Genomic DNA, 52,354 nt, shown 5'->3' with positions numbered 1-52,354 from the left:
TTTTTGGCACGCTGTTGAGTTCTCAAGGAACGGACGCTTCCTTTGTACTCACCCTCAGTAACACTTACTGGGGCTTTCCTCCGGGCTTCGTTCTTCGTTTCCGACTCTATCAGACTCTTTCGTGTCCGATTCCCGGTCGAAGCGGGGTTCGCTTTCCAGGTTTTCGCTTTCGCGTTTTCCCTTTCCGGCGGTGCCGACTCTATCAGAAGTTTTCCACCGGATTTCCCGGCTTCGGATTCCTGGATGAGGAGTCGACCGAGCCCCACTGGAATTCAATTCCTTGGGGGCGAGAGAGACATTAGACGATCGATGCCGAACTTGTCCAGTTCGAGGCAACCGTTCAAATCTACCTCCCCACTGCACCTGTGTCAACAGTCGCTGCGGGACGACGAGGAGACTAGCAGCTCAGCGGGGTCGTACGCACATCAGGCCGCGGACGGCAGCGTCGCCGTCTGGTCGGCGGCCTCCACGTCGCCCGCCTCGCCGGCGCGCGAGGCCCGGCCGCCCAGGACGTAGACGTACGCCAGGAACGCGGCCTCGGCGACGACGCCGATCGCGATGCGGGCCCAGGTCGGGAGGCCGGAGGGGGTTACGAAGCCCTCGATCAGGCCCGATATGAACAGGACCACCGCCAGGCCGATCGCCATGCCCAGCGCGGCGCGGCCCTGCTCGGCGAGGGCGACACGGCGGGTGCGGGGGCCCGGGTCGATGACCGTCCAGCCGAGGCGGAGGCCGGTGCCCGCGGCGACGAAGACCGCCGTCAGTTCGAGCAGGCCGTGCGGCAGGATCAGGCCGAGGAACACGTCCAGGCGGTCGGCCGATGCCATCAGGCCGATGCCGGTGCCGAGGTTGAGCATGTTCAGGAAGAGGATCCAGAGCACCGGAATCCCCAGGAACGCGCCCAGGACCAGGCATATCGCCGCCGCCTGGGCGTTGTTCGTCCAGACCTGCGCGGCGAACGAACCCGCCGGGTTGCTCGAGTAGTACGTCTCGTACCCGCCCCCCGGCTTCGTGAGCGCCTTCAGGTCGTCCGGAGCCGCGATGGCGCTCTGGACCTCCGGGTGCGTGGCTATCCACCAGCCCATGAGCACCGCGATCGCGACGGAGACCACCGCCGTCGGTATCCACCAGTGGCGGCTGCGGTAGACCGCGGCGGGGAAGCCGGCGGTGAAGAACTGGGCCGCGTCGCGCCAGCCGCCGCGGCGGGCGCCCGTCACCGTGGCACGGGAACGGGCGACGAGCTGGGTCAGCCGGCCCGTGAGCCTGGGGTCGGGGGCGCTGGACTGGATCAGGGACAGGTGCGTGGAGGCCCGCTGGTAGAGCGCGACCAGCTCGTCCGCCTCGGCGCCGGTCAGTCGGCGGCCGCGGCCCAGCAGCTGTTCGAGGCGGTCCCATTCCGCCCGGTGGGCCGCCACGAAGACGTCGAGATCCATCCGGTTACCGCTCCCCTGCCCCAGGACCCTGCTTCTGCTTACTCCTACCGTGGTCAGCTTGGCAGACTGGATGACCAAGGGGCGGGTCCGGTCACGGGAAAGGTGTGCAGGGTGAGCGATCTGGTGACGGGGGACGCGGTCGTCCTGGGTTTGCGGCCGGCGAGGCTGCCGAGCCGGGCGCTGGCGATCTTCCTCGACCTGCTCGTGTACCTCACCGGTTATCTGATCATCTCCATTGGGCTGACCTTCGCGATCGCCTCGCTGGACGTGGCCGCGCAGGCGGCGGTGTCGGTGGCGAGCTTCGTCCTGGTGCTGGTCGGCGTACCGATCGCGGTGGAGACGCTGTCCCACGGGCGCTCGCTCGGCAAGCTCGCCTGCGGGCTGCGGGTGGTGCGCGACGACGGCGGGCCGATCCGCTTCCGGCATGCGCTGGTGCGCGGGGCGATGGGGGTCGTGGAGCTGCTGGGGACCTTCGGGGCCGTGGCCTGTATCGCGTCGCTGGTGTCGGCGCGGGGGCGACGGCTCGGTGATGTGTTCGCGGGCGCGCTGGTCGTCCGGGAGCGGGTGGCCGGGGCTCCGGTGATGCCGATGCCTCCGCCGCCACCATGGCTGGCCGGGCGGTTCTCCGGGCTGGATCTGTCGGCCGTGCCGGACGGGCTGTGGCTGGCGATACGGCAGTACCTGACGCGGATGAACCAGCTGGACCCGCAGGTGGGCGCGGCGATGGCGGCGAAGCTCGCGGACGATCTGGTCGGTCGTACGGGGACGCCGCCGCCGGTGGGGGTGCCGGCTGCCGCGTTCCTGATGGCGGTGGTGCACGAGCGGCAGGTGCGGGATGCGGCGCGCGCCTTCGGTCCCGGCCACCCTGTGGGTCCTGTGGGTCCTGTGGGTCCTGGCGGGCCGGCGGGTTTCGGTGCTCCCGTTCCCGGCGGGCACCTGCCGGTCACGCCCGTGCCCGTCGTCCCCGCCGTGCCGGTGATGCCGGTCGTACCGGCGGCTGCTCCGGCCGCCGCGGCGCCGGTTGCTCCCGCCGTGCCTGCCACGCCGGTGGAGCCCGTACGGCCGACCGGGTTCGCCCCGCCTGCCTGAGCGGCTCCTCCGGCTCCGGCTACTCCGGCTACTCCGGCTACTCGGCTACTCGGCTACTCCTCGAACGTCGAGGGCGGGGTCTCCAGGTGCTCGAGCTCGATGCCCGGGGCCGCGAGGACCACGTCCCCGGCCAGGTGGACCGTGTGGACCTCGCCGGTGTCCAGGGCGGTGACCCGGTACTCGTCCACCACGAGCGGGCCGCTGTCCGTCGCGTGCTCGGCGCGCCCCAGCAGCGCCCAGGCCTGGTCGACCGTACGGGGGGCCAGCACCGGGTCGGTGAGGGCGACGAGCCGGACCCGGGTGGCGGGGGCGCCGGGGGCCAGGCGCAGCAGGCGGGCCGTCGCGACGAGGAAGGCCGGCGAGGTGCCGGTGAAGCCGGCGGCGGGGACGTTGCCCTCGGTGGCCTCGGTGCCGGCGGGGTCGGAGCGCACCCAGGTGACTCCGTCGATGGCGGCGCCGCGGACCTGCCAGCTGGAGGCGTTCACCTCGAGGCGGATGGGGCGGCCCAGTTCGTCGACCGCCAGGTCGACCGAGCCGCGGTGGTCGCCGTCCGGGCCGGTGAGCTGGGAGACGTAGCGCCAGCCGGAGGGGCCGGGGGCGCAGTGGAAGTGCTCCTCGCCGAGGGGGGTGTGATCGTGCGGGTCGTGGAGCGAGTAGCGGCCGCGGGGCATCGTGTCGGTCCTTGCCTGAGTAAGGGGCAGGCCCCCGGCATCTCCGCCGGGGGCCTGCGTGACGTGCTGTCGCTACTGCCGCGTGGGGATCAGTAGCGGTAGTGGTCCGGCTTGTACGGGCCCTCGATCTTGACGCCGATGTAGTCGGCCTGCTCGGGGCGGAGCGTGGTGAGCTTGACGCCGAGGGCGTCGAGGTGGAGGCGGGCGACCTTCTCGTCGAGGTGCTTGGGCAGCACGTAGACGTCGGTCGGGTACTCCTGCGGCTTGGTGAAGAGCTCGATCTGGGCCAGGGTCTGGTCCGCGAAGGAGTTCGACATCACGAACGACGGGTGGCCGGTCGCGTTGCCCAGGTTCAGCAGACGGCCCTCGGAGAGCACGATCAGGACCTTGCCGTCGGGGAACTTCCAGGTGTGGACCTGCGGCTTGACCTCGTCCTTGACGATGCCCTCGATCTTGGCCAGGCCGGCCATGTCGATCTCGTTGTCGAAGTGGCCGATGTTGCCCACGATCGCCTGGTGCTTCATCTTGGCCATGTCCGAGGCCATGATGATGTCCTTGTTGCCCGTGGTCGTGATGAAGATGTCCGCCGTCTCGACGACGTCGTCCAGCGTCGCGACCTGGAAGCCGTCCATGGCCGCCTGCAGCGCGCAGATCGGGTCGATCTCGGTGACGATGACGCGCGCGCCCTGGCCGCGCAGCGACTCGGCGCAGCCCTTGCCGACGTCGCCGTAGCCGAACACGACCGCGACCTTGCCGCCGATGAGGACGTCGGTGGCGCGGTTGATGCCGTCGATGAGCGAGTGGCGGCAGCCGTACTTGTTGTCGAACTTCGACTTCGTCACGGCGTCGTTGACGTTGATCGCCGGGAACAGCAGCGTGCCCTCGGCCATCATCTCGTACAGACGGTGGACACCCGTGGTGGTCTCCTCGGTGACACCGCGGATCTCGGACGCGAGCTGCGTCCACTTCTGCGGGGTCTCGCCGAGGGTGCGGTTCAGCAGGGTGAGGATGTGGCCGTACTCCTCGGAGTCCGCCGTGGACGGGTCCGGGGCGGAGCCGACCTTCTCGAACTCGACGCCCTTGTGGACGAGGAGGGTGGCGTCACCACCGTCGTCGAGGATCATGTTCGGGCCGCCGGTGGGGGTGTTCGGCCAGGTCAGCGCCTGCTCCGTGCACCACCAGTACTCCTCCAGCGTCTCGCCCTTCCAGGCGAAGACGGGGACGCCCTGCGGGTTCTCCGGGGTGCCGTTCGGGCCGACGGCGATGGCGGCGGCCGCGTGGTCCTGGGTGGAGAAGATGTTGCAGGAGGCCCAGCGGACGTCGGCGCCGAGGGCGACCAGGGTCTCGATCAGGACGGCCGTCTGCACGGTCATGTGCAGGGAGCCGGTGATGCGGGCGCCGGCCAGCGGCTGCGCCTCGGCGTACTCCCGGCGGATCGACATCAGGCCGGGCATCTCGTGCTCGGCCAGGGTGATCTCCTTGCGGCCGAAGGCGGCGAGGGAAAGGTCTGCGACCTTGAAGTCCATGGGTGCTGCTCCTCATGGTTCGAGAGGGTGGGTACGGCTGAGCCGCGCATCGCCTGTGGGGACGGTGCACCGAGCACTCAGTCCGTCGGGGGCCCTCTCTCCCCTCGGCCGGTCGCGAGGACCGCCCGACCGCCATCAGCAGCGACGCCTGACACTGATGACGAATCTACACCGATCGGCCGAGCGCGCCCCAGTGGGCCGGGGAAGAAGTCGCCGCCCCGGCGAGGCCCGTCCGGCGGACGGGAACGGCGGCGGTCCGGCGGTCCTGGACGGGTTCGGCGGGGTCCGGCAGCCCGTACGATCTCCCGCGCACGTACTGCAGTTCGGGAGGGGACGCTTACATGGAGCGCAGGCCGGGGCGCAGACTCGGGATCTGGGCGATGGTGCTGCTGGTGCTCGGCGGTGTGATGGCCCTCGGGGTGACGGTGGCGACCGCCGTCCTCGTCGGGGACGGGTACACGTCCCGTTCCGTCCCGAGCCAGTCGATGGACCCGACGTACCGGCGCGGGGACACGGCCTACTTCATGCTCGGCGGGGGGAACGGCATCCGGCGCGGGGACATCGCCCTGATCTCGGCTCCGACCTGGGTCCAGGAGGGGGACGTCCTGAAGCGGGTGGTGGCCCTCGGCGGCGACCGGATCTCGTACAAGGCAGGCGATCCCGCGCTGATGCTCAACGGCGTGCCGCTCGACGAGCCGTACCTGAAGGACCGGGCCACACCGGCGACGGCCCCCTTCGATGTCACCGTGCCCGAGGGGCGGATGTTCGTCATGGGCGACAACCGCGGCAACTCGTTCGACTCGCACCTGCGGATCTCCGACCACAACGGGACCCTGCCGGTCTCCGCGGTACGGGGCAGGGCCGTCGCGGCGCCCGTGGGCTTCATGGCGGCCGGCGCGGCAGGCCTCCTCGGAACGGCCCTGTTCCTCGTCGGCGGCGGGCTGGGCATCGCGGCCCTCGTGGTGCGCAAGCGGGCGCGGCGGGCAGGGCGGGTGCACGCGGTCGCCTGGTAGCGCCGGCCCGCCGCGTCCACGCGAAGGCCCCCGCGGCGCATCTGCGCTGCGGGGGCCTTCGTACGGACGGGGGCTCAGCCCTTCGCGGCTGCTTCCGCGTGGTAGATGTCCGGCTCCAGGTAGATCACGCGGGCGATCGGGACCGCCTCGCGGATCCGGGCCTCAGCGGCGTTGATGGCGTCCGCCACCTGCGCCGCGGTGTCGTTTCCCTCGACGGCGATCTTCGCGGCGACCAGGAGCTCCTCGGGGCCGAGGTGCAGGGTGCGCATGTGGATGATGCGGGTGACGACGTCTCCGTCGACGAGCGCGGCCTTGATCTTGTCGATGTCCTCCGTGCCCGCGGCCTCGCCGAGCAGCAGGGACTTCGTCTCGGCGGCCAGCACGACCGCGATGACGAGGAGCAGGGTGCCGATGCAGAGGGTGCCGATGCCGTCCCAGACGCCGTCGCCGGTCGCGAGCGCGAGGCCGACGCCGCCGAGGGCCAGGACCAGGCCGACGAGCGCGCCGAAGTCCTCCAGCAGGACCACCGGCAGCTCGGGGGCCTTGGCGCGCCTGATGAACTGGCTCCACGACAGGGAGCCGCGGATCTCGTTCGACTCCTTGATCGCCGTACGGAAGGAGAAGCTCTCGGCGATGATGGCGAAGACGAGCACGCCGATCGGCCAGTACCAGGCCTCGATGGGGTGCGGGTGCTGGACCTTCTCGACGCCCTCGTAGATGGCGAACATGCCGCCGACGGTGAAGAGCACGATGGAGACGAGGAAGGCGTAGATGTAGCGTTCGCGCCCGTACCCGAAGGGGTGTTGCGGCGTCGCCTCGCGCTGGGCCTTCTTTCCGCCGAGGAGCAGCAGCCCCTGGTTCCCGGAGTCGGCCAGCGAGTGGACGCTTTCCGCGAGCATCGACGACGACCCGCTGAAGACGAAGGCCACGAACTTGGCTACAGCGATGGCGAGATTGGCGGCGAGTGCCGCCACGATCGCCCTGGTACCGCCCGACGCGCTCATGGGTTTCCGGAGTCCCTTCCTCGGTACGGCGCCCCTGCCCGGGGCGCCGCGCTACGGCGGCACATTGTTGCAGTCGTAGCGCCGGAGGCCACGTCAGAGGGCGACGGTGGCCCTGAAGATGGTACCGATTCCGGACAGTTCGACCTTTTCGCCTGCCGGGATGAAGACCGACTCTCCGGGGGACAACGTCACTTCGCCGGCCTTCGGGCGGCCCGCCGTGCAGAGCAGGATCTGCGGGGCGTCGTCCGGGAGGGTGTGCGGGGCGGCGCCGGCGGCCAGGGCGAAGCGGGAGAGGCGGAATTCGTCGATGGGGCTCTCGTAGACCTCCTCGCCGTTGCCCTCGGGGCGCTGCACGGCCGGGTCGCCGGGCTCGAACCGCACGATCTTCAGGAGCTCGGGCACGTCCACGTGTTTGGGGGTGAGCCCGGCGCGCAGCACGTTGTCGGAGTTGGCCAGCAGCTCCACGCCGAGGCCGTCGAGGTAGGCGTGCGGGACTCCGGCGCCGAGGAACATGGCCTCGCCGGGCTGGAGTCGGACGTGGTTGAGGAGCATGGCCGCGATCACGCCCGGGTCGCCCGGGAAGTGGTGCACGAGCGAGGTGTACGGCGCGTACGGGCCTCCGAGGCGTTCGACGGCGGCGCCGGCCTCGGCCACCGTACGGGCCATCTCGGCGCGGTCCGCGGTCAGTACGGCGGTGAGCATCTCGCGCAGGGCCGCCTCCTCCGGGTGGGCCCGCAGGAGGTCGACGTACGGCACGAGGGAGTTGACGCCGAGGCCCGCGAGCAGGTCGGCGGCCTCCAGCGGCGGGCGGAAGCCGCACAGGCCGTCGAAGTGGGTGATCGCGCAGATCATCTCGGGCTTGTGGTTGGGGTCCTTGTAGTTGCGGTGGGCCGCGTCGACGGGGATCCCGCGGCGCTCCTCGTCGGCGTGGCCCTCCTTCGCCTGCGCGAGGTCGGGGTGGACCTGGAGGGAGAGCGGGGCGCCCGCCGCGAGGATCTTGAGGAGGAAGGGCAGCCGGGGGCCGAACCTGGCGACGGCGGCCGCACCGAGCTCTCGCTCCGGGTCGGCGGCGATGACGTCCGCGAGGGTGGTCTCGCCGGCGCCGCGGTCGAGGCGGGACGGGGCGCTCGGGTGCGCGCCCATCCACATCTCGGCCTGGGGCTCCCCGGTGGGTGCGACGCCGAGGAGCTCGGGGATCGCGGTGGTCGATCCCCAGGCGTAGGGGCGGATCGTGTTCGTCAGGCGGTCCATCTTCGTCCGTCTTCCTGGATGAAGGGCCGGCACGGTGGTGTGCTCAGCCGTGTCCCCTGGTCGCCAGCGCCAGGTAGGCGGTGGCGAAATCCGTGACGGCGAGGAGTTCGGCGAGCTGTTCCAGTTCGCTGCCTTCCTCTGGTTCGAGCTCGCTGATGGCCGTGTCGTGGCTGAGGGCGAGCTCGCGCGCGGCCGGGGCGGCGGTGAGGCCGCCCGTGGGCCGGTCGCGCAGCAGGACGATGCGGGCACGGAGGGCCTGGGGCTCCTCCACCCGGTCACGGAAGAAGTCTTCGGGATCGGCGCCGGCGGCGAAGGAGCTGGCGAGCAGGACCCCGTGGGCGGGCAGCGCCTCGGGGAGGTCTGCGGCCAGTGCGGGGCGGCCGGCGAGTTCGGCGAGCGTGGCGGCGAAGCGGCGGCCGGCCGGGCCCGCGCCGGCGCCCTCGCTCCAGATGAGCGGGAGGGTGTCGGCGAGCTCGGCGGCGAGGGTCTTGGCCGGGTTGGAGTACGTGGCGATGGCCGGTCCGCAGCGCTCGGCAGTGTGGTCGAGCCGGTCGGCGACGCGCTGGAGGGTGTCCGGGGCGGCGGTGATCAGCCCGACCTTGTCGAGGAGCAGCAGCAGCGGGGTCAGCAGGGCCCACAGGGCGCCGGGTCCGGCCGCGGCGGATTCGTCGTACTCCTGGTACGGGGCCTTGGCCATCGGTACGAGGAGCCCGTGCGCGCCGTCCACGGCCTCGCTGAGCGGGGAGCGCTCGGGCGCGACGGCGACGACGGTGCAGCCGCGCCGGTAGGCCTGCTCGGCGAGGACGGCGAGCCCGGGTTCGGTGCCGTCGGTGGTGGCGATGAGCAGCAGGTCGACGGAGCCGGCCCAGCCGGGCAGCGCCCAGCGCAGGGCGCCGGCGGCGTGTGCGACGCCGGTGGGGTGCAGGCGGGTGACGGGTGCGGAGGCTCCCGCGAGGGCGCCGAGCAGGTCGGCGACGCCGGTGGCGGCAGTGCCGGGGCCCGCGATGAGGACGGCACGGGGCCGGCCGTCGGGACGCAGGTCGGCGAGGCCTGCCTCGGTCGCGTGCCGGGCTGCGGTACGGACTCTGGCGCCTGCCTCGGCGGCGCCGCGGAGCAGGCCGCGGCGGTCGGCGCGGGCGAGTTCGTCCGGTGCGTCGAGGAGCGACTCGTCGAGCATTGCGGCCTCCGGCTGACAGCTGGTTCAGAAGGGCGGGCGACTCGGTTGCTCGGGCGCCCGGCGCTGCGACGGGCGCCCCGTGGTGCCTGTTCGGTGCCCGCGCGGCCTGGGGCTGGACGCCCCGGGTGCCGGGCGGCGGCTCAGGCGGGGCGGCGGGCCTCGTCGACGAGGAGGACCGGGATGCCGTCGCGGACCGGGTAGGCGAGGCCGCAGTCCCGGCCGGTGCAGATCAGCTCGGGAGCCGCTTCGTCGGCCGACTTGTCCTCGAGGGGCGAGTGGCAGGCGGGGCAGGCGAGGATCTCCAGAAGGCCGGCTTCGAGCGGCATGGGGCGGTTCCCTTCGAACATGCGGATTGGGCGAGGTCAGCGTACCGCCGGGCCGCACGTCGCGCGGCCCGGCGGTGACACGGCACTAGGCGCGGACGAGGGCGAGGACCTCGTCGCGGACCTTGACCAGGGTCGCGGGGTCGCGGGCTTCGACGTTGAGGCGCAGCAGCGGCTCGGTGTTGGAGGCGCGCAGGTTGAACCACCAGTCGGCGGAGCTGGCGGTCAGGCCGTCGAGCTCGTCGAGCGTGATGCCCTCGGCGGAGCCGTACGCCGCCTTGACGGCGGCGAGCCGGTCGGCCTGGTCGGCGACGGTGGAGTTGATCTCGCCGGAGCCCTCGTAGCGGTCGTAGGAGGCGACCAGCTCGGAGAGCGGGCCGTCCTGGCCGCCGAGGGCCGCGAGGACGTGGAGCGCGGCGAGCATGCCGGTGTCCGCGTTCCAGAAGTCCTTGAAGTAGTAGTGCGCGGAGTGCTCGCCGCCGAAGATGGCGCCGGACTTGGCCATCTCCTCCTTGATGAAGGAGTGGCCGACGCGGGTGCGGACGGGGGTGCCGCCGTGCTCGCGGACGACCTCCGGGACGGACCAGGAGGTGATCAGGTTGTGGATCACGGTGCCGGTGCCGCCGTTGCGGGCCAGCTCGCGGGCCGCGACCAGGGCGGTGACGGCGGACGGAGAGACGCCCTCGCCGCGCTCGTCGACGACGAAGCAGCGGTCGGCGTCGCCGTCGAAGGCGAGGCCGAGGTCGGCGCCCTCGGCCTTCACGCGGGCCTGGAGGTCGACGATGTTCTTCGGGTCGAGGGGGTTGGCCTCGTGGTTCGGGAAGGTGCCGTCCAGCTCGAAGTACATCGGGACGACGTCGAGGGGCAGGCCCTCGAAGACGGTCGGGACGGTGTGGCCGCCCATCCCGTTGCCGGCGTCCACGACCACCTTCAGCGGGCGGATGCCGCTCAGGTCGACGAGGGACTTGAGGTGCTCGGCGTACCCGGCGAGGGTGTCCTGCTCGGTGACCGTGCCCGGGACGGTGCCGTCGGCGACGGCCGGGGCGCCCTGGTCGGACCACTTCTCGACGAGCTCGCGGATGGCGGAGAGGCCGGTGTCCTGGCCGACGGGGGCGGCTCCGGCCCGGCAGAGCTTGATGCCGTTGTAGCGGGCCGGGTTGTGCGAGGCCGTGAACATCGCGCCGGGCAGGTCCAGCGTGCCCGAGGCGTAGTACAGCTGGTCGGTGGAGCACAGCCCGATCAGGGTGACGTCGACGCCGCGTGCGGCGGCGCCGCGCGCGAAGGCGCCGGACAGGGCGGGCGAGGAGGGCCGCATGTCGTGGCCGACGACGATCGCCGTGGCGCCGGTGACCTCCACGAAGGCAGCACCGAACAGCTCGGCCAGCGCCTCGTCCCACTCGTCCGGTACGACACCACGTACGTCGTACGCCTTGACGATGTTCGAAAGATCTGCGGCCACTGCCTGCCCTCCTGAGGTGCTGTGCGTGGGGCAAACCTACCCTGCACGGAGAGCGACTTTTCAGACCATGTGTATGTCAGGAGTCGGGCGAACGCAGGACGCGCAGGTGTCCTCGACGGGTCTCCCCGGTGTTGCCGCCGCCGCTGCCCGGCCGGGTTCCGCCGGCCTCGGCGGCACGGTCGTGGGGGCGGGCCGCTTCGCGGACGGCGTTGGCGAGGGCTTCGAGGTCGTCGCCGCTCGGGCGGGACGGTGCGGAGCCGTCGGTGAGGCGCACGACGTCCCACCCGCGCGGGGCGGTCAGGCGCTCGGAGTGCTCGGCGCACAGGTCGTAGCAGTGGGGTTCCGCGTAGGTGGCGAGCGGGCCGAGAACTGCGGTCGAATCGGCGTAGACGTACGTCAGTGTCGCGACGGCAGGGCGGCCGCACGCAGTGCGCGAACAGCGACGTACAAGGCTCACGACGTTGGACGGTACCGCACTCTTGACCGGGCCGCGACGACTCTCCCACGGGCCACTCCCCGTGTCGTGCCTGCGGCGGGGCGCGGCGGGTCCGGAAACCCCCGGGTGGGAGGGGTTGCGGGGGCTACGCTGCGGGGGTGACGGACAGCCCCCTGCCCCCCGGCCCGCCCCGCCCCGCCGAGCCTCCCGCCGAGCCGCGGGCCCGCCGTCGCGACCGGCACGGGCGCGGGATGCGCGGGCCGCTGGCCCCGCCGCAGGTGCCGCTGTCGGCGAGCCGGGCGGAGCTGTTCGGGGACCTCGTACGGGACTCGGTCGAGCGGCTGGAGCGGCGCTGGCCGCAGCTGGCGGAGGTGGAGTTCGTGGTCGCGGACGTCCCGGGACCGCCGGGCGGTCCGGACGCCGGCTGGAACGACGAGGCGGTGCCGCTCGGGGCGCTGTCGGAGGCTGCGGGGACGGGGCGGCCGGCGCGGGTCGTGGTGTTCCGGCGGCCGGTGGAGATCCGCACGAAGAGCCGGGACGAGCGGGCGCTGCTCGTGCACGAGATCGTGGTGGAGCAGGTGGCGGAGCTGCTGGGGCTGTCCCCGGAGACGGTCGACCCGCGGTACGGCCAGGACTGACGGGCCGTACCGCGGACACCCGCTAGTCGGTCAGGACCGTGAGGTCCTGGGTGGCCTTGGGGACCGAGACCATCGCGTGGTCGTCCGACAGCGGCTGGACCGTGAACATCGGGGTGCCCTCGTGGGGCAGGGTCAGGGTGCGGGCCGCGTACACGGGGCCGCCGGAGACGGTCTCGACCGTCAGCGCGTAGGCGCCCTTGGCCCCGGCCGGGGCCAGCGACACCGTCTGCGTCGTGCCCGCCTTGACCGTGACCTCCTTCGAGGCCGGCTCCCCCGCCTCGGTGCCCGGCGAGGCCGTCACCTTCACCTTCGCGTCGGTTCCGCCCGCCGCCGTCAGCGAGAGCACCGTCGCGTTCTCCTCGGCCCGGTTGTCGGCGACCGTCGCGCGCGTCCCCACCGGCCCGGTCGCCGGGACGAAGCCCAGCTCCTGCTTGGCGCCGCTGCCGCGGACCACGCGTACGGCGGCCACCACCGGTACGGCCTTCTTGTCGTTCGCCGGGGCCAGCAGCAGCGAGCCCGCCTCGCCGCGGGTCACGTCCTTCAGGTCGAGGCTGGCCGTCATGCCGCCCTTGAGGTGCAGCTGCTCGTTGCCCGCCGGGCTGATCGAGCCGTTCGGCCCGGCCAGCTTGACCGTGAGGTCCGCGTCCTCCTCGCCCGGCGCGAAGGCCACCAGCCGTACGGAGGTGGCGTCCGCCGGGATCCCGGGCAGCACCAGCGAGCCCGCCGGGTCGGTGGAGGCCGGCAGCCAGTCGGCGCCCACCCCCTCCTCGCCGACCTGCACGGATGCGCCGACCCGGCCGGCCCGGGTCGTCACGTGGGCGGTGACGTCCGCGAGCTGGGCCCCGGGGGCGAGGGAGGCCAGCGAGACGGACTTGGTGGACTTGGGGTCGATCCGGATGTTCTCGCCGGTGCCGCCCTCGGACTTGACCGCCCCGTCCGGGCCGAACATCTTGATGTCGATCACGGCCGCGGTGTCGTCCGGGTTGGTGAGGTGCACGTAGTCCTCGCGCCCCTTGGCCGTGCTCGCGCCGGGGAACCAGAAGTCGGTGCCGGGCGCGGTGCAGCCGACGCCGAGGACGCCGCGCGCCCGGCCGACCGAGACCTTCGTGGTCTGCTGCGCGGTCCAGCCGGGGGCCAGGATCCCGTCGGCGACGCCCACCAGTGCGGGGGCCTCCGCGCCGGAGGCGGCGGCCCCGGCCGGCTTGCCGCGCTCCTTGAGCTCGAGCACCGGCTTGGCCTCCTTGGTCGCGCCGAGGAGGCGGGCCGTGCCCTTGCCGCCGCCGGCCGCGCCGGGGGTGATCGCCGTGTACGTGGTCTCCGCGATGTCCGAGGAGCTGGGCGCCGGGCACACCAGCGCGGACCGCTCCACCGGCATCCGGGCCGCGGCCGCCGTCCGGTCGTCGGCGGCCGGGGCTGCGGGGGCGGTGAGGTATCCGACGCCGGTGACGGCCGCCAGGGCCGCGGCCACCGCCGCCAGCGTCAGGGGTGCGCGCTGCTTCACTGCTGGGGGCTCCCGTCCGGACGCGGGTCGTGCTGTCCGTAGGTGTCGTACGGCTGCTCGTACGGCGGGTAGGGGTACGGCTGCTGCGGCGGCTGCGGGTACCCCTGCCGGTCGTCGTAGCCCTGCTGCGGGTAGGGGTACTGCTCGTACTCCGGGGCCTGGGCGGGCGCCGGCACGTACGGCTGCTGGGGCTGCTGGGGCTGCTGGTCGTACGCGTAGCCCTGGTCGCCGTAGGCCTGGTACGCGTACGTCTCCTCCCCGTACACCGGCTGCGCCGGGATCTCCGCGTAAGGATCGGCGACCGCGCCCGGGGGTTCCGCCGCTGCGGCCGTCGCGGCAGCCGCGGACTCCGCCTCCGCGCGCAGCCGGCGGGCCCGGCGGCCCTCTCCGGCCTCGCCCGCGGCGGACCGGTCGGCGGCTTCCGCCTCCTCCTCGGGCAGGTCGTCGTCGAGGCTCGCCCGGCGGCCGGGCAGGGCCATCACGAGCAGCACGAGCGCGAGCAGGCCCTGGGCCCAGTGCCAGGCGGTCCGGGTCAGCGCGTCCTCGTGGACGAGGTCGAGGCGGCCGCCGGCGGCGGGCAGTTCGAAGCCCTGCGCCCAGCCGTCGAGGGTCTTGGGCTTGAGCGGCTTGCCGTCGAGGGTGGCCTGCCAGCCGGGGGCGGCCCGGTCGGCGATGCGCAGCACGCGGCCCGCCTCGCCCGCCGGGATCTTGGTGTGGGCCTCGACGGGCCCGGAGGCGACCGGGATGGGGGCCTCGCCCGGCTTGCCGGAGACGATGGCGGCGCGGGCGACCTGGCGGTCCACGCGCCACAGGGCGCTGCCGTCGAGCTGGCTGAGGCGGCTGAGGCCCGGGGTGGCGTCGAGGACCTTGCGCATCTGCTGCGGGGCCCCGTCGCGGACCAGGATGTAGCGGATGGCGAAGCCGCTGAGCTGGTCGGTCTGGTCGGCGCCGGAGCCGGCGACGAGGCTGGAGACGACCTTGTCGAGCTGGGGGCTGCTGCCGGCCGCGGCGGCGAGTTCGGCGTCGCCGAGGCGGCCGCCGGAGCCGCGGACCAGGGTGTAGGAGACGGTGGCGGGCGAGGTGCCGCCGAGGACGAGGGTGCGGGCCTGGTCGCGGGTGCCGCTCTCCTCGGCGACGAACGCGGGGACCTGGACCGGGTCGCGCCGCTCCAGCGGGCCGTCGGCGCCGCTGATCATCCAGCCGGCGGCGCCGAGCAGCGGGCCGGCGGCGGCGCCGAGCGCGATCAGCGCGGCCAGCGGCTGGCGCCAGCCGAAGCTGCTGGCGGCGACCCGCTCCTTGGCGCCCTCGGCGCCGACGGCGGCGGCCGCGAGGAGGGCAAGTCCGTAGACGAGGGTGGCGGGCCCGGCCCAGCCGGTCCGGTTGACGACGACGGCCAGGAGCAGGGCGGTCAGGGCGGCGGCCCAGGCGGTGCGGACGGCGAACCGGCGCTCGGCGCGCAGCAGGGCGGCCAGGGCGGCCAGGACGATGCCGACGAGCAGCAGGCCGCCGGCGGTCCGGGGGCCGCCGGGGCTGATGCCGAGCAGGTCCAGGGCGGTGGCCGAGCCGGATCCGAACGGCAGGCCGGCCTCGTTCAGGAGCCGGCCGGGGTGCATGAGCAGGGTCAGCGACCAGGGGGCCAGCACGAGGAGCGGGACGGCGAGGGTCGCGAGCAGCCGCAGGCCGTACCTCTTCCACCGGGCGCGGCGCAGCACGAGGGCGGCGGTGCCGAGGACTGCGGCCAGCAGCCACACGACGGGGGTGAAGGCGGTGGCCAGGGTCAGCAGGAGGGTGTACGTCCACACCGGGCGCCAGCCGCCCCGGTCGCCTTCGGTTCCTCCGGCGCCGCCGTCGGCTTCGGCGGAGCCGAAGGTGAAGGCGGCGACCGCCGAGCGGGCGATGAGCGGGAGCAGGATCGCGAGGACGGCGGTGCCGAGGCGGCCGCCGGCGAGGGCGCCGGTGACGGCGGGCAGGAAGGCGTAGGCGACGGCTGCCCAGGCGCGCAGCAGCCGGGAGTCGACGAGCGGCCGGGAGGCGAAGTAGGCGGTGAGCCCGGCGAGCGGGACCGAGCAGACCAGCAGCAGGGTCAGCGCCGCGCTGGTGGAGCCGAACAGCAGGGTGGCGAAGGCGCCGAGGACGGCGAGGTACGGGGGCGCTCCGGCGGTGGAGCCGGCGGCGACGGGCTGCCAGTCGTCGGTGTAGCTGCGCCAGAGGGCGAGCCCGCTGTCGGGGGCGGGCAGCAGGGCGCCGCCCATGAGGGAGCCGCCGCCGAGCAGGGCGCGGCAGGCGATGACGGAGACGAGCAGGAGGAGGGCGAAGAGGACGGGCGCGGGGTTGCGGGCGATCCGCTTGAGGCGCGCGAACTGTTCGATCTCGAGGTAGTCGGCGTCGTCGCCGCCGGGGCCGGACTCGACGGCACCCCCGTGCCGGCCGATGGCGGCCGTGTCGGTGTCGCGGTCGCCGCCGAAGTACCCGGCGAGCTGTTCGGCGTTGGCCCGCAGGCTCGCGCCGGGCGGCGGGAACAGGGGGCGCAGTTCCTTGGCGGGGACGGTGGGGCGGCCCCGTCTGCGGCGGGCGCCCAGGATCCGGCCCGGGCGCAGCAGGGTGGCGAGGAGGCCCGTGATCTCGTCGACGGCCTGACCGGGTGCCTTGCCGACGAGGTAGGCGAGGGTGCGGAGCACGGTGCCGACGAGGAGGCGCAGCAGGACGTACGGCAGGGCGCGGCCGGAGCTGTTGGCGAGCACGGTGTAGACGGCGCCCGCCTTGTCCACGCGGTGCGGGCTGGAGCTCGTACGTCCGGCGCAGTCGACGGTGCGGCGCTCGCGGGCGGAGGCCTCGGCGTGCCGCATGACGGCGTCGGGTGCGACGAGGACGGTGTGGCCGGCGCTCTGGGCGCGCCAGCAGAGGTCGACGTCGTCGCGCATGAGGGGCAGGCGGCGGTCGAAGCCGCCGAGGGCCTCGTACACGTCGCGGCGCACGAGCATGCCGGCGGTGGAGACGGACAGGACGGGGCGGACCTGGTCGTGCTGGCCCTGGTCCTGTTCGCGGCGGTCGAGGCCGGTCCAGCGGCGGCCGCTGCGGGCGATGGTGACGCCGGCCTCGAGGAGCTGCTTCTTGTCGTACCAGCCGCGCAGCTTGGGGCCGATGACGGCGGCGTCGGGGTTGTCCTCGGCGACGCGCAGCAGTTCGGTGAGGGCGTCGGGTTCGGGGGCGCTGTCGTCGTGGAGCAGCCAGAGCCACTGGACGGGTTCGCCGTGGGGGAGTTCGGGGAGGTCGTAGGCGTCGTCGCGCCAGGTGCGGCTGACGGGGTCCCAGCCGCTGGGGCGCTTGAGGTACGGGAGGTCCTCGGGGCTCAGGGTGCCCGCGGTGCGGGTGGCTTCCTCGACGGCGGCGCCGAAGCCGGTGCGGCGGGCGAGGTGGAGGACGCGGTCCTCGCCGAGGGCCTCGCCGAGCAGGCGCGCGGATTCGTCGGCGCTGCCGGTGTCGGCGGCGACGTGGCTCTGCGCGGGGCGTTCCTGGCCGAGGAGGCCGGCGAGCGTCCTGGGCAGCCAGCGGGCGCCGTCGTGGGCGACGAGGACCGCGGTGACCACGTGCCGGGGGAACTCGGGTGTGGCGGCAGCCTGGTAGGAGGCCGTCGACTGGCTGTGCAGGGACATCGCTCTACTGGCCCTCCGGCCTGGGGGTCCCCCCGGACGCGGCCCGGGGAGTGGGTCCGGGGGTGGTTGTGCTCCCGGAGGCTGCTGGACAGCGCCCCACACTAACGGCTGGGAACACAGCGGTCCGCCTCCTGCGGGGAAGGTGCAGGAGGCGGACCGTTTGCTCTGCTCATTGCTTTGTTCTGAAGCTTTGTTCCAAAGGTCGTTCTGCGTACCGACCGGTGTTGCCCAGTGTTGCCCAGTGTTGCGCTGCGTACTCAGACCGCTGCTTTTTTCAGCCGTCGGCGTTCGCGCTCGGACAGGCCGCCCCAGATGCCGAATCGCTCGTCGTTGGCGAGGGCGTACTCGAGGCATTCGGAGCGGACTTCGCAGGCGAGGCAGACCTTCTTGGCCTCGCGGGTGGAGCCGCCCTTCTCGGGAAAGAAGGACTCGGGGTCGGTCTGGGCGCAAAGAGCGCGCTCCTGCCATCCGAGCTCTTCGTCCGCCTCCTCGACCAGCAGTTCCTGAAACAGCTCGGTCATGTGCGCCCCTCGCTCTGTCTGTGCGTCCCCGTGGTGGTGCCGTTACTGATCGCTACGTAACGACACGAGTGAAATTACAAGTGGGCCGCTCCAGCGCAGTCAAGCCGAGATCTGCTATTGGGCCCCTTATTCACTCTGCGGAACCAAGCGTATGCAGAAAGTGTTCATATCGCCAAAAATCGTGACACATGCCACTGGCGCCCCACTGTGCCCCTGTTCACCCGCAATCGACGTGCCACTCCGCGGCGTGGTTGCGATCAAGCCAAAGAAGCGGCGCAGATCACATTCCGGTCACGGAGCGGCGTGTCGTTGTCCGGGCGGTCCGGGTGGGCTCCGGTGCGACGTGGAGCGCCACCTCCCCTTCATCGGAATGCACAAACCTTTCTCCGAGCACAGCAACCGGATCAGATGAAACTTTCGCGACAAACGAGGCATTGGGTTGACAGTCCGGCCCCCGACCCGGTCTCCTTGTGCCCATGTCAGTGACCTCAGCAGCCACCCGGACCCCCATTCGTGGGTTCCTGTGCGCTGCCCAGGTTCGCTGTTGCTGTTGCTGCTGTTGATGCCTTCGGAGCCCCCGGCTCCCCTGAGCTCCGGCCACCCCCACAGCGACCGCCAGCACGACTGACATCCATCGAGGACTCCCCGATGAACACCACTCCCGTAACCGTCGAGAGCGACCTCCAGATCGCCGGCGACATCCTTTCCGTCCAGCACCTCCTGCAGCCCGCCCGCGAGCACCCGGCCACCGTCGCCGAGTTCGTCGGCCTCGCGCGCACCATCGCCGCGAACCGCGCCGAGTGGGAGCACCTGGTCGAGTACGACGCCACCACCCGCTGGTACCACCGGCTGCGCACCGGCCCCGGCTACGAGGTCTGGCTGCTCAGCTGGATCCCCGGCCAGGGCAGCGGCCTGCACGACCACGGCTCCTCCTCCGGCGTCCTGACCGTCCTCGACGGCGAGCTCACCGAGCACGGCCCGCGCGGACCGCTCGCCCTCGGCGCCGGCTCCCAGCGCGTCTTCGCCCCCGGGTACGCCCACGAGGTCGTCAACGACGGCCTCGACGGAGCGGTCAGCCTGCACGTCTACTTCCCGGGCCTGACCGAGATGCCGATGCACAACTGCTCCCCTGCCCGGCCCGAGGCCCTTTCCGTCTGACGCGACCGGACCACGCCCGGCCGCCACCCCTCAACGACGGCCTGCGCCTGGCTGACAGACTGTCCGCATGCGCATTGTTGTTCTGGCCGGCGGCATCGGCGGCGCCCGTTTCCTCCGGGGACTCAAGGTCACGGTTCCCGACGCGGACATCACGGTCATCGGCAACACCGGTGACGACATTCACCTGTTCGGGCTGAAGGTGTGCCCCGATCTGGACACGGTGATGTACACCCTCGGGGGTGGCATCAACGAGGACCAGGGCTGGGGCCGCACCGACGAGTCCTTCACCGTCAAGGAGGAGCTCGCGGCATACGGGGTCGGACCCACCTGGTTCGGCCTCGGCGACCGCGACTTCGCCACCCACATCGTCCGTACGCAGATGCTCGGCGCGGGCTACCCGCTCAGCGCCGTCACCGAGGCTCTCTGCGACCGCTGGCAGCCCGGGGTCCGGCTGCTGCCCATGTCCGACGACCGCGTCGAGACCCACGTCGCCGTGAACGACCCCGACACCGGCGAGCGCCGCGTCATCCACTTCCAGGAGTACTGGGTCCGGCTGCGTGCCTCGCTCGACGCAGAGGCCGTCGTACCCGTCGGCGCCGAGCAGGCCAAGCCCGCTCCCGGCGTGCTCGAGGCCGTCGCGGCCGCCGACCTGATCGTCCTCCCGCCGTCCAACCCGGTCGTCTCCGTCGGCACCATCCTCGCCGTGCCCGGCATCCGCGCGGCCGTGGCCGCCGCCGAGGCGCCCGTCGTCGGCCTCTCCCCCATCGTCGGGGGCGCGCCCGTGCGCGGGATGGCCGACAAGGTGCTCGCCGCCGTCGGCGTCGAGTCCACCGCCGCGGCCGTCGCCCTCCACTACGGGAGCGACCTGCTCGACGGCTGGCTCGTGGACACCGCCGACGCGGACGCGGTCGCCGAGGTGGAGGCCGCCGGGATCGCCTGCCGCGCGGTGCCGCTGATGATGACCGACCTGGCCGCCACCGCCGCGATGGCCCGCGCTGCGCTGGATCTCGCGGAGGACTCCCGGTGAGCGAACGCTCCGTTCCCTCCGTTCCCTCGTACGAGGTGCGCGCCGTCGCCGGGATCCCGGAGGTCCGCCCCGGCGACGACCTCGCGCGGCTCATCGCGGCGGCCGGGCCGGGGCTGCGGGACGGGGACGTCCTGCTGGTCACCTCGAAGATCGTCTCCAAGGCGGAGGGCCGGATCGTCCGCGCCGATTCCCGCGAGGACGCCATAGACGCGGAGACCGTACGGGTCGTCGCGCGCCGGGGCCCGCTGCGGATCGTCGAGAACCGGCAGGGGCTGGTCATGGCGGCGGCCGGCGTCGACGCCTCGAACACCGAGCCGGGCACGGTGCTGCTGCTGCCCGAGGACCCCGACGCCTCGGCCGCCGCGATCCGCGCCGGCCTGCGCGAGCTGCTCTCCGTCGACGTGGGCGTCATCGTGACCGACACGTTCGGGCGGCCGTGGCGCACCGGGCTCACGGACGTGGCGATCGGCTCGGCCGGGGTACGGGTGCTGGACGACCTGCGCGGCGGTACGGACAGCCACGGCAATCCGCTGAGCGCGACGATAGTGGCCACGGCGGACGAGCTGGCCGCGGCCGGGGACCTGGTCAAGGGCAAGGCGGCCGGGCTGCCGGTGGCGGTCGTACGCGGGCTGGGGCACGTACTGGGCGAGGGTTCGGCGGCTGCCGACCTGGTGCGCTCGCCGGCCGACGACATGTTCCGGCTGGGCACCTCGGAGGCGGTACGGGAAGCCGTGACGCAGCGCCGTACGGTACGGGCCTTCACGGCGGAGCCGGTGGACCCGGGCGCGGTCCGCCGGGCGGTGGCGGCGGCCGTGACGGCCCCGGCGCCGCACCACACGACGCCGTGGCGGTTCGTCCTGCTCGAGTCGGCGGCGGCGCGGCTGGAGCTGCTGGACGCGATGCGGGACGCGTGGGTCGAGGACCTGCGGCGGGACGGCAAGTCCGAGGAGTCCATCGCCAAGCGCGTGCGGCGCGGGGACGTGCTGCGCCAGGCCCCGTACCTGGTGGTGCCGTGCATGGTGACGGACGGCGCGCACGACTACGGGCACGCCCGGCGCGACGCGGCGGAGCGGGAGATGTTCGTGGTCGCGACGGGCGCCGGCGTGCAGAACTTCCTGGTCGCGCTGGCCGGGGAGCGGCTGGGCTCGGCGTGGGTGTCCTCGACGATGTTCTGCCGGGAGGTGGTGCGCAAGGTGCTCGGGCTGCCGCAGGGCTGGGACCCGATGGGCGCGGTGGCCGTGGGCCACGCGGCCGAGGCACCCCGGGAGCGGCCGGCGCGGTCGGCGGAGGACTTCATCGAGGTCCGGTAGCGGGCGGCCGGTCAGAGCTTCCCGATGTCCGTCTTCCGCATCCTCGGGGCGCGGCGGGGCGGCGCGTGGCCCGCGAGGAGGACCAGGCGGGCGGCGCGGTGGCGCTGGCCGGCGTAGGGGGCGAGCAGCTCCAGCATGGCGGCGTCGTCGGCGTCCCGGTTCCCGGCGAGGGCGTAGCCGATGATGCCGGGCAGGTGCAGGTCGCCGGTGGTGACCGCGTCGGCGGCGCCGTTGCTGCGCTGGAGGGTCTCGGCCGAGGTCCACGGGCCGATGCCGGGTACGGCCTCCAGCCGGGCGGCGGCCTGCGGGAGGTCCATCGCGGCGGCCTCCTCCAGGCGGTTCGCCACACGGGCGCAGCGGACGATCGCGGCGGAGCGCTTGGCGTCGACGCCGGCCTTGTGCCAGTCCCAGGACGGGATCAGCGCCCAGGTCCGGGCGTCGGGCACGACGTACAGGCCCTGCGGGCGGTGCTCGGGGCCGGGCGCGGGCTCCCCGTACCAGGACACCAGCCGGCGCCAGGCGCGGTACGCCTCGTCGGCGGTGACCTTCTGCTCCAGGACGGTCGGGATCAGGGACTCCAGGACCAGTCCGGTACGGGTGAGGCGCAGGCCCGGGCGGCGGCGGTGGCTGGCGTGCAGGAGGCGGTGGCGGGGGACGAAGGCGGCGGGGTCGTCGCCGTCGCCGAGGAGGGCGGGGAGCCCGTCGAGCATCCACTCGGCGCCGGGGCCCCAGGCCTCTGCTTCGGCGGTACCGGTGCCTCGGCCCAGTGCCACGCGGAGGGTGGCCGGGCCCTGGGGGGTGCGGGTGGTCTTCCAGACGGAGCCGTCGGGGGTGGTGCGGAAGGTGGGGTCGCCGGGGCCGCGTCTGAGCGGGCCGAGCGTGAGCCCGAGGTCGACGACGCCCTCGGGGGTCCAGGTTCGGGCCAGGGCCCCGGTCGTGGCGGGCCCGGTTTCGGCGCCGGGCCCGGCGGTGGCTGCGGGCACGGTGGTGCGGCCGCCGCGGACGGCGGTGCGGGTGAGGGGGTCGAAGCGGCCGGCCATGCCATTGAGCGTAGCCCTGCGGGGCTGGTCCCCTACCCGCCCTTCCACCTTTCCCCGGGCTCCGCCCGGACCCCGCACGGCCGCGGCGGTGCTGCCGGGGGCTCTGCCCCCGGACCCTCCCCCGGCTACCGGCGGGGCTGGATCCTGCCGGTCGGCAGCCGATCCCGGCCCCGCCGGCGTTCGGGGCGCGGGGGAGGGCCTACGGGCGGCCCTGGAGCTTGGCCGATGAGGTGCGGGTGGGGGGGAGTTGGCCGTAGAGGAGCTTGCCCGGGCATTCCGTGGCGAAGCCGTCGCGGTGGCCCGAGATGACGTTCAGCTTCACGTTCGTGCCCTTCGCGAAGAGGTTGCCGCCGCCCGACTTCAGGGTGGTCTTCGCCCGCGGGTCCCGGTTGAACAGCCCGAGCTTCCACGCCGTCAGCTGGGCCACCGCCTTCACCGCGGCAGCGGGCGGCGCGGTGGTCGTGTACGTGCCGATCACCGCGATGCCCATGCTGTCCGTGTTGAAGCCCATGGTGTGCGCGCCTTGCACCGCCTTGGCGACTCCGCCCGCCCGGCCCTCGTACACCGTGCCGCACTTGTCGACGGCGAAGTTGTAGCCGATGTCGCGCCAGCCGCTGCTGACCACGTGGTAGCGGTACAGGCTGCGCAGCACCTTCGGGGCGTCCTTGCAGGTGTAGTTGTTGCCCGAGGCGCTGTGGTGGACGAAGGCCGCCTTTACCGTGCTCGTGTAGACGAAGCCCGCCTCGCGCAGGGATTCGTCCGCGCCCCAGCCCAGCCGCGTGACGATCCGCGGCCGTGGGCCGATGTACGGGCGGGCCGCCGCGCTGAGGGTGCCGTCGCTGGCGAGGACCGCGTCGGCGGTGGAGTCCGCCTTGTTGAGCGCGGTGATCTCCTTCGCACCGAGCGGGGCCAGCGGGACGTTGGCGGAGGAGGACTCCGCCGTCTCCATGGTCATGCCCGGCAGGGCCTCCACGTCGCCCTTGTCGTCGCCCTCGGGGTCGTCGGACGTGCCCGAGGCGCCGTTCTTGGCGTCGATCACCGTCACCGGATCCGTCGCGCCCGGGTCGACGAGTTCGATGCGCATGCCGGACGGGAGCCGGGCCGCCGCCCGGGTGGCCGGGGCACCGGGTTCCGCCTGGACGCGGACCTCGACCCCGTCGGAGTCGCCGACCCACAGCGGGGCCGTGCTGCCGCGGACCCGGCCGGTGCCGCTCTCAGCGGTGCCGAGGTCGGGGGCGTGTTCGCTGTTGTGGGTCTCGAGGTCCTGCCAGTCGGACCAGGTCCCGGTCGCCACCGCGCGGGTGCGGACCTGGACCCGGCCGAACAGCTGGGTGCTCGCGTCGTCCCAGACGACGCCGACCATCGAGAACCTCTTGACCTCGCGCGGCGGCAGACCCTGGGTCTCGGGCAGCCGCGGCGAGGAGCTCATGCCGGGGACGCCGGGGGACCGGTCGGCCGCGGGCCCCAGGGGGGCGAGCGGCAGCGACTGGGTGGACCCGGCTGGGGCCACTGGGGCGGCCGCGCCCATGGACGGCGCGGCCTGGGCCGGAGTGGAGAGTGCGAGCGGCAGGGCCAGGGCGGCGGCCGTCGCGACACCGATCGAGGAAGCAAGGAATCCACGCATGAAAGCGATGCTGAGCACACTCACCACGAAGCGCCATCGGAGAACTGACGGTCCGTCCGATCCGGGACGGCGTGTCCCTCGCCCGTACGGAGGAGCCGGTGCCCGCCGTACGGGCGAGGGCCCGCGCGTAGGCTGGGGCGGGTGAACGCCACTGACCGCACCCCTGCCGACCTGCTGCGATCCGCGCTCGCCGCCGATCCGGGCCGCCCCCTCGTCACCTTCTACGACGACGCCACGGGCGAGCGCGTCGAATTGTCCGTCGCCACCTTCGCCAATTGGGTGGCCAAGACCGCCAATCTGCTCCAGGGTGACCTGGGCGCCGAACCCGGTGACCGGCTCGCGCTGCTGCTCCCCGCGCACTGGCAGAGCGCCGTGTGGCTGCTCGCCTGCGCCTCGGTCGGGGTGGTCGCCGAGGTGGGCGGGGATCCGGCCGACGCCGATCTCGTGGTGAGCGGGCCCGACACCCTGGAGGAGGCCGCGGCCTGCTCCGGCGAGCGGGTCGCGCTCGCGCTGCGGCCGCTGGGCGGGCGGTTCCCGCAGCCGCCCGCGGGGTTCGCGGACTACGCGGTGGAGGTACCGGGGCAGGGCGACCGGTTCGCCCCGTTCGTCCCCGTGGACGCGAACGGCCCGGGGCTGGTGGTCGGCGGCGAGGAGCTCTCGTACGCACGGATCGTCGAGCGCGCCCGCGAGGACGCGGCGAAGCTCGGCCTCGGCGCGGGTTCGCGGCTGCTGTCCGGGCTCGGCTACGACAGCTGGGACGGGCTGTCGGCGGGGCTGTTCGCCGCGCTGGCGGCGGGCGGATCCGTGGTGCTGTGCCGGAACCTGGACCGGCTGCCGGCGGACGGACTGGCGCAGCGGATCGAGAGCGAGCGCGTCACCCGCACCGCCGCCTGACCGGGTCCCGTCGCGGGGCGGCGCCGTCACCCACTCCGCCCAACCGCAGGGCCGGGCCATCTGTCACCCGCATGGCCCTAGACAGGGGCCTGCCCCCGGGCCGCCCCGACGGGCCGGGGGCACGATCGGCACAGGCCGTGCATCCACCCGTACGGCCCGCACGTGTCACCGACGCAGCCGGTGCGGCGAGGGGACGGAACGCGAGTGACGGACAGCGCAGGCATACCGGGCGGCACCCGGGCCGGCGGAGGCTCCTCGAAGCCTCCGCGCGGCCGCCGGCGCCGTCTGCTGCGCTGGATCGGCCTCGGGGTGGCCCTGCTGGTCCTGGCCGGGGCGGCCACCGGCTGGTGGCTCTACCGCAAGCTCGACGCGAACATCACCGAGGACACGTCCGCGGCGGCCGAGCTCGAGCGCTACGAGCGGGAGCGCCCCACGCACCTGGTGGGCGGCGCGCAGAACATCCTGCTGATCGGCTCGGACTCGCGCTCCGGCGAGGAGAACGCCCGGTACGGGCAGGACCGGGGCACCGAGCGCTCGGACACGGCGATCCTGCTGCACCTGCCCGCGGACCGCAGGAGCGCGACGGCGGTCTCGATACCCCGGGACCTGATGACGCAGATCCCCGCCTGCCTGACGGAGGGCGGGAGCCGGACCGCCGAGCGTCTCGCGCAGTTCAACTGGGCGTTCCAGTGGGGCGGGGCCGCCTGCACGATCCGTACGGTGGAGAAGCTCACCGGAATCCGGATCGACCACCACATGGTGGTGGATTTCGGCGGCTTCAAGAAGATGGTCGACGCGGTCGGCGGGGTGGAGATCTGCCTCAAGCAGCCGATGAACGACCCCGAGGCGAAGCTGAAGCTCCCGGCCGGCCGGCAGACCCTGCACGGGGAGAAGGCCCTCGGCTTCGTCCGCGCCCGCTACAGCCTGGGCGACGGCAGCGACACCGAACGGATGGAGCGCCAGCAGCAGTTCCTCGGCTCGCTGGTCAAGAAGGTGCAGAGCAACGGGGTCCTGCTGAACCCGGGCCGGCTGTACCCGCTGCTGGACGCGGCGACCTCCTCGGTGACCACGGACCCGGGGCTGGCCTCGTTGCGCGACCTGTACGAACTGGTTCGGGGCATCCGGGACATACCGGCCGAGCAGGTCAAGTTCCTTACGGTGCCCCGCCGCCCGTACGCCGCCGACCGGAACCGGGACGAGCTGGTGCAGCCGGACGCGGGCCAACTCTTCGAGCAGCTGCGGACGGACAGGCCGCTGACGGTGACCCCGCCGACGGCCGAAACCGAACAGCGCCGGGAGGGCGCCCGCGCCGGCGAATCCGAGGCCTCCGCACCCCCGTCGGGAACCGGCTCCGCCCCGGCCCCCGTCCCCACCTTCACGGGAACCACGGCGGGCACGGCCGATTGCCGGTAAAGCAATCCCAAAAGGCGGTGCCCGAACAGAAGGGGTTGGGGGGTTTGGCCCGTTATAAGGGGAGTGGAATTTGTCACCACCATGGTTTGCAGTTGACCTGGACGGATAAGGTGAGCGATCCGGTGCCCCGGCCAGCAAAGAGGCCGTGCACCAGCAGCCGGATCGTTGACCGGGCGTCTTGGGGGAGGCGCGTCGCGAGGCACCGACGGAGGATTCGAGCAACCGTGGATGCGCAAAGCCGTGGGCGGGCGGACGAGATCGACCCCGCAGACCAGTGGGTGCTCAATCCCCGCACAGGCAACTACGAACTGCGACTGGACCGCTCCGCTGCGCAGCAGCAGCCCTCGGTCGCATCCCCCCGCAGACCGTCCTCAGCCCGCTCCAAAGCGCCTGCAGCCCCCAAGGCCCCGTCCCCGGCGGTGCCCGGACCGCGGCGCGGCGAGGGTCCGCCCGGGCGGCGCGGCGGACGTCCGCGCAAGGGCGGAGGCGGCGGCCGGCGCAAGAGGATCCTGGTCGTCACCGGCGGCACCCTGGCCTTCCTGCTGGTCGGCGGTTCGGTGGGCGCGTACCTCTACTACGACCACCTGAACAACAACCTCAAGGTCACCGACGTCGGCGACGCGGGCACGGGCGGGTTCAAGAAGGACCAGCCCATCAACATCCTGGTCATCGGCACCGACAAGCGCAGCGGCGCCGGCAACGAGGGCTACGGGGACGCGGACAGCGTCGGCCACGCCGACACCACGATCCTGTTCCACGTGGCCAAGGACCGCAGCAACGCCACCGCGCTGTCCATCCCGCGCGACCTGATCACGAACATCCCGGCCTGCCCGACGAAGCAGCCCGACGGTACGACGAAGACCATCCCCGGCGAGAAGGGGACGCGGTTCAACATCAGCCTCGGGCAGGAGGGCCGCGACCCGGGCTGCACGATGCGCACGGTCAAGGAGATCACCGGGGTCACGGTCGACCACTTCATGATGGTCGACTTCAACGCGGTGAAGGTGCTGAGCACGGCGGTCGGCGGCGTTCCGGTCTGCCTCGCGAAGCCCGTGGACGACAAGGACTCCAAGCTGAAGCTGGACGCCGGCGAGCACCGGCTGCAGGGCGAGCAGGCCCTGGCCTTCGTACGGACCCGGCACTCGTTCGGCAACCACGGCGACCTCGACCGGATCAAGACCCAGCAGCAGTTCCTGGGTTCGATGATGCGCGAGATGAAGTCGAAGGAGACGCTGACCAGCCCGAAGAAGTTCTTCTCCCTCGCGGAGGCGGCCACCAAGTCGCTGAACGTGGACTCGGGCATAGGGTCCATCGACAAACTCACCAATCTCGCCGGTGAGTTGAAGAGCATGGACCTGAAGAACATCACCTTCACCACGCTCCCGGTGCTCGACAACCCGGCCGAGCCCGAGGGCCAGAAGGCGACCGTCGTCGTCGATCACCGGGTGGCCGATCCGCTGCTGAAGATGATCCAGGGGGACGTCTCCCTGACGGAGGTCGAGCAGAAGGAGCAGGCGGCGAAGGACGCGGCCGACGCGGAGGCGAAGGGCAAGGCGGACGCCCTGCTCCAGGGCAACCGCGCGCCCGCCGGCGACGTACGGGTGGACATCTACAACGGCGGCGGCCCCGGGGGCTCCGCCTCCACCACCCTGACCTGGCTGCAGAACAGCAAGGGCGTGAACAAGGCCAGCAACCGCGGCAATGCGCCCGCGAAGGTCGACGCGACCCAGCTGGAGTACGCGCCCAACCAGGCCGACCAGGCCCGGGCGCTGGCCGACATGATGGGCCTGCCGGGCACGGCACTGAAGATGGGCTCGGCGGACGCCGCGTCCAAGACCCCGATGAAGCTGACGCTCGGCGCGGACTACAAGGGGGCGGGGGTCTCGCTGACGGCGCCGCAGAAGGCGCCGGAGGACATCCAGCGGGTCGAGGCCGACAAGGCGGTCTGCGCCAAGTAGGGCGAGCAGGGCAAGAAGGCCGGACAGCCCGGACCGGCTGTCCGGTCGAGGCCGGCCTGTGCCGGTGGACCGGCACACCACGACACGAAGTGATCTTGAGGGGGACGTGTGAGGCACAGCAGCGTGCGAGGGGAGGGGGCGCCCGCCCAGCCCGGCGGTGGCATATCCGGCGGCGGATCCGGCGCGTCCGGCGCGGTCCCTCCACCACGGGGCGGGTCCGGAGCGGGCTCGGGCACCGGGCCCGGCGCCGGACCCGGCGGCGGCGGCCACCAGCGGCGGGGCCGTCGGCGCGTGCTGCGCTGGGTGTCCTCCGTGCTGTCGTTCCTCATACTCGCGACGGCGGCGGGCGGCTACCTCTACTACCGCCACCTCAACGGCAGCATCAAGACGGACGTCCTGAACCTCGGCGAGACCAAGCTGGGCGGCTCCAAGCCCAACGCCTTCGGGCAGACCCCGCTGAACATCCTCCTCATCGGCTCCGACGCCCGTGACGACGCGGCCAACCAGGCCCTCGGCGGGGCCAGGGACACCTTCGACGGCCCGCCCCTCGCGGACGTGCAGATGCTGCTGCACCTGTCGGCGGACCGCAGCAACATGTCGGTCGTGTCGATGCCGCGCGACACGATGCTGATGATGCCGAAGTGCACCGAGCCGGGCGGCAAGGTCCACCAGGCCAGCAGGGGTCTCGTCCAGACCAACGAGTCCCTGAGCCGGGGCGGGCCGGGCTGCACGGTCGCCGCCTGGCAGGAGCTCACGCGCATCCCGATCGACCACTTCATGATGATCGACTTCAAGGGCGTGGTGACGATGGCGGACGCCATCGGCGGCGTCCCGGTCTGCGTCCAGCAGAACGTGGAGTCGCGCACCAAGGACGGCAAGGGCTCCGGACTGAAGCTCCCCGCCGGGACGAACACCATCCAGGGCGAGCAGGCCCTGCAGTGGCTGCGTACCCGCTACGGCTTCGAGGACGGCACCGACCTCGGCCGCACCCACGCCCAGCACATGTACATGAACTCGATGGCCCGCGAGTTCCGCAAGAACGCCAAGCTCAGCAACCCCGTGAAGCTCAACAGCCTGGCGCAGGCGGCCATCAAGGCCATGGTCGTGGACCCCGGCCTCAACAAGATCGACAAGCTGTACGACCTCAGCATGGAGCTCAAGAAGGTCCCCACCGGGCGGATCACCATGACCACCATGCCGTGGGTGTACAGCACCCGCGAGGAGGGCCGGGTCGAGCCCAAGCCGGGCGAGGCCGAGGACGTGTTCCGGATGGTCCGCGAGGACATCGCGCTCGACGGCAAGGGGTCCGGCAACCCGGCCGCCACCCCGTCGGGGCCGGCCGCCTCCGGCTCCCCCGCGGCCCCGTCCCAGCCGGCCGCCGACCCGGCCGCTCCCCCGGCGAAGATCCCGGTCAGCGTGCGCAACGCGACCGGCGGCAAGGACGGCGCCCAGACCCGGGTCAAGGGCCGGGCCGACGACGTGGCCGCCATCCTGATCGGCAAGGGCTTCACCAAGGCCGCAGCCACCACGCAGACGGCGGGCGAGGACACCACCGTGGTCCGCTTCTCCAGCCCGGACCAGGCGGGGGACGCGGCGGCCGTGGCCACCGCGCTCGGCCTGCCGGCGAGCTCCGTGGAGAAGTCGGACGACGTCACCGGGATCGTCCTGTTCGTCGGCAAGGACTGGCGGACCGGCAACGCGCCGACCCCGCCGCCGCCGGCCCCGACCAAGGCCCCGGACTCGGCCCGCCCGTTCAACGGCGACGACGACAAGGAGTGCATGGCGATCCAGCCGGGCTTCACCTGGTAGGACCTGCACGTGAAAGGGCCCGGGGTGCTGTCGGCCGACAGCACCCCGGGCCCTTTCACGTCATCCGTACGCGGCTGTCGCCGGCCTGCTCAGACCTCGCTGGCGAGGTCGCGGCGCACCGCCGGGCGGCGGCTCGCGATCACCTTGGCCGCGAGCGAGCGCGGGCTGGTCAGGAAGCCGAAGCCCCAGGACATGTGCATGGTGGCCATGGCCACCGGGATCTGCGCCCGCGCCTTCAGGGACAGGCCCTTGCCCGCCGGGATCGAGCCGACGGTGATCGCCGCGAGGTAGCCGGCCGGGACCACGAAGCCCCACGGGCTGACGACCGCACCGGCCAGCACGCCGGCCACGATCGCGCACAGGGCGGTCGGCGAGGCGAGGTAGCGCAGGTTGATCGAGCCCGAGTGGTAGCGGGCCACCACGTGCCGCCAGCGGCCGTAGTCCTTGTACTGCTTGGCGAGCGCCCGTACGGACGGCCGCGGGCGGTACTGGACCTTCAGCTCGGGCGAGAACCAGATGAGCCCGCCGGCCTCGCGGATGCGGAAGTTCAGCTCCCAGTCCTGGGCGCGGATGAACTCCTCGTTGTATCCGCCGGCCAGCTCCAGCGCCTCGCGGCGGAAGACACCCAGGTAGACGGTGTCGGCCGGACCGGCCTTGCCCCCGGTGTGAAAGGCCGCGTTGCCGACGCCGATCTTCGAGGTCATCGCGGCGGCGACGGCGTCCTCCCACGCGTTCTCGCCCTCGGCGTGCATGATGCCGCCGACGTTCTGCGCACCGGTCTCCTCCAGGAGGCGGACCGCGGTGGCGATGTAGTTCGGCGAGAGCATGCCGTGGCCGTCGACGCGTACCACGATGGGATGGCGCGAGGCCTTGATGGCGGCGTTGAGGGCGGCCGGGGTGCGGCCGGAGGGGTTCGGAACGGTGACGACGCGGGGGTCCTCGCGTACGAGCTCGGCGGCGATCTCGTCGGTGCGGTCCTTGGACGGCCCCAGCGCGATCACCACCTCCATCTCACCGGCGTACTCCTGTCCGAGGATGTGGCGGACGGAGTCACGCAGGTGGCGCTCCTCGTTGAGCACCGGCATGATCACCGAGACTGCGGGCTGCTGGGCGGGCATGTGGTCCTTCAAGGTCGGGTATCGGTGTCACGTTACCGCGTACGGGGGAAACGGGTGCGCGCCGCATGATCGGTAGGGACAGAGGCTGATCGTATTGACCTACTGTTCTGACGATCTGCCCGCTGTGTCTGGTTCGTTCCTGCCGGCCCCTGCTGCCCCCGCGGAGGTGTCCCCCGTGCCCCAGCCACACCGCCCCACCCGACCCGCCCGGCCCCCGCAGCCGCAGCGCGCGCGGCGCGGCGGTGGTCCGGCCCGGCGCCGGGCCGACCGGCCACGGTGGGGGGTACGGCTGGCAGCCGGACTGGCCGTGGCTGTGCTGGGCTCCGGGGCGATCGGGCACGCGGTGATGACCGGCCTGGACACCGGGATCGAGCGGGTGGACCCCTTCAAGGACATGAAGAACCGGCCGCAGGCCGGACACGGCCTGAACTTCCTGCTGGTCGGCACCGACGGCCGGGACAAGATCACCCCGCGGGACAAGCGCGAGTACCGCCTCGGCGGCGCCCCCTGCCACTGCACCGACACCGTGATGCTGGTGCACCTCTCCGCGAACCGGGAACGGGCCAGCGTCGTCAGCCTGCCCCGCGACAGCTACGCCGAGCTGCCCGCGCACCGGGACGAGTCGAGCGGGAAGCAGCACGGACCGCACGCCGTGAAACTCAACGCGGCGTACGCGGAGGGCGGGCCGCAGCTCACCGTGCGGACCGTCGAGAACATGACCCGCGTGAAGATCGACCACTACCTGGAGGTCGACTTCACCAGCTTCATGAAGACCGTCGACGCGATGGGCGGCGTGGAGATCTGCACCGCCAAGGCCTTGCACGACCGCAACACCGGCCTGGACCTGCTGCCCGGCACCCACCGGCTCGGCGGCGGACAGGCCCTGCAGTACGTGCGCTCGCGCCATGTGGACGGCGCTGCCGACCTCGGCCGCATGCAGCGCCAGCAGCGGTTCGTCGCCGCCCTCGTCAAGCAGGCGACCGGCGGCGGGGTGCTGCTGAACCCGGTGAAGTTCAAGGAGGTCAGCTCCACGCTGCTGGGCTCGGTCCGGGCCGACCGGGGCTTCGGATCGGAGCAGATGCTGGCCCTGGGCCAGGCCCTGCGCGATTTCACGCCGGCCTCCTCGGAGTTCGCCTCGGTGCCGATCGGAAACCCCTCCTACCCCGTCAACGGCATCGGCTCGACGGTGAAGTGGGACGGGCCGAAGGCCGCGAAGCTCTTCGAGGCGCTGCGCCAGGACCGGCCGCTGGCCCCCGCCGCCCCGGGGCCGGCACCGGGCCCGGGGCAGGGACAGGGTTCGGGGCAGGGACGGGGTTCGGGGCAGCCCGGGCGCCGGCCGCAGCAGCAGCCGGCGGTGCCGGTGGACGTGCCGCCGCAGCAGATCCGGGTGCAGGTGGAGAACGGGACCCGGATCGACGGGCTGGGCGGGCGGGTGGACACGGCGCTGCGCGCCACCGGCTTCGACACCACCCGGGCCCCGGGCAACGGCGCGAGCCGCGACGTCAAGCGCACGGTGATCGCGTACGACCCGCGCTGGGACCGCTCGGCCCGTACGGTCTCGACCGCGCTGCCCGGCAGCGAGCTGCGGGCGGTGGCCGGCCAGGGCCGGACGGTCCTGGTGATCGCCGGATCGGACTACCGGAAGGTGGTGCCGGTCCGGCCGGAGGACCCGTCCCAGGGCCGGTTCGGGGTGGTCACGGGTGACCAGGTGGTCTGCGGCGGGTAGGCGGACCGCCGGGGGCTCAGTCGTGGTCGAAGCCCTGGGCCGCGCGCTCCTCGCGCAGCGCCATGATCGCCCGGCGGCGCGCGAGCCGGTGCGTGCGGCGGATCTGGGCCTCCTGGTTGCGGCGCCGGTCCTGGTCGGTCTCGGGGAGCACCGGCGGGACCGTACGGGGCTTGCCCTCGGCGTCCACGGCGGTGAACACGAGGTAGGCGCTGCCGACCTGGGTGGCGGGGGTCGACTCGTTCCACCGCTCGGCCAGGACCCGTACGCCGATCTCCATGGAGGAGCGGCCGGTCCAGTTGCACTGGGCCTTCACGTGGACCAGGTCGCCCACGCGGACCGGCGCGAGGAAGGCCATCTCGTCCATGGACGCGGTGACGGCGGGCCCGCCCGAGTGGCGCCCGGCGACGGCGCCGGCCGCGTCGTCCACCAGCTTCATGATCACGCCACCGTGCACCGTGCCGAGGAGGTTGGTGTCGTTGGCCGTCATGATGTGGCTGAGGGTGGTCCGCGAGGCCGAGATCGGCTTGCCCTGCAGGTCGCCGGCCGTCTCGCCCGATATCTCTGTCATACGGCCACCTTAAAGCCGACGCGCAGGCATCAGGTGTGCAACAGCACCGGAACGAAGCTTCGCCCGGACTGTCGGGCACCCCGTCCGGCCAGGCATCCTAGGCGGCATGAGTGAGTGGCCCCAGGGGCGCAACGACAGCGGTGACGACCGGTACGGACACGGCAGCGCACAGGCGCAGCCGGAGGGTGCCCGGCGGATGCCGCACGTCCAGCGCCGGCAGCAGCGGCCGGTGCCGCCGCAGCAGCAGCCGCAGCGACCGGCGCAGCCGCCGGCCCGGCCCGGCCAGCCGCCCGCGTACGGGGTACCTCCGCAGCAGGCCCCGGGGCACGACACGTACGGCGGCTTCGACAGCGGTTACAACACCGGCCAGGTCTACGGGCGCCCGCAGACCGGCCCGGTGGGTCCGGGTGGCCCGGGTGCTCCGGGCGGGCCCGGTGGCCCGGGGGGTCCCGGCCGGCCGGACCGCCCGGCCGGACCGGCCCCGGACTGGCGCAAGCGGATCAAGATCGGCTCCATCGTGCTGGTCACGGCGCTGCTGGCGACCACCATCGGCACCTACTTCTGGGCCGACTCCAAAGTGCGCCGCGAGGTCGACCTCTCCAAGGTCATCGAGCGCCCGAAGGAAGGCGACTGCACGACGTACCTGATCGTGGGCTCCGACAGCCGCGAGGGCCTGTCCGACGAGGACAAGAAGAAGCTCCACACCGGTTCGGCCGACGGCAAGCGCACCGACTCGATGATGATCCTGGCGGCCTGTTCCAGCGGGAACACCATGATCTCGCTGCCGCGCGACTCCGACGTGGAGATCCCGTCCTTCGTCGGCTCCGAGTCCGGCAAGAAGTACGCGGGCACGGGCAAGCACACCAAGCTCAACGCGGCCTACGCGGACGACGGCCCCGAACTGCTGGTGCGCACCGTGGAGTACAACACGGGGCTGCGCATCGACCACTACGCGGAGATCGGCTTCGCCGGCTTCGCGAACATCGTGGACGCGCTCGGCGGTGTCGACATGAACATCGAGAAGGGCTTCAAGGACGAGAAGTCGGGCGCCGACTTCAAGGCCGGCGAGCAGACCCTCAACGGCAGCCAGGCGCTGGCCTTCGTCCGGACCCGGTACGCGTTCGCCGAGTCGGACCTGGCGCGTACGAAGAACCAGCAGAAGTTCCTGGCGACGCTGGCCAACCAGGCGGCCACGCCGGGCACGATCCTCAACCCGTTCAAGCTGTACCCGGTGCTGGGCGCGGGCCTGGACACGCTGATCGTGGACAAGGACATGTCCCTGTGGGACATGGCCGACATGTTCTTCGCGATGAAGGGCATCAGCGGCGGCGAGGGCGTGTCGATGAACATGCCGATCGCGGGCGAGCGCGGCGGCAACCTGCTCTGGGACAAGGCGAAGGTGCAGCAGCTCGTCAAGCAGATCCAGAAGGACGAGAAGGTCACCGTCACGGCCAACTAGGGGGCCGAACATGACGATGCCGCCGGCCCCTCGGCCGGCGGCATCGTCGTACGTCGTTACCGGTCGGAGGAGAAGCGGACCGCGGCGGAGGGCAGTTCGGCCCCGCACCACACCCGCGCGCCCGCGCGCAGTTCGTTGTCCGAGCCGACGACGGCCCCGTCCCCGAGGACCGCGCCGTCCAGTACGGTGCGCGTTCCCACCGAGGCGCCGACGCCGATCAGGCTGGCGCGGACCTGGGTGTCCGGGCCGATGACCGCGCCGTCGAGCACGATGGAGCCCTCGACGACCGCGCCCGCCGCGATACGGGCCCCGGCGCCCACGACGGTGCCCCCGGAGAGCTTGGCTCCGGCCGCCACCTCGGCGCCCGGGAGCACCAGGGACTCGCCGCGCGGGCCCGGGACGGCCGGGGAGGGGACGACTCCGCGTACGAGGTCGGCGGAGGCCTGGACGAAGGACTCGGGCTTGCCGAGGTCCAGCCAGTACGTGTTCTCGGTGACCCCGTGGAGCCTGGCCCCGGAGGCGAGCAGGCCGGGGAAGGTCTCGCGTTCGACGGAGACGGGGCGCCCGGCCGGGATGGAGTCGATCACGCTGCGGCGGAAGACGTAGCAGCCGGCGTTGATCTGGTCCGTGATGATCTCCTCGGGGGTCTGCGGCTTCTCCGTGAAGGCCAGCACCCGCCCCTCGGGGTCGGTGGGGACCAGGCCGAAGGCCCGCGGGTCGTCCACCCGCACCAGGTGCAGGGAGACGTCGGCGGCGGCAGCCCGGTGGGAGTCGACGAGCCCGGCGATGTCGAGGCCCGTGAGGATGTCGCCGTTGAAGACGAGGACGGAGGAGTCCGGTCCGCCGGTCAGCCGCTGCGCGGCGTTGCGGATGGCTCCGCCGGTGCCGAGCGGCTCGTCCTCGACGACGTACTCGAGCGAGACGCCGAAGGCGGAGCCGTCACCGAAGTACGGCTCGAAGACCTCGGCGAGGTAGCAGGTGGCCATCACGATGTGCGTGACACCTGCGGCGGCGGCCCTGGCTATCTGGTGGGCGAGGAACGGAACCCCGGCCGCGCGCACCATGGGCTTGGGGGTGTTGACCGTGACGGGGCGCAGACGCGTCCCCTGCCCCCCGACCAGCAGGATGGCTTCCAAAATTGTTTCTCCCCACCCGGTTCGGGAGTCCGAAGGTCTCCAAAGTTAGCCCATCCGGGAGGCGGCACAGGCCGGAGGCGGCTGAATCGTGCTGCCGCCTCCGGCCGGCAGGGCTGCTACGGCAGGTTGCGCGCCATGACGATGCGCTGGACCTGGTTCGTGCCTTCGTAGATCTGGGTGATCTTCGCGTCGCGCATCATGCGCTCGACCGGGTAGTCGCGGGTGTAGCCGTAGCCGCCGAGGAGCTGGACGGCGTCCGTGGTGACCTCCATGGCCACGTCGGAGGCGAAGCACTTGGCCGCGGCGCCGAAGAAGGTCAGGTCGCTGTCGACGCGCTCCGACTTGGCGGCGGCCGCGTAGGTCAGCTGGCGGGCGGCCTCGAGCTTCATGGCCATGTCCGCGAGCATGAACTGCACGCCCTGGAAGTCGCCGATCGGCTTGCCGAACTGCTTGCGCTCCTGGACGTAGCCCTTGGCGTAGTCCAGGGCGCCCTGGGCGATGCCGAGGGCCTGGGCGGCGATGGTGATGCGGGTGTGGTCGAGGGTCTTCATCGCGGTGGCGAAGCCGGTGCCCTCGGCGCCGATCATGCGGTCGGCGGGGATCCGCACGTTGTCGAGGTAGACCTCGCGGGTCGGGGAGCCCTTGATGCCGAGCTTCTTCTCGGGGGCGCCGAAGGAGACGCCCTCGTCGCTCTTCTCGACGACGAAGGCCGAGATGCCCTTGGAGCGCTTCTCCGGGTCGGTGACGGCCATGACCGTGTAGTACTCGGAGACGCCCGCGTTGGTGATCCAGCGCTTGACGCCGTTGAGGACCCAGAAGTCCCCGTCGCGCACGGCGCGGGTCTTCATACCGGCGGCGTCGGAGCCCGCTTCGGGCTCGGAGAGGCAGTACGAGAACATGCCGTCGCCCTTGGCCAGCGGGCCGAGGTACTTCTTCTTGAGGTCCTCGGAGCCGGAGAGGATCACCGGGAGCGAGCCGAGCTTGTTCACGGCCGGGATCAGGGAGGAGGAGGCGCAGACGCGGGCCACCTCCTCGATCACGATCACGGTGGCGAGGGCGTCGGCGCCGGCGCCCCCGTAGATCTCGGGGACGTGGACGGCGTGCAGGTCGTTGGCGACCAGCGCGTCGTGGGCCTCCTGCGGGAAGCGGGCCTCCTCGTCGACCGCGGCTGCGAACGGCAGGATCTTCGCCTCGGCGAGCGAGCGGACGGACTCGCGGAGCATGTCGTGCTCCTCGGCCGGGCGGTACAGGTCGAAGTCGGCAGAACCCGCCAAGACTCTCACTCCCCAAGTGTGATGCGCGTGCGATGCGTGTGCGCTGCGTGATGCTAACTACCGTTAAGTAACCCAAATCTTAGTGTCCGGCGTCATGGCAGCGATATGTACGAGGTACGTGAGCTGCGTGACAGCCGTGTCTCCTGGGGAACGTCCCCGCGGACCGGCCCGACTATGCTCAGTGGCCGCAAACGGCCCCGCACCTCTGGAGCACCCATGGCCCCCCTCAGGATCACTGTGATCGGCACCGGCTACCTCGGCGCGACCCATGCCGCGGCGATGGCGGAGCTGGGCTTCGAGGTGCTCGGACTGGACGTGGTGCCGGAGAAGATCGAGATGCTGGCCGCGGGCCGGGTGCCGATGTACGAGCCCGGGCTCGAGGAACTCCTCGCCAAGCACGTCGCGGGCCTGCCGGGCTCCACCGGGCGGCTGCGCTTCACCCAGTCCTGGGAGGAGGTCGGCGCGTTCGGCGACGTCCACTTCGTCTGCGTGAACACCCCGCAGAAGCACGGCGAGTACGCGTGCGACATGTCCTACGTCGACTCCGCGATGCAGTCGCTGGCCCCGCACCTGACCCGGCCGGTGCTGGTCGTCGGCAAGTCCACCGTGCCGGTGGGCTCGGCGGAGCGGCTCGCCGCGAATCTGGTGTCGCTGGCCCCGGCCGGCGACGAGGTCGAGCTGGCGTGGAACCCGGAGTTCCTTCGGGAGGGCTTCGCCGTGCAGGACACCCTGCACCCCGACCGGATCGTGATCGGCGTCCAGGGCGACCGCGCCGAGAAGCTGCTGCGCGAGGTGTACGAGACGCCGATGGCGGAGGGCACCCCGCTGGTGGTGACCGACTTCCCGACGGCCGAGCTCGTCAAGACCGCCGCCAACTCCTTCCTCGCGACGAAGATCTCCTTCATCAACGCGATGGCGGAGGTCTGCGAGGCCGCCGGCGGCGACGTGGTCAAGCTGGCCGAGGCCATCGGTTACGACGAGCGGATCGGCGCGAAGTTCCTGCGCGCCGGCATCGGCTTCGGCGGCGGCTGCCTGCCCAAGGACATCCGGGCGTTCATGGCGCGCGCCGGCGAGCTCGGCGCGGACCAGGCGCTGACCTTCCTGCGCGAGGTCGACTCCATCAACATGCGCCGGCGCGGGCACATGGTCGAGCTGGCGCGCGAGGCCGTGGGCGGGTCCTTCCTCGGCAAGCGCGTCGCGGTGCTCGGCGCCACCTTCAAGCCGGACTCGGACGACGTCCGCGACTCCCCCGCCCTGAACGTGGCCGGGCAGATCCACCTCCAGGGCGGACAGGTCACCGTCTACGACCCGAAGGGCATGGACAACGCCCGCCGCGTCTTCCCGACGCTCGGCTACGCGGACTCGGCCCTGGAGGCGGCCCGCGGCGCGGAGGTCGTCCTGCACCTCACCGAATGGCGCGAGTTCCGCGACCTCGACCCGGTGGAGCTGGGCGAGGTCGTCACCGACCGCCTCATCCTCGACGGGCGCAACGCCCTCGACACCGGCCGCTGGCGCGCGGCCGGCTGGACGTACCGCGCGATGGGCCGCCCCCGCGCCTAGGCCGTGTCGTCCTACGCCGGTCTGCGGTGCTGGGCAGCCCGGGCCGTGAACTCCGCGTCGCGCAGCACCCGCTGGGCGTTGTCCCAGGTCAGCAGGGCCAGGTCGGTCTCCGACCAGCCCCGCTCGAGCAGTTCCGCGATCAGCATCGGATAGCCCGAGGGGTCGGTCAGGCCGGTCGGCCGGGGGGTGCCCTGCTCGGAGCCGAAGGTGGCGCCGAGGCCCACGCAGGTTGGGCCCGCGACGGCCCGTACGTGTTCCACGTGGTCGGCGACCGCGTGCAGCGAGTCCCCGGTCTGTTCGGCGTCGAAGGTCACCATCGCCAGACCGTTCGCCGCCCGAAGGGCCAGCAGCACCTCGTCGGTCACATTGCCCGGATGCGGGTTCAGCGACGCCGCCGCGGTGTGCGAGACGATCACCGGGGCCTTGGAGGCCCCCGCGAGCTGGCAGGCCACTTCCGGCGTACAGCCGGTCAGGTCCACCAGCATCGCCAGCCGGTTCATCTCCCGGACCACCTCGTGGCCGAAGGGCGTCAGGTCATGGTGGGCCCAGGGCGCTCCCGCGGGCGCGAGGACCCGTACGCCCAGGGCGTGGAACGCACGCAGGGCGCCCAGCGAATCGGTCAGCGTACGGCCGGAAACGGGGCCCAGGAACGAGGCGATCCGGCCCCGGTTGCGGGCATCGGCCATGTCGTCCGCGGTCAGCGCGAGGCACAGGCCGTCGGGGTAACGGCGCATCAGGGCGAGCGCGACGTCGATCTGTTCCAGGGTGTCGGACACCACCTGGTCGGCGGCCGCGGCCTCGCGCGGCAGCAGCGACCAGAACTGGGCGCCGACCCCGCCGGCGCGCAGCCGCGGGATGTCGGTGTCGACACCGCTGTCCGGGGTTTCGATGTCGTGGTACGGGCTCTGGCGCAGGGTCCAGACCAGCGTGTTGTGCCCGTCGGCGACGGGATGCACGGACAGCAGGGCGACGGCCCGCTCCAGGGCGCTGCCCGCCACCGCGGCGGGCAGGTCCTCGGCTCCGGCGGATCCGGGGCCCGCGGGGGCCGTATCGGCGGCGTAAGCGGTGTGCGCGGTGTACGCGGCGTTCTGTTCATCCTGCAGGTCGGCCATGGCGTTCGCTCCGGTCTCGGCGGCAGCAGGGAGGGATGCTGCCACCGTGACACGCCGGACGGCCGGATCGCCCGGCGGATGTGGCGTTCGGGTGTAACCCGCAGGTCACACCACTCGCCACAGCCGCCGGGCGGCGGCTACAGGACCGCGTTGGAGGGGCCGCGGGACGCGGAGAGCCCGCGCGCCACCGATTCGGCGTCGCGCAGCGCCCGTACCGCGTTGGACCAGGTCAGCTTGGCCAGGTCGGCGCGCGACCAGCCGCGCGTGAGCAGCTCCGCGATCAGGTTCGGGTAGCCGGCCACGTCGTCCAGCCCGGCCGGGGTGAAGGCCGTGCCGTCGTAGTCGCCGCCGATGCCGATGTGGTCGGCTCCGGCCACCTCGCGCATGTGGTCGAGGTGGTCGGCCACCGTGGCGGCCGTGGCCACCGGGCGCGGCCGCTCCGCCTCGAAGGCGCGGTGCAGGGCCATCGCCCCGGGCGAGGTGTCCAGGTGGTGGAAACCGTGCGCCCGCAGGTTCTCGTCCGCGGCCAGGGTCCACTCGACCGCTGCCGGGAGGATGAACTTCGGTACGAACGTGGCCATCGCGACGCCGCCGTTGGCCGGCAGCTGCGCCAGCACGTCGTCCGGGATGTTGCGCGGGTGGTCGCACATCGCCAGCGAGGACGAGTGCGAGAAGATCACCGGCGCGGCCGAGACGGCGAGTGCGTCGCGCATCGTCGTCGCGGCGACGTGCGAGAGGTCGACGAGCATGCCGATGCGGTTCATCTCGCGGACGACCTCGCGGCCGAAGTCGCTCAGGCCGCCGTGGCGCGGCTCGTCGGTCGCCGAATCCGCCCAGTCGATCGTGTCGTTGTGCGTGAGCGTCATGTACCGCACGCCCAGCTGGTGCAGGGCGCGCAGCGTGGCGAGCGAGTTGTTGATGGAGTGGCCGCCCTCGGCGCCCATCAGCGAGGCGATCCGGCCGTCGGCGCGGGCCGCCTCCATGTCGTCCGCCGTCAGGGCCCGCACCAGGTCCGCCGGGTAACGGTCGATCAGCTGGGCGACGGCGTCGATCTGCTCCAGGGTGGCGCTGACCGCCTCGTCGCCGGCGAAGTCGGAGCGGACGTAGACCGACCAGAACTGCGCGCCGACGCCGCCGGCGCGCAGCCGCGGGATGTCGGTGTGCAGCAGGCCGCTCTGGTCGCCGGCGATGTCGCGCTGCGCCAGGTCGTAGCGGACCTGCTCGCGCAGGGCCCACGGCAGGTCGTTGTGCCCGTCGACCACCGGGTGCTCGGCGAGCAGCTCGCGGGCCTCGGCGAGGCGGTCCGCCGCCACGGACGTGGGCGCCGCGCTCACTTGCCGAACCCGAAGGACTCCGCGCCCGCGACCTTCGTCCGCAGCCGCTTGCCCTTCTCGGTGGCCTGGTCGTTGAGCTCCTGCTGGAAGTCCTTCATCCGGCCGAGCAGCTCCGGGTCGTGCGCGGCCAGCATCCGTACGGCCAGCAGCCCGGCGTTGCGCGCCCCGGCGACGGAGACGGTGGCGACGGGAACCCCTGCGGGCATCTGGACGATCGACAGCAGGGAGTCCATGCCGTCGAGGTACTTCAGCGGCACGGGGACGCCGATGACGGGCAGCGGGGTCACCGAGGCGAGCATGCCGGGCAGGTGGGCTGCCCCGCCGGCGCCGGCGATGATCGCCTTCAGGCCGCGCCCGGCGGCCTGCTCCCCGTACGCGACCATCTCGCGCGGCATCCGGTGCGCGGAGACGACGTCGACCTCGTAGGGGATCTCGAACTCGTCCAGGGCCTGGGCGGCGGCCTCCATGACGGGCCAGTCGGAGTCCGACCCCATGACGATGCCGATGACGGGACCTGCGGTGGAGGTGCTCATGCCGTGATCGTTCCCCTGAGATAGCCGGCTGCGTGGCGTGCGCGTTCCAGCACATCGTCCAGGTCGTCGCCGTAGGTGTTGACGTGGCCGACCTTGCGGCCGTGTTTCACGTCCTTGCCGTACATGTGGATCTTGAGCTGCGGGTCGTGGGCCATGCAGTGCAGGTACGCCGCGTACATGTCGGGGTAGTCACCGCCGAGCACGTTCGCCATGACCGTCCAGCGGGCCCGGGGGCGGGGGTCGCCCAGGGGGAGGTCCAGGACCGCGCGGACGTGGTTGGCGAACTGGGAGGTGATCGCGCCGTCCTGGGTCCAGTGGCCGCTGTTGTGCGGGCGCATCGCCAGTTCGTTGACGAGGATCCGCCCGTCGGTGGTCTCGAACAGCTCCACGGCCAGGTGGCCGGTGACGCCGAGCTCCTTGGCGATGCGCAGGGCCAGGGTCTGGGCCTCGCCCGCCAGCTCCTCCGAGAGGTTCGGGGCGGGGGCGATCACCGTGTCGCACACGCCGTCCACCTGGACGGACTCGACGACGGGGTAGGCCACGGCCTGGCCGTGCGGGGAGCGGACGATGTTCGCCGCGAGCTCGCGGACGAAGTCGACCTTCTCCTCCGCGAGGACCGGGACGCCCGCCTTGAAGGGGGCCTCCGCGTCCTCGGGGGTGCGCACGAACCACACGCCCTTGCCGTCGTAGCCGCCGCGCACGGTCTTGAGGATGACGGGGAAGCCGCCCACCTCGTCCGCGAAGGCGGCCGCGTCCGCCGGATCGCTCACGATCCGGTGGCGGGGGCTCGGGGCGCCGATCTCGTCGAGCTTGGCGCGCATCACCCCCTTGTCCGCTGCGTGCATCAGCGCGTCGGGCCCCGGGCGGACGGGGATGCCGTCCGCTTCCAGGGCCCGCAGGTGCGCGATGGGCACGTGCTCGTGGTCGAAAGTGATCACATCGCAGCCGCGCGCGAAGGCGCGCAACGTCTCCAGATCGCGATAGTCGCCGATGACGACGTCGCTCACGACCTGGGCCGCCGAGTCCTGTGGGGTGTCACTGAGGAGCTTGAATCTGATGCCGAGGGGGATGCCCGCCTCGTGGGTCATGCGGGCGAGCTGTCCGCCGCCGACCATGCCGACTACCGGGAACGTCACCCCTCCAGAGTATCCGCCGGTATTCGGCCATCGGGACCCGCATGGGCACGGGCCCTGGCCCGTAGTGACCGGCGCGCGCCGTCGTCACGCCCTCGTGTGCCGTGCGTCGCACGGTGTGCGAAGGCACAGACGGGCCGGTGGGACGACACTTAGCATGGCTGGGTTGACCGAAGGCGGCAGACGCCTCCACGGACGCCTCCGCGCGGGGCGGCGAAGGACAGGACCGATCCATCACATGAGCACCCCGCAGCAGGGATCCGCCCTCGATCGCCTCCGCGGCCTGGGCCGCGAGGTCGCGAAGTTCGGGGCCGTCGGCGGCGTGGGCGTGCTGGTCAACCTGGGTGTCTTCAACCTGATCCGCCACACGACGGACCTGCAGGTCGTCCGGGCGAGCGTCATAGCCACCGTCGTGGCCATCGTCACCAACTACATCGGCTTCCGGTACTTCACCTACCGCGACCGAGCGCGTACCGGGGGCTCCCGCGAGCTGCCGCTGTTCGCGGCCTTCAGCGTGTTCGGCCTGGTGATCGAGAACGGCGTGCTGTACACGGCCACCTACGGGTTCGGCTGGGACGGCCCGGCCGCCGCGAACGTGTTCAAGTTCATCGGCATCGGCACGGCCACCGTGTTCCGCTTCTGGTCGTACCGGACCTGGGTCTTCAAGGCCCTGCCGGAACCCGCGCCGGCCCCGGCTGCGGCCCAGGCCCCTGCCTCGGTGGTCGCCGCGCCGCGCGGCGGGGCCGAGAGCGGCCCGAGCGCCGCACGCGCCCCCGAACCCGCCGGCAAGTAGCCGCCCGCGCCCCCTGCGGGCGCCCGCCCGGCTCGGCGCACCCTCCGCAGGCTCAGCGGACCGTCCGCAGGCTCGGCGCACCCTCCGCAGGCTCGGCGCACCCTCCGCAGGCTCAGCGGACCGTCTGCTCCGGCTCCGGCCGCTCCGGCGCCGTCCGGCTCAGGAACAGCGCGAACACCGGCGGATGCGTCTGCAGCAGCTCCAGGCGCCCCCCGTCGGCCTCCGCGAGGTCCCGGGCCACCGCCAGGCCGATCCCGGTGGAGTTGCGGCCGCTGATCGCCCGCTCGAAGATCCGGTTGCCGAGGTCCGCCGGGACCCCCGGCCCCTCGTCCGTGACCTCCAGCACCGCCTGGTTCCCGATCACCCGGGTCCGCAGCGCGACCGTGCCGCCCCCGTGCATGAGCGCGTTCTCCACGAGCGTGGCCAGCACCTGCGAGACCGCGCCCGGGGTGCCGACGGCCCGCATGCCCGTCTTGCCGGAGCGGACGATGGCCCGGCCCGCGCTGCGGTAGGCCGGCCGCCACTCCTCCACCTGCTGCTTGACGACCTCGTCCAGGTCGAAGGGGACCGCCGAGCCCGTCCGCGGGTCCCGCGAGTTCGTCAGCAGCCGTTCGACCACGTCCGTGAGCCGCTCCACCTGGGTGAGGGCGATGCTCGCCTCCTCCCGTACGGTCTCCAGGTCCTCGGTGACCGTGATCTCCTCCAGCCGCATCGACAGGGCCGTGAGGGGGGTGCGCAGCTGGTGCGAGGCGTCCGCGGCCAGCCTCCGCTCGGCGGTCAGCATCCGGCCGATCCGCTCGGCGCTGGAGTCCAGCACGTCCGCGACCCGGTCCAGCTCGGGGACCCCGTAGCGCTTGTGCCGGGGCCGCGGGTCGCCGGAGCCCAGCCGCTCGGCCGTCTCGGCCAGGTCGGTGAGCGGGGAGGCGAGCCGGTTGGCCTGCCTTACGGCGAGCAGGACGGCCGCCACGACGGCGAGCAGCGCCACCGCGCCGACCACGGCCAGGGTCCGCCCGACCTCGCGGGTCACCGTCGAGCGGGACTCCTCGACGACGACGATCTCGCCCTGCTCGCCCTTGGCGGTGCCGCGGATGACGCTGTCGGGGATCCGGTCGCCGACGTCCACGGGCGGCTGCCCGGGAACGGTGATCCGGGCGTAGCGGCCCATGTCCAGCTGCTCGGCGAGGGCCTGGGCGTCGATGGGCTTGTGCTCCAGGACGCTCGACTCGACGATGCCGACCAGCCGCAGCGCCTCGGACTCGATGCGGTCCTGGGCGCTGCTGGTGATCGTCCGGGTCTCCACGATCACGAGGGAGACCCCGAAGACGGCGATGACGACGAGCACCACGGCGAGCGTGGAGTTGATCAGGCGGCGGCGCATGCTCCGGTGCCGCTAGCTCTTCTCGAAGCGGAAGCCGACGCCCCGGACGGTGGCGATGTAGCGCGGGTTCGCGGCGTCGTCGCCCAGCTTCTTGCGGAGCCAGGAGATGTGCATGTCGAGGGTCTTGGTGGAGGACCACCAGGTGGTGTCCCACACCTCGCGCATCAGCTGGTCACGGGTGACGACCCGGCCGGCGTCGCGGACCAGGACCCGCAGCAGGTCGAACTCCTTGGCCGTGAGCTGGAGCTCCTCCTCCCCCATCCAGGCGCGGTGCGACTCGACGTCGATCCGCACGCCGTGGGTGGCGGGAGCCTGGGTGGCGTCGTTGGCGCCGCGCCGCAGCAGGGCCCGGACCCGGGCCAGCAGCTCGGCGAGGCGGAAGGGCTTGGTCACGTAGTCGTCGGCGCCGGCGTCCAGGCCGACGACCGTGTCGACCTCGTCGGCCCGGGCGGTGAGCACGAGGATGGGGAATCCGTGGCCCTCGGCGCGCAGCCGGCGGGCGACCTCGAGGCCGTCCATGCCGGGCAGGCCCAGATCCAGGACGACGAGGTCGACGCCGCCCTGCAGTCCCGCGTCCAGGGCGGTGGGGCCGTCCTCCCGGACCTCGACCTCGTACCCCTCCCGGCGCAGGGCGCGGGCCAGGGGCTCCGAGATGGATGCGTCGTCCTCGGCGAGCAGTACACGCGTCATGTGGGTGATGGTAGTCCGCGGGGACGATGTGGAGGGGCGCACCTGCACACCCCTGCCGATCTGGTCTTATGTCTGAGGGCGGCCTTCGAATGTGGCCAAACGGTTCCCTGCCTGCCTGTGATCCATGTCTCAAGTCCTTTCATATGCCGCAGTGTCGTGTCGTATGGTGGCGAGACGCCTGATGCACTACCTCTGAGACCTTTGTGCCGAAAAGCGAGCCGAAGGTCTCGATTCTGTCCGGATCGATCAGGGGGTCTTGACGACCTGCCTCTTCGACTTCGGTGACAGTGAATGACCTGTGGGCCGGGCCCCGCGCGAAGGTGCGCTTGGGGCGTGGATCCCGGTTACGGATATCCCGCTGCCCCCCTCCTCACGGGACGGGGGCAGACCCCTGGGCGTGGGGTGGGACACCCGTCGCCGGTGCCGGCCACCCCCCACCGGGCGCTGTTCCGCTCACGAAGCGAAGCGTCCCGACCAAGCAAGGATCGACGATGGCTTCCAGCCTGACGAGGGACTCGGCCGCTACCGGCGAGAAGACCTTCCTCGGCCACCCCACCGGCCTGGCCTTCCTCTTCATGACCGAGATGTGGGAGCGCTACAGCTTCTACGGCATGCGCGCGCTGCTCGTGCTCTACCTGGCCACGAACGTGGCCGACGGTGGTCTCGGGATGAACGACGCGACCGCGGTCGCGATCTACTCCGTCTACAACGCGATGGTCTACCTGCTCGCCCTCCCGGGCGGCTGGCTGGGCGACCGCGTCTGGGGTGCCCGCAAGGCCGTGGCTGTCGCGGGTGTCGTCATCATGACGGGCCACTTCCTGCTGGCCGTGCCGGCGACCGTCTCGTTCTTCATCGGCCTGGCGCTCATCGCGGCCGGTTCCGGCGTGCTGAAGGCCAACATCTCCACGATGGTCGGCCAGCTGTACCGGGACGAGAACGACCCGCGCCGCGACGGCGGCTTCACGATCTTCTACATGGGCATCAACCTCGGTGCCTTCGTCGCCCCGCTGACCATCGGCTGGGTCGGCCAGGAGGTCAACTGGCACATCGGCTTCGCCATGGCCGGTGTCGGTATGGCCCTGGGTCTGCTGTTCTACTTCATCGGCTTCCGCCACCTGAACCCGGTCTCGAACCAGGTTCCGAGCCCGCTGAGCGCCGAGGAGAAGTCCTCGGTCGTCAAGAAGGGCCTGATCTGGCTGGGCGTCGCCGCCGCCGCCTACGCGATCATCGGCCTGGCCGGCATCTTCACGATCAACTACGCCCTGTGGCCGCTGACCATCGCCGGTCTCATCCTCCCGGCGTGGGCGATCCTGCGGATCAAGCGCGACAAGGACCTCTCGGTGGTCGAGCGGTCCCGCATGTCGGCGTACGTCTGGTTCTTCGCCGCCGCCGCGATCTTCTGGGCGATCTACGACCAGACCGGCTCCACGCTGGCCCTGTTCGCGAAGGACAGCACGGACAGCACGCTGTTCGGCTTCTCGTTCCCGGAGAGCTGGTTCCAGTCGCTGAACCCGCTGTTCGTGATGGCGCTCGCGCCGGTCTTCGCCTGGCTGTGGGTGGCCCTCGCCCGCCGCTCCAAGGAGCCGACCACCCTCGCGAAGTTCTCCTTCGCGCTGGTCATGATCGGCGCCTCCTTCGGCGTCATGATGGTCGCCCAGGGCCTGGCCGGCGGCGACGTGAAGGTCAGCCCGATGTGGCTGGTCGGCGTCTACTTCATCCAGACCGTCGGCGAGCTCACCCTCTCCCCGGTCGGCCTGTCGCTGACCACCAAGCTGGCGCCGCAGAAGTACGCCTCCCAGATGATGGGTGTCTTCTTCCTCGCGGTCACCGCCGGTGACTCGACGATCGCGCTGCTCCAGCTGCTCGGCGCCCCGACGGACACCCAGGGCTGGTTCGCCACCCAGGGCGTGCTCGCCGTCCTCGCCGGCATCGCGATCTACATGTACCGCAAGAAGGTCCAGCCCCTCATGGGCGGCGTGCACTGACGCACCCCCCGTACGCGCGCCGCGGCCCGGCACACCTCCTGGTGTGCCGGGCCGCCGGCGTTGTACGGCGGGAGCGGATTCAGGCGCCCTTCACCTCGGAGGTGAACCCGACGAGGAACGACTTGAAGCCGCACCCGACCTTGGCCTTCGATCCCGTCGACGTCCATCCGCTGCGGTAAGTGCGGCGGACCACGTGTTCCCGCACGCCCTGCACCGTGTCGCACGTGATCACGGCGCGGTGCGCCGCACCGGAGGGGAAGCGCCCCTTGCAGGCGGAGGTGACGTTGGGCCGGCCCAGCCGGTCCATGTCGGCGGTCGCGCGACAGCCTCCGTCCATGCCGCCAGCGGGCGCGGCCGCCGCGACCGGGGCACCGGACACGCCCAGGGCCATGGCGGCGGCCACTGCCACGAAGACGGATGTGAGCTGCATGCATGGCTCCGTTCATCCAGCGGATTCTGACGTTCCGCTCTGGCGGCCGAAGCTATCCGGCGCAGCGCCCCGGGACCGCGAAGCCGTGCGCGTCACACCCGTACGGGGGACGTGCACGGCTTCGGTCGTTCGTGCTGGTGCGGCTACCGCGTGCCGCGCAGGCGGCGCCACGGGGTGAAGGTGAAGACCGCGCCGCCGAGCAGGATCACCGTGCCCGCGACCAGGGCGAGGGCCTTGATGCCGCCCTCGTCCTCGGCGCCCGTCTCGGCCAGGCCGCCGGAGGCGGTGGTGGAGCCGGTGGTGGCCGGCGAGCCGGAGCCGCCCTCCTGGGCCGTGGTGTCGAGCTCCAGCGAGACGCCGCTGCTGGCCGCCTTGCAGGGCACGTTGATCGGCGTGGCCCCCGGGGCCATCGTGACGTCGATCGTCAGCTGGTCCGGGCTCAGCGTGACCTTGCCGGTCTTGCCGGGCTTGTAGGTGCCGGTCATGTCGCTGAGGCTGACCGGGGCCTTGTCCGGGATCGGCTCCGCGTTGGCCGGGCCGGAGACCTTGACCATGCCGCTGTCTGCGCCACCGAGCTTGATGTTCATCGAGGGCTTGAGGGCCCCCGCCGGCAGGGCCATCGGGCTGGCCATCGCGCCCTTGGCGGTCTTGACGGTCAGGTCGTAGCTGCCGCCGTTCTTCTTGGCGTTGACCGTGACCGGGGTCTTGATGCCGCCGGGGACGACCGGACCGCAGTCGAAGGCGACCTCGACGGGCTTGCCCGGGAAGTCGGTCTGGCCCCCGCCGCCACCGCTGCCACCACCGCTGCCACCGCTGGTGGACCCGCCGCTGGTGGACCCGCCGCTCGTGGACCCGCCGCTGGTCGATCCACCGCTCGTGGACCCGCCGCTCGTCGTGCCGCCGCTGGTGCCGGCCGCCACGTCGATGGTGGCCCCGACACCCACGTCACCCGTGGGGGCGCACTTGGTGACGAAGGTGCCGAAGGAGAAGGTGACCGCGACGTCGTACTTGCCGGGGGTCAGCGTGATCTTGCCCGGTTTGGTGAGCTTCAGCTTCCCCTTCATCGTGGACATCTGCATGGGGGCCTTCTTGGGGATCGGCGGGTTCTTCTTCTCCCCGACGACCTTCAGCTCGCCGCCCCCGCCGCCCACCGTGATCCAGCCGGTGGGCTGGACCGAGTCCTGTGGGATGTCCATCAGGTCCGTGTTGTTCGAGGCCGGCTTCACGGTCTCCCAGGACACCTCGACCTCGTCACCGACCTTCGCCGAGGCCGGAGCGCTGACCTTGGCGGTGGTCTCGCCCTCCACCGGGTCGCCACCGCCTGCCGGCGGTACGCACTTGACGTTGAACTTGGTCTCGGCCGCCTGGGCAGGAGTGGCCCCGATGGCTATACCGGCGCCGCCGAGCAGCAGCGCGATCACGGCCGCGCTCACCCTCCGTTGGGTCTTCACAAATGTCCTTTCGTCGTCGGGCTGTTCTCAGACGGTGCGGACGCCTGTGGTGCCTGTGGTGCCTGTGGTGATCTCGGTCCCGGCGTGCTGTCCGGGGTGAACCACGGCAGGACCGCCGTGGGGGTCTGGGGGGACACCGATGCGGTACCCGCCGCAGCCGGCGCCGCCTTGGAAGCCGCGTCCGGCCCCGGCGCCTGCGCACCCCGGTGGCGGCCGCCGGCCGGCGCCGTACGCGGCCGGACCCTGTCGACGACGGCCATGCCGGTCCGGAAGACCGCGGCCGGGATCACCAGCAGGAGCAGGCCCCAGAACAGCAGCACCCCGTACGGTCGGTCCACGCCCCAGGGCTGGGTGGCCACGACCGTGTCGCCGTACTTGAGGGAGACCGTGTAGTCCCCGTGGGCCCCCGCCGCGAGGCTGACGTCCAGCCGGACCTCCGCCTTGCCGCCCGGCGGGATCGTGCCCTTCCACCGGACCTCGTCCCACAGCGGTGCGAACACCCCGTGGGCGGTGCCGAGCTGGAAGACCGGGTCCTTGACCGGGACCGAACCGAGGTTGCCGACGGTGACCGTGAACTTCCTGCTGGGCGGGGCGCCGAACCAGGTCAGCACCCCGTCCTCGCCCTCGAGCCGGACCCCGGTGAGCATCGCCAGGCGCGCCGTGCCGGACTCGGCGGGCAGCTCGGCCACCGGGTGGTCGGTGATCTTCAGGGGGGCGGCGACGGTGGACTGGTCCCCGTTGACGGAGGTGACGTTCACGACGCAGGGGCAGGGCTTGGGCGGTGCCACCACGGGCAGCCGGGCCGTGAAGTGCCCGTCGTCGCCGACCGAGACCGCGGTTCCGTCCGCGTTGGCGCAGCTGTTGGTGCCGCCGATCATGTTCTGCCCGCAGACCAGCAGCATCACCAGGGTCCTGGCCCGCCAGCCGGTGCCGGTGACGGTGATCTCCATGCCCTTCGCGGCCTCCTGGAGCGAGAGCGCCACGGCGGGCTTGCCCTCGGCGGCCATCGCGGCCGGGGCCGGGGCCGGGAACAGGGTCAGGGCGCACAGCGCCAGCCCCGCCGCGAGGAGGGCCCCGACCTTGCCGCCGACCGTTCCGCCGACCTTGGTGCTCACCTGGATGCTCCCGTCAGCTCGTGTTCCGGTGTCCGGTTGCCCGCGGGTCCGGGCTCCTCGTACTCCGGCGGCTCCCTGCGGCTGCGCCGGTTCCGTACGAGGAGCAGCGCGGCCGCGGTGACCGAGCCGAGGCCGAGCAGGCCGGCGCCGGTCCGGGCCGCGACCCCCCAGGGCACGAACCACGCCGAGGCGGTGGCGGTGGCCGGGGCCGCGCCGGGGGCGGTGACCGTGAGGGTGAGGGCGACGTCGTCGAGGACCGGGGCTCCGGGCCAGGGCTCGGTCAGCGACACCCGCTGGCCGGGGAGCAGCTCCACCGGGAGGGCGCGGGCGGTCCGGCCCGGGACCTCTCCGAAGAGGCCCTCGGCGCGGAGGGCCAGTTCGGGGGCGAGGGCCACGTTGCCGCGGTTGACCAGGGTGTACGCGACCACCGCGCGGGCGCCCTTGCCGCGTACGGAGACCTCCTCGACCGTGAGGACGGCCAGCGTCGGGCCGCCGACGCGCAGGTGGACCCGTACGCCTGCCTCGTGGCCGTCTTCGGTGGCGACCACGGCGGCCGGGTGGTCGCCGGGGAGGGCGGCGGGCGGCAGGGTGACGGTGAAGGGGACCACCGCGCGGGTGCGGGGCGGGATCTTCACGGTGGCGCCGGCCCCGAAACTGATCCAGGACCCGGCGCCGGCCGATTCCTGCACGGGGCGCACGGCGAACGCGCCGTCGGCCGTGTTGTAGGCGTCGGCCCCGCGCAGGGTGACGGTGTGCTCCCGGTCGGAGGTGTTGGACAGGGCCAGCCGGTCCTCCAGGACGGTGCCGGGCGGGCCCGCGAGGTAGAAGGACGGCCGGGCCGCTGCGGCGCTGCCCGCGGCGGGCTCGGCGGTCCAGCCGGGTTCGTCCGCGGCGGCGGCGCCCGGGGCACCGAGCAGCAGGGCCGCGGCGAGCAGCGCGGAGCACAGGCGCCGGACGGAACCGAGGGTGTGGAGCACGGGCATGGCCGGGGGTGCTCCGTTCAGGACCGGGCCCGCTGGCCGCGCCGGGTCAGCCAGAGCACGCCGGCGGCGCCGGTGAGCAGCACGGTGCCGCCGAGGGTGCCGAGGGCGAGGGCGGAGTCGGTGGGTCCGGTCTGCGGGAGGGTGTCTTCCGGCGTGCCGCCGGACTGCGGACCCGCCGTCACCTCCAGCTCCAGGGACGGCTTGGGGCTGTTGCCGGGGGTGCAGGTGGTGGTGGTCCCCAGGGCCTTGATGGTGAGCACGCCCGCGGTGAAGGTGACCTTGCCGCTCTTCTTGGGGGTGTAGGTGCCCGAGAGGTCGGTGATCTTGATGGGAGTGTTGGCGGGCACGGCCTCGGGGTTGGGCGGTCCCGAGACCGGCACGGACACCTTCTCCGCCCCGTCGGCCATGATGACGGCGCTGGGGCTCATCGCGCCCTTGCCGAGTTCGACGGGGCTGGACGAGACGCCCTTCTGGAAGGACATCGTCAGCTTGTAGCCGTCGCCCTCCTTGACGGCCTTGATGTCGATGGGCGACACCGCCGATTTGTCCCCGATGGGGGTCTTGCAGTCGTACGCGACGTCGACGACGTCGGCGTGGGCTGCGGGGGCGGCCAGCAGGACCGCCGTTCCGGCCAGCGCGGAGGCCAGC

General features: G+C 72.5%; 44 protein-coding genes (1 of these 44 cut by a window edge). 15 read left to right on the top strand and 29 right to left on the bottom strand.

Annotation, left to right across the window (positions count from 1 at the left end; all coding sequences use genetic code 11):
- Positions 1-425: 425 nt before the first annotated feature.
- On the bottom strand, positions 426-1,433 hold the full coding sequence (locus ACZ5WG_RS19245; RefSeq protein ID WP_468724530.1) for a stage II sporulation protein M: 1,008 nt from the start codon (positions 1,431-1,433) through the stop codon (positions 426-428).
- A 111-nt stretch (positions 1,434-1,544) separates the two neighbouring features.
- On the opposite strand from ACZ5WG_RS19245, the gene ACZ5WG_RS19240 reads away from it, so the two are divergent.
- Entirely contained in the window at positions 1,545-2,522 is a 978-nt protein-coding gene (locus ACZ5WG_RS19240; RefSeq protein ID WP_468724528.1) for an RDD family protein, read from the top strand.
- A gap of 53 nt (positions 2,523-2,575) precedes the next feature.
- On the opposite strand, the gene ACZ5WG_RS19235 is transcribed toward ACZ5WG_RS19240, so the two are convergent.
- Entirely contained in the window at positions 2,576-3,193 is a 618-nt protein-coding gene (locus tag ACZ5WG_RS19235) for a hypothetical protein (protein WP_468724527.1), read from the bottom strand.
- A gap of 89 nt (positions 3,194-3,282) precedes the next feature.
- Positions 3,283-4,719, bottom strand: coding sequence for an adenosylhomocysteinase (ahcY, locus tag ACZ5WG_RS19230; RefSeq protein ID WP_468724525.1), 1,437 nt, complete (start codon positions 4,717-4,719; stop codon positions 3,283-3,285).
- Between the two features lie 341 nt (positions 4,720-5,060).
- Here ahcY and lepB point away from each other — a divergent pair, with 341 nt between their 5' ends.
- Complete coding sequence (gene lepB, locus ACZ5WG_RS19225; RefSeq protein WP_468724524.1) at positions 5,061-5,732, top strand: signal peptidase I; 672 nt, start codon at positions 5,061-5,063, stop codon at positions 5,730-5,732.
- 74 nt (positions 5,733-5,806) lie between these two features.
- On the opposite strand, the gene ACZ5WG_RS19220 is transcribed toward lepB, so the two are convergent.
- The 6 genes from ACZ5WG_RS19220 to ACZ5WG_RS19195 form a co-directional block, all read right to left on the bottom strand.
- A complete protein-coding gene (locus ACZ5WG_RS19220) occupies positions 5,807-6,736 on the bottom strand; it encodes a cation diffusion facilitator family transporter (RefSeq protein ID WP_468724523.1) in 930 nt (309 codons plus the stop codon).
- A gap of 93 nt (positions 6,737-6,829) precedes the next feature.
- Positions 6,830-7,987 carry a mannose-6-phosphate isomerase, class I gene (manA, locus tag ACZ5WG_RS19215; protein WP_468724521.1) on the bottom strand — a complete coding sequence of 386 codons (1,158 nt, stop codon included), beginning with the start codon at positions 7,985-7,987 and terminating at the stop codon, positions 6,830-6,832.
- Positions 7,988-8,030: 43 nt separating this feature from the next.
- Complete coding sequence (locus ACZ5WG_RS19210; RefSeq protein WP_468724519.1) at positions 8,031-9,164, bottom strand: SIS domain-containing protein; 1,134 nt, start codon at positions 9,162-9,164, stop codon at positions 8,031-8,033.
- A gap of 140 nt (positions 9,165-9,304) precedes the next feature.
- Positions 9,305-9,490: a Trm112 family protein gene (locus ACZ5WG_RS19205; RefSeq protein WP_030296876.1), complete on the bottom strand. Its 186-nt coding sequence runs from the start codon at positions 9,488-9,490 to the stop codon at positions 9,305-9,307.
- An 85-nt stretch (positions 9,491-9,575) separates the two neighbouring features.
- Positions 9,576-10,946 carry a phosphomannomutase/phosphoglucomutase gene (locus ACZ5WG_RS19200; RefSeq protein ID WP_468724517.1) on the bottom strand — a complete coding sequence of 457 codons (1,371 nt, stop codon included), beginning with the start codon at positions 10,944-10,946 and terminating at the stop codon, positions 9,576-9,578.
- 76 nt (positions 10,947-11,022) lie between these two features.
- A complete protein-coding gene (locus tag ACZ5WG_RS19195) occupies positions 11,023-11,403 on the bottom strand; it encodes a DUF3499 domain-containing protein (protein WP_053791100.1) in 381 nt (126 codons plus the stop codon).
- A 137-nt stretch (positions 11,404-11,540) separates the two neighbouring features.
- Here ACZ5WG_RS19195 and ACZ5WG_RS19190 point away from each other — a divergent pair, with 137 nt between their 5' ends.
- Positions 11,541-12,020, top strand: coding sequence for a metallopeptidase family protein (locus ACZ5WG_RS19190; RefSeq protein WP_468724515.1), 480 nt, complete (start codon positions 11,541-11,543; stop codon positions 12,018-12,020).
- A gap of 22 nt (positions 12,021-12,042) precedes the next feature.
- Here the strand turns inward: ACZ5WG_RS19190 and ACZ5WG_RS19185 are convergent, their stop codons facing one another.
- The 3 genes from ACZ5WG_RS19185 to ACZ5WG_RS19175 all read right to left on the bottom strand — a co-directional run bounded on the left by ACZ5WG_RS19185 (position 12,043) and on the right by ACZ5WG_RS19175 (position 17,695).
- Positions 12,043-13,521 carry a DUF5719 family protein gene (locus ACZ5WG_RS19185; RefSeq protein ID WP_468724514.1) on the bottom strand — a complete coding sequence of 493 codons (1,479 nt, stop codon included), beginning with the start codon at positions 13,519-13,521 and terminating at the stop codon, positions 12,043-12,045.
- Positions 13,518-17,174: a glycosyltransferase family 2 protein gene (locus tag ACZ5WG_RS19180; RefSeq protein WP_468724512.1), complete on the bottom strand. Its 3,657-nt coding sequence runs from the start codon at positions 17,172-17,174 to the stop codon at positions 13,518-13,520. The genes ACZ5WG_RS19185 and ACZ5WG_RS19180 overlap by 4 nt, the downstream gene beginning before the upstream one ends.
- Before the next feature lie 257 nt (positions 17,175-17,431).
- Positions 17,432-17,695, bottom strand: coding sequence for a WhiB family transcriptional regulator (locus ACZ5WG_RS19175; protein ID WP_003983763.1), 264 nt, complete (start codon positions 17,693-17,695; stop codon positions 17,432-17,434).
- A gap of 648 nt (positions 17,696-18,343) precedes the next feature.
- Here ACZ5WG_RS19175 and ACZ5WG_RS19170 point away from each other — a divergent pair.
- The 3 genes from ACZ5WG_RS19170 (at position 18,344) to ACZ5WG_RS19160 (ending at position 21,190) form a co-directional block, all read left to right on the top strand.
- Complete coding sequence (locus ACZ5WG_RS19170) at positions 18,344-18,853, top strand: cysteine dioxygenase (RefSeq protein ID WP_468724511.1); 510 nt, start codon at positions 18,344-18,346, stop codon at positions 18,851-18,853.
- A gap of 67 nt (positions 18,854-18,920) precedes the next feature.
- A complete protein-coding gene (gene cofD, locus ACZ5WG_RS19165; protein WP_468724510.1) occupies positions 18,921-19,880 on the top strand; it encodes a 2-phospho-L-lactate transferase in 960 nt (319 codons plus the stop codon).
- Entirely contained in the window at positions 19,877-21,190 is a 1,314-nt protein-coding gene (locus ACZ5WG_RS19160) for a coenzyme F420-0:L-glutamate ligase (RefSeq protein WP_468724509.1), read from the top strand. Before cofD ends, ACZ5WG_RS19160 begins: the two co-directional genes overlap by 4 nt.
- Positions 21,191-21,201: 11 nt before the next feature.
- On the opposite strand, the gene ACZ5WG_RS19155 is transcribed toward ACZ5WG_RS19160, so the two are convergent.
- Both ACZ5WG_RS19155 and ACZ5WG_RS19150 read right to left on the bottom strand, forming a co-directional pair.
- On the bottom strand, positions 21,202-22,230 hold the full coding sequence (locus tag ACZ5WG_RS19155; RefSeq protein ID WP_468724508.1) for a DNA-3-methyladenine glycosylase family protein: 1,029 nt from the start codon (positions 22,228-22,230) through the stop codon (positions 21,202-21,204).
- 199 nt (positions 22,231-22,429) lie between these two features.
- Positions 22,430-23,854, bottom strand: a complete 1,425-nt coding sequence (locus ACZ5WG_RS19150; protein WP_468724507.1) for a peptidoglycan recognition protein family protein — start codon at positions 23,852-23,854, stop codon at positions 22,430-22,432.
- Between the two features lie 141 nt (positions 23,855-23,995).
- Here ACZ5WG_RS19150 and ACZ5WG_RS19145 point away from each other — a divergent pair, with 141 nt between their 5' ends.
- From ACZ5WG_RS19145 to ACZ5WG_RS19130, 4 genes are all read left to right on the top strand, one after another.
- The gene (locus tag ACZ5WG_RS19145) at positions 23,996-24,748 is read left to right on the top strand and encodes a TIGR03089 family protein (RefSeq protein ID WP_468724505.1); all 753 of its coding nucleotides are present in this window, start codon (positions 23,996-23,998) and stop codon (positions 24,746-24,748) included.
- A gap of 204 nt (positions 24,749-24,952) precedes the next feature.
- On the top strand, positions 24,953-26,161 hold the full coding sequence (locus tag ACZ5WG_RS19140; protein ID WP_468724504.1) for an LCP family protein: 1,209 nt from the start codon (positions 24,953-24,955) through the stop codon (positions 26,159-26,161).
- Positions 26,162-26,385: 224 nt separating this feature from the next.
- Positions 26,386-28,119 (top strand): LCP family protein, encoded by a 1,734-nt coding sequence (locus ACZ5WG_RS19135; RefSeq protein ID WP_468724503.1) that lies wholly within the window; start codon positions 26,386-26,388, stop codon positions 28,117-28,119.
- 108 nt (positions 28,120-28,227) lie between these two features.
- Positions 28,228-29,928 (top strand): LCP family protein, encoded by a 1,701-nt coding sequence (locus ACZ5WG_RS19130; RefSeq protein ID WP_468724502.1) that lies wholly within the window; start codon positions 28,228-28,230, stop codon positions 29,926-29,928.
- A gap of 89 nt (positions 29,929-30,017) precedes the next feature.
- Here ACZ5WG_RS19130 and ACZ5WG_RS19125 read toward each other — a convergent pair whose 3' ends face one another.
- On the bottom strand, positions 30,018-31,046 hold the full coding sequence (locus tag ACZ5WG_RS19125) for a glycosyltransferase family 2 protein (RefSeq protein WP_468724500.1): 1,029 nt from the start codon (positions 31,044-31,046) through the stop codon (positions 30,018-30,020).
- Between the two features lie 175 nt (positions 31,047-31,221).
- Between ACZ5WG_RS19125 and ACZ5WG_RS19120 the strand changes: the two genes are divergently transcribed.
- Positions 31,222-32,772: an LCP family protein gene (locus ACZ5WG_RS19120; RefSeq protein WP_468724499.1), complete on the top strand. Its 1,551-nt coding sequence runs from the start codon at positions 31,222-31,224 to the stop codon at positions 32,770-32,772.
- 16 nt (positions 32,773-32,788) lie between these two features.
- On the opposite strand, the gene ACZ5WG_RS19115 is transcribed toward ACZ5WG_RS19120, so the two are convergent.
- Positions 32,789-33,340, bottom strand: coding sequence for an acyl-CoA thioesterase (locus tag ACZ5WG_RS19115; protein WP_468724497.1), 552 nt, complete (start codon positions 33,338-33,340; stop codon positions 32,789-32,791).
- Between the two features lie 106 nt (positions 33,341-33,446).
- Here ACZ5WG_RS19115 and ACZ5WG_RS19110 point away from each other — a divergent pair, with 106 nt between their 5' ends.
- Complete coding sequence (locus tag ACZ5WG_RS19110; protein ID WP_468724496.1) at positions 33,447-34,799, top strand: LCP family protein; 1,353 nt, start codon at positions 33,447-33,449, stop codon at positions 34,797-34,799.
- Between the two features lie 56 nt (positions 34,800-34,855).
- On the opposite strand, the gene manB is transcribed toward ACZ5WG_RS19110, so the two are convergent.
- Complete coding sequence (manB, locus tag ACZ5WG_RS19105; RefSeq protein ID WP_468724564.1) at positions 34,856-35,938, bottom strand: mannose-1-phosphate guanylyltransferase; 1,083 nt, start codon at positions 35,936-35,938, stop codon at positions 34,856-34,858.
- A 113-nt stretch (positions 35,939-36,051) separates the two neighbouring features.
- Complete coding sequence (locus ACZ5WG_RS19100) at positions 36,052-37,209, bottom strand: acyl-CoA dehydrogenase family protein (protein WP_468724495.1); 1,158 nt, start codon at positions 37,207-37,209, stop codon at positions 36,052-36,054.
- A 216-nt stretch (positions 37,210-37,425) separates the two neighbouring features.
- Here ACZ5WG_RS19100 and ACZ5WG_RS19095 point away from each other — a divergent pair, with 216 nt between their 5' ends.
- The gene (locus tag ACZ5WG_RS19095; RefSeq protein WP_468724493.1) at positions 37,426-38,769 is read left to right on the top strand and encodes a UDP-glucose dehydrogenase family protein; all 1,344 of its coding nucleotides are present in this window, start codon (positions 37,426-37,428) and stop codon (positions 38,767-38,769) included.
- An 11-nt stretch (positions 38,770-38,780) separates the two neighbouring features.
- Here the strand turns inward: ACZ5WG_RS19095 and ACZ5WG_RS19090 are convergent, their stop codons facing one another.
- The 4 genes from ACZ5WG_RS19090 to ACZ5WG_RS19075 all read right to left on the bottom strand — a co-directional run bounded on the left by ACZ5WG_RS19090 (position 38,781) and on the right by ACZ5WG_RS19075 (position 42,863).
- Positions 38,781-39,881 (bottom strand): dipeptidase, encoded by a 1,101-nt coding sequence (locus tag ACZ5WG_RS19090; protein WP_468724492.1) that lies wholly within the window; start codon positions 39,879-39,881, stop codon positions 38,781-38,783.
- Positions 39,882-40,018: 137 nt separating this feature from the next.
- Positions 40,019-41,215: a dipeptidase gene (locus ACZ5WG_RS19085; RefSeq protein WP_468724491.1), complete on the bottom strand. Its 1,197-nt coding sequence runs from the start codon at positions 41,213-41,215 to the stop codon at positions 40,019-40,021.
- Positions 41,212-41,748: a 5-(carboxyamino)imidazole ribonucleotide mutase gene (gene purE / locus ACZ5WG_RS19080; protein ID WP_468724489.1), complete on the bottom strand. Its 537-nt coding sequence runs from the start codon at positions 41,746-41,748 to the stop codon at positions 41,212-41,214. The genes ACZ5WG_RS19085 and purE overlap by 4 nt, the downstream gene beginning before the upstream one ends.
- Positions 41,745-42,863: a 5-(carboxyamino)imidazole ribonucleotide synthase gene (locus tag ACZ5WG_RS19075; RefSeq protein WP_468724562.1), complete on the bottom strand. Its 1,119-nt coding sequence runs from the start codon at positions 42,861-42,863 to the stop codon at positions 41,745-41,747. Before ACZ5WG_RS19075 ends, purE begins: the two co-directional genes overlap by 4 nt.
- A gap of 256 nt (positions 42,864-43,119) precedes the next feature.
- Here ACZ5WG_RS19075 and ACZ5WG_RS19070 point away from each other — a divergent pair, with 256 nt between their 5' ends.
- On the top strand, positions 43,120-43,674 hold the full coding sequence (locus ACZ5WG_RS19070; RefSeq protein WP_468724488.1) for a GtrA family protein: 555 nt from the start codon (positions 43,120-43,122) through the stop codon (positions 43,672-43,674).
- A 112-nt stretch (positions 43,675-43,786) separates the two neighbouring features.
- Here ACZ5WG_RS19070 and ACZ5WG_RS19065 read toward each other — a convergent pair whose 3' ends face one another.
- Positions 43,787-45,052, bottom strand: a complete 1,266-nt coding sequence (locus ACZ5WG_RS19065) for an ATP-binding protein (RefSeq protein ID WP_468724487.1) — start codon at positions 45,050-45,052, stop codon at positions 43,787-43,789.
- A 12-nt stretch (positions 45,053-45,064) separates the two neighbouring features.
- Positions 45,065-45,742 (bottom strand): response regulator transcription factor, encoded by a 678-nt coding sequence (locus tag ACZ5WG_RS19060; RefSeq protein WP_030865957.1) that lies wholly within the window; start codon positions 45,740-45,742, stop codon positions 45,065-45,067.
- 491 nt (positions 45,743-46,233) lie between these two features.
- On the opposite strand from ACZ5WG_RS19060, the gene ACZ5WG_RS19055 reads away from it, so the two are divergent.
- Positions 46,234-47,727: a peptide MFS transporter gene (locus ACZ5WG_RS19055; protein WP_468724485.1), complete on the top strand. Its 1,494-nt coding sequence runs from the start codon at positions 46,234-46,236 to the stop codon at positions 47,725-47,727.
- Positions 47,728-47,806: 79 nt separating this feature from the next.
- Here ACZ5WG_RS19055 and ACZ5WG_RS19050 read toward each other — a convergent pair whose 3' ends face one another.
- The 5 genes from ACZ5WG_RS19050 to ACZ5WG_RS19030 all read right to left on the bottom strand — a co-directional run.
- Positions 47,807-48,157, bottom strand: coding sequence for a hypothetical protein (locus ACZ5WG_RS19050; protein ID WP_468724484.1), 351 nt, complete (start codon positions 48,155-48,157; stop codon positions 47,807-47,809).
- Between the two features lie 143 nt (positions 48,158-48,300).
- On the bottom strand, positions 48,301-49,590 hold the full coding sequence (locus ACZ5WG_RS19045; RefSeq protein ID WP_468724483.1) for a hypothetical protein: 1,290 nt from the start codon (positions 49,588-49,590) through the stop codon (positions 48,301-48,303).
- A gap of 14 nt (positions 49,591-49,604) precedes the next feature.
- Positions 49,605-50,723 (bottom strand): hypothetical protein, encoded by a 1,119-nt coding sequence (locus ACZ5WG_RS19040; RefSeq protein ID WP_468724481.1) that lies wholly within the window; start codon positions 50,721-50,723, stop codon positions 49,605-49,607.
- Positions 50,720-51,706, bottom strand: coding sequence for a COG1470 family protein (locus ACZ5WG_RS19035; RefSeq protein ID WP_468724479.1), 987 nt, complete (start codon positions 51,704-51,706; stop codon positions 50,720-50,722). The genes ACZ5WG_RS19040 and ACZ5WG_RS19035 overlap by 4 nt, the downstream gene beginning before the upstream one ends.
- 17 nt (positions 51,707-51,723) lie before the next feature.
- Positions 51,724-52,354 carry the 3' portion of an LPXTG cell wall anchor domain-containing protein gene (locus ACZ5WG_RS19030; protein WP_468724477.1) on the bottom strand. Its footprint extends 32 nt past the window's final position, so 631 of the gene's 663 nt are visible here — the last part of the coding sequence; its start codon lies off the right edge, out of view; it ends in the stop codon at positions 51,724-51,726.

This window comes from Streptomyces sp. NPDC032745 (assembly GCF_055579465.1).
The sequence above is the reverse complement of the archived record's forward strand: the minus strand, read 5'-3'. Positions and strand labels throughout refer to the sequence as shown.

Excerpts from the sequence above, each read along its gene's own strand:
- ACZ5WG_RS19245 (WP_468724530.1), bottom strand. The coding sequence starts at position 1,433 with ATGGATCTCGACGTCTTCGTGGCGGCCCACCGGGCGGAATGGGACCGC.
- ACZ5WG_RS19235 (WP_468724527.1), bottom strand. The coding sequence starts at position 3,193 with ATGCCCCGCGGCCGCTACTCGCTCCACGACCCGCACGATCACACCCCC.
- ahcY (WP_468724525.1), bottom strand. The coding sequence starts at position 4,719 with ATGGACTTCAAGGTCGCAGACCTTTCCCTCGCCGCCTTCGGCCGCAAG.
- lepB (WP_468724524.1), top strand. The coding sequence starts at position 5,061 with ATGGAGCGCAGGCCGGGGCGCAGACTCGGGATCTGGGCGATGGTGCTG.
- ACZ5WG_RS19220 (WP_468724523.1), bottom strand. The coding sequence starts at position 6,736 with ATGAGCGCGTCGGGCGGTACCAGGGCGATCGTGGCGGCACTCGCCGCC.
- manA (WP_468724521.1), bottom strand. The coding sequence starts at position 7,987 with ATGGACCGCCTGACGAACACGATCCGCCCCTACGCCTGGGGATCGACC.
- ACZ5WG_RS19210 (WP_468724519.1), bottom strand. The coding sequence starts at position 9,164 with ATGCTCGACGAGTCGCTCCTCGACGCACCGGACGAACTCGCCCGCGCC.
- ACZ5WG_RS19205 (WP_030296876.1), bottom strand. The coding sequence starts at position 9,490 with ATGCCGCTCGAAGCCGGCCTTCTGGAGATCCTCGCCTGCCCCGCCTGC.
- ACZ5WG_RS19180 (WP_468724512.1), bottom strand. The coding sequence starts at position 17,174 with ATGTCCCTGCACAGCCAGTCGACGGCCTCCTACCAGGCTGCCGCCACA.
- ACZ5WG_RS19175 (WP_003983763.1), bottom strand. The coding sequence starts at position 17,695 with ATGACCGAGCTGTTTCAGGAACTGCTGGTCGAGGAGGCGGACGAAGAG.
- ACZ5WG_RS19170 (WP_468724511.1), top strand. The coding sequence starts at position 18,344 with ATGAACACCACTCCCGTAACCGTCGAGAGCGACCTCCAGATCGCCGGC.
- cofD (WP_468724510.1), top strand. The coding sequence starts at position 18,921 with ATGCGCATTGTTGTTCTGGCCGGCGGCATCGGCGGCGCCCGTTTCCTC.
- ACZ5WG_RS19155 (WP_468724508.1), bottom strand. The coding sequence starts at position 22,230 with ATGGCCGGCCGCTTCGACCCCCTCACCCGCACCGCCGTCCGCGGCGGC.
- ACZ5WG_RS19150 (WP_468724507.1), bottom strand. The coding sequence starts at position 23,854 with ATGCGTGGATTCCTTGCTTCCTCGATCGGTGTCGCGACGGCCGCCGCC.
- ACZ5WG_RS19125 (WP_468724500.1), bottom strand. The coding sequence starts at position 31,046 with ATGCCCGCCCAGCAGCCCGCAGTCTCGGTGATCATGCCGGTGCTCAAC.
- ACZ5WG_RS19115 (WP_468724497.1), bottom strand. The coding sequence starts at position 33,340 with ATGACAGAGATATCGGGCGAGACGGCCGGCGACCTGCAGGGCAAGCCG.
- ACZ5WG_RS19110 (WP_468724496.1), top strand. The coding sequence starts at position 33,447 with ATGAGTGAGTGGCCCCAGGGGCGCAACGACAGCGGTGACGACCGGTAC.
- ACZ5WG_RS19095 (WP_468724493.1), top strand. The coding sequence starts at position 37,426 with ATGGCCCCCCTCAGGATCACTGTGATCGGCACCGGCTACCTCGGCGCG.
- ACZ5WG_RS19090 (WP_468724492.1), bottom strand. The coding sequence starts at position 39,881 with ATGGCCGACCTGCAGGATGAACAGAACGCCGCGTACACCGCGCACACC.
- purE (WP_468724489.1), bottom strand. The coding sequence starts at position 41,748 with ATGAGCACCTCCACCGCAGGTCCCGTCATCGGCATCGTCATGGGGTCG.
- ACZ5WG_RS19075 (WP_468724562.1), bottom strand. The coding sequence starts at position 42,863 with ATGGTCGGCGGCGGACAGCTCGCCCGCATGACCCACGAGGCGGGCATC.
- ACZ5WG_RS19070 (WP_468724488.1), top strand. The coding sequence starts at position 43,120 with ATGAGCACCCCGCAGCAGGGATCCGCCCTCGATCGCCTCCGCGGCCTG.
- ACZ5WG_RS19065 (WP_468724487.1), bottom strand. The coding sequence starts at position 45,052 with ATGCGCCGCCGCCTGATCAACTCCACGCTCGCCGTGGTGCTCGTCGTC.
- ACZ5WG_RS19060 (WP_030865957.1), bottom strand. The coding sequence starts at position 45,742 with ATGACGCGTGTACTGCTCGCCGAGGACGACGCATCCATCTCGGAGCCC.
- ACZ5WG_RS19055 (WP_468724485.1), top strand. The coding sequence starts at position 46,234 with ATGGCTTCCAGCCTGACGAGGGACTCGGCCGCTACCGGCGAGAAGACC.
- ACZ5WG_RS19050 (WP_468724484.1), bottom strand. The coding sequence starts at position 48,157 with ATGCAGCTCACATCCGTCTTCGTGGCAGTGGCCGCCGCCATGGCCCTG.
- ACZ5WG_RS19035 (WP_468724479.1), bottom strand. The coding sequence starts at position 51,706 with ATGCCCGTGCTCCACACCCTCGGTTCCGTCCGGCGCCTGTGCTCCGCG.